The sequence below is a fragment of the Pseudomonas sp. GW821-FHT02H09 genome (genome assembly GCF_059421425.1).
Genome location: NZ_JBWKVA010000008.1, coordinates 1 through 57157, shown reverse-complemented (window position 1 = coordinate 57157; position 57157 = coordinate 1). Strand labels below are relative to the sequence as shown.

Genomic DNA, 57157 nt, shown 5'->3' with positions numbered 1-57157 from the left:
CAACGGACATCGTATCCATTACGACGCCCCTTATGTCACGCAGGTTGAGCACTACCCACAGTTGGTGGTTCACGGGCCGCTGATTGCCACGCTCAATCTTCGCGCGTTTTGCCGGGCTCACCCGCAGGCGCGGGTGCGCAGTTTTTCCTTCCGCGGTGTTCGCCCATTGCTGGCAGGGACGCCGTTTCTGGTGGGTGGACGCCTTCTCGGTCCCGGCGATGCCCAGCTTTGGGCCGGTAACGAATCGGGTGCCGCGCAACTGGCGCACGTGACCTTCGACTGAGCGAGCCTCGCTCGCCTTCCTGCAATGATGAGAGAGACGTGATGACTTCAAGAGACAGTGAAGAACTCAACGCAATTCGCGATGGCGTTCGCGCCCTGTGCGCCGAATTCGATGCCGCTTACTGGCGCAAAGTCGATGAAGAGAAGGGGTTCCCTGAAGCCTTCGTCAAGTCCCTGACTGATGCCGGCTGGTTGGCGGCAATGATCCCGACCGAATATGGCGGCTCCGGCCTCGGGCTCGCCGAGGCCTCGGTGATCCTCGAAGAAGTGAACCGCTGCGGCGGCAACTCCGGCACCGTTCACGGGCAGATGTACAACATGTTCACCCTGCTGCGACACGGCAGCGAGGCCCAGAAAAGTTACTACCTGCCAAAACTGGCCAGCGGCGAATTGCGCCTGCAATCGATGGGCGTCACCGAGCCCACCACCGGCACCGACACCACCAAGATCAAGACCACCGCCGTACGCAAAGGCGACAAGTACGTGATCAGCGGGCAGAAGGTGTGGATCTCGCGAATCCAGCATTCCGACCTGATGATCCTGCTGGCGCGCACCACGCCCCTGGCCGAGGTGAAAAAGAAGTCCGAGGGCATGTCGATCTTCCTCGTCGACTTGCGCGAGGCCATCGGCAACGGCATGACCGTGCAGCCGATCGCCAACATGGTCAATCACGAGACCAACGAACTGTTCTTCGACAACCTGGAAATCCCCGCTGACAGCCTGATCGGTGAAGAGGGCAAAGGCTTTCGGTACATCCTCGACGGCTTGAATGCCGAACGCACCCTGATCGCCGCCGAGTGCATCGGTGACGGTCGCTGGTTTATCGAAAAGGCCAGCGCCTACGCCCGTGACCGGGTGGTGTTCGGCCGGCCGATCGGGCAGAACCAGGGCGTGCAGTTCCCGATTGCCGAAGCGCATATCGAGATCGAAGCGGCCGACCTGATGCGCTGGCGCGCCTGTGAGGAATACGACAACGGCATCAACGCCGGGGCCAGCGCCAACATGGCCAAGTACCTAGCGGCCAAGGCTTCCTGGGAGGCGGCCAACGCCTGCCTGCAAACCCATGGTGGTTTTGGGTTCGCTTGCGAGTACGACGTCGAGCGCAAATTCCGCGAAACCAGGCTGTACCAGGTCGCACCTATCTCTACCAACCTGATCTTGTCCTACGTCGCCGAGCACCTGCTCGAATTGCCGCGCAGCTTCTGAGGAAATGACCGTGATTCACACTCAAGCCCTGGCTGAATTCCTTGCTTCCCTGCAGTACTCGCAGATTCCGGTCGATGTCCTGAATCGGACCGAAGATCTTTTTCTCGACTGGCTTGGCTCGGCTCTGGCCAGCAAAGGGGCCCATCCGATCCCGCTGTTCGAGAACTATGCGAAGACTATGGGCCCGGCTGACGGTCCTGCGAAAATCATCGTCAGCGGGCACGGGACTTCGGCTTACTTCGCGGCATTCGTCAATGGCGCCTCTTCGCACTTGGTGGAGCAGGATGACCTGCACAACAGCTCGGTCTTACACCCGGCCACCGTTGTGTTTCCTGCCGTTCTCGCCGCCGCCCAGGATCTGAACAAGTCCGGCCGCGAATTGCTGCTGGCCTCGGTCGCGGGTTACGAAGCAGGCATTCGTATTGGCGAGTTCCTCGGCCGCTCGCACTATCGAATTTTCCACACCACGGCCACGGTAGGGACCCTCGCCGCGGCTGTTGCCGTCGGCAAGCTGCTTGATTTCAATCAAGAGCAGTTCATCAACCTTCTGGGGAACGCCGGGACGCAGGCTGCCGGTCTCTGGGAGTTTTTGCGTGATGCCGCCGATTCGAAACAGCTACACACGGCCAAGGCTGCGGCTGATGGGTTACTGGCGGCCTACATGACCCGCGACGGATTGACCGGCGCCCGCAATATTCTTGAGGGCGAGCAAGGGATGGCCGCTGGCATGTCCAGCGATGCCAACCCTGCAAAACTGTCCGACCGTCTTGGCTCGCGTTGGGCATTGGCAGAAACCTCATTCAAGTTTCACGCCTCGTGCCGCCACACTCATCCGGCCGCTGATGCCTTGCTGGCTCTAATGCAGCGCGAAGGTCTCGAGCATCAGCAAATCGCCAGTGTGGTCACCCGGGTGCATCAAGGTGCGATCGATGTGTTGGGCATGGTGGTGGTTCCGCAGTCGATCCACCAGGCCAAGTTTTCGATGGGCACGGTACTGGGCTTGATCGCCGTGCACGGCAAGGCCGGTCTTACGGAGTTTCATACGTTAGCGCTGAATGATCCTCGAGTGTCGCAGTTCCGCGAGAAGGTCAGCATGGTGTTGGATCCTGAAGTAGATAGTGCCTACCCGGCGCGCTGGCTCGGTCGAGTGGTGGTGACCACCACCGATGGCCGCACCCTGAACGGGGCGATCGACGAGCCCAAGGGTGATCCGGGCAATACCCTGTCGCGCCCGGAGCTGGAGGACAAATTCCGTCGTCTGCTGGGCTTTTCCGGCGCGAAAACCCCGGAGCAGGCTACGACCCTGATTGATCGCGTGTGGATGCTGCACTACAGCGATGACCTTCGCGACTTGGGGGAGTAAGTGTAATGACCACTCATAGTCAAACTGCGCGTCCACTCGACGGCATCACCGTGGTCAGCCTTGAACATGCCATCGCGGCACCGTTCTGCACTCGGCAACTGGCGGATATGGGAGCCCGGGTAATCAAGGTCGAACGCCCCCAGGGCGGTGATTTCGCCCGTGGTTACGACACCCGTACCGATGGCCTTGCATCGCATTTCGTCTGGGCCAATCGCTCCAAAGAAAGCTTGAGCCTGGACGTCAAAGCCGAGGGTGCCGATGCCGTGCTCGATGCCTTGCTGGCCAAGGCTGATGTGCTGGTGCAAAACCTCGCTCCGGGTGCAGCGGCTCGTATGGGGCTTTCGTACGACGCACTGCATGAGCGCTTTCCCCGCTTGATCGTCTGCGACATCTCCGGTTATGGCGAGGGTGGTCCTTACGAAAAGAAAAAGGCCTATGACCTGCTGATCCAGAGCGAAGCCGGCTTTTTGTCGGTCACCGGTGGCCCGGGCGAGGACGGGATGGCCAAGGCGGGTTGTTCGATCGCCGACATCGCGGCCGGTATGTACGCCTATACCAGCATCCTGTCGGCCTTGTTGCTGCGCGAGAAAAGTGGAGAGGGCAGCCAGATCGACGTCAGCATGCTCGAGAGTCTCGCGGAGTGGATGGGTTATCCGCTGTATTACGCTTACCAGGGCGCTGAACCTCCGCAACGAGCTGGTGCCTCGCATGCCACGATTTATCCGTACGGGCCTTTTCCTGCCGGAGGTGGTGAAAGCGTGATGCTGGGGTTGCAGAACGAGCGCGAATGGGCGGTGTTTTGTGATCGTGTCCTGCGCATGCCCGAACTCAAGGATGACGAGCGATTTTCCGCCAACTACAAGCGCTCGGAGAATCGGCAAGCGCTGCGCAAGATTATTGTCGAAACCTTCGAACCCCTGGGTGCCGTTGAGGTAGTGGCACGCCTTGATGACGCGCAGATCGCCAACGCCAATGTCAATGACATGCAGGCGGTGTGGAACCATCCACAACTCAAGGCCCGTCAACGCTGGGTGGAGGTTGACAGCCCGGCGGGCAAGTTGCCGGCGATGCTGCCGCCTGGTGCCAGTAACGCGTTCACCCCTCGGATGGATGCTGTCCCCGCGCTGGGTGAGCACAGCGTGGCGATCCTCGCTGAGCTGGGTTATTCGTCGCTTGCGGTGGAGCAGATGCAGCGCAAGGGGGTGATATGAGCACTTACCCATCGCAGCACATCAGAAGCGTCCTGTTTGTCCCCGGCAGTCGTCCGGAGCGATTTGCCAAGGCGCTGGATTGTGGCGCGGATTGCGTCATTGTCGACTTTGAGGACGCGGTCGAGGAAGGGCTCAAAGTCCAGGCCCGCGACAACCTGAGCGAGTTCCTCCAGACAAATCCCGACGTGCGATTGGCGGTGCGGATCAACGCTCCTGGCCATCACGAGCATACCGCCGACATCGCCTTTTGTGCGCGCCATCCTGGCGTCTCGACCATCGTTCTGCCCAAAGCACAAAGCGCCGAAGAGATTGAGGCGTTAGCCGTATGCGTACGGCCGATTTGGCCACTGATCGAGAGTGCCAAGGGGCTGCTGGCGCTGGAGGTTATCTCGACGGCCCCGTATGTGGAGCGGTTGAGCTTCGGTGCCTTGGATCTCGCGCTGGATTTGCGCCTGGAGAACGGCAGCCTCGGTGCTGACGCCGTCATGACCCAGGCTCGCTACGCCATCGTGCTGCACAGCGTGAATGCTGGATTGGCAAAACCCATCGAAACGGTGTTTGCCGATATCGCCGATACCGTCGGCCTGATCGGCGCTGCTGAAAATGGCCGTGAAATGGGCTTCGGCGCGATGTTGTGTATCCATCCTCGGCAGGTCGAAACGGTCAACAGCGTATTTGCAGTCAGCGCAACCCAGTTGCTCTGGGCCAGAAAAGTGCTGGCGCTTGCCGAAACCCAAGCGGGCGCTTTTCAGTTCGAGGGGCAAATGATCGACGCGCCAGTGCTGGGTTATGCGCGCCGTCTGGTTCAGGACTCGCAAGGTTGATGACCGTATTGTCAGGCACGAATGAATCCTCTAGTCCATGTCGGAGATAGATCCATGAGCAGTCTTTTTATTGACGGCCAACAGCGCCCCGCGTCAGGCGGACAAAGCATCGTCGTGCATTCGCCCGTCACGGGTGAGGTGATTGGCGAGATCGCCCGAGGTGAGGCCCAAGATATCTATTTGGCGGTCAAGGCAGCACGCAGGGCACTGAATGGAAGTTGGGGCCAGCAAAGCGCGACTGAGCGGGGTCGCGTGTTGGTGCGCATCGGTGAGGCCGTATTGCGGCATATCGATGAGCTCGCTGATATTGAAGCTCGCGATACCGGTAAGCCGCTGACGTTGGCGCGCAAGGATATCGAGGCGCTTGCGCGTTACTTCGAGTTCTATGGCGGAGCCTGCGACAAGGTCCACGGCGAAGTCATCCCTTACTTGCCTGGGTACTCCGTTAGCGTCGTTCGTGAACCGTGCGGTGTGGTCGGGCACATCATTCCCTGGAACTACCCGGCGCAAATGTTGGGTCGCACCCTTGCGCCGGCATTGGCGATGGGCAACACCTCAGTGCTCAAGCCTGCCGAGGAAGCGTGCCTGACGTCACTGCGCTTTGCGCAGATCGCTACCGAAGCCGGTCTGCCAGCCGGAGTGTTGAACATCGTCACCGGTTATGGCCGTGAAGCCGGTGCGGCGCTTGCCGCTCACCCCGGGATCAACCTGATGACGTTCACCGGTTCGCCAGCCGTGGGTGTGGCTATCCAGACGGCAACGGCTGCCAATCACGTGAAGTGCGTGCTGGAGCTGGGCGGCAAGTCACCGCAGGTGGTCTTCGCCGATGCAGACCTGGACAAGGCGGTTCCGGTGATTGTCGGCGCCATCATTCAAAACGCCGGGCAAACCTGCTCCGCGGGAAGCCGCCTGTTGATTCAGCGTGAGGTGTTCGATCAAGTCATCGAACGCGTGGCGGCAAGGTTCCGCGAAATACGCGTCGGGTTGCCTTCGAGTGCTCCTGACTGCGGCCCCATCATCACTCAGGCGCAATTTTTTCGGGTGAATCAGTTCATCCAGGAGTGCAAGGACTCCGGCCTGCCAGTTCTGGCCGAGGGCATCCTCGATGACGACTTGCCTGCCGGTGGCTACTACGTGCGGCCGACCCTGTTCGGCCCGGTACCACGAACTCACAAGCTGGCACAGGAAGAGGTGTTCGGGCCGGTGTTGGCAGCGTTGCCATTCGATGATGAAAACGATGCGGTGGCACTGGCCAATGGTACCGACTACGGACTGGTGTGTGCGGTCTGGACTGAAAACGGTGCTCGTCAGCATCGCCTGGCCAAGCGCCTGGAAGGCGGTCAGGTGTTCATCAATTGCTATGGCGCCGGTGGCGGGGTGGAACTGCCTTTCGGTGGCATTCGCAAGAGCGGCCACGGTCGTGAAAAAGGGTTGCTGGCGCTTGAAGAGTTCAGCATTACCAAGACCATCGTTTTCCATCACGGCTGATGCGGCGATGACGACTCGGCAAAGGATCTGAGTTCTTTTACCAATGAGAAGAGCCCATGAAAAAAACAAAAAAGTGGTGCGTCAAATGTCGGCGGCAACTCCTCGTGTTGGTGCTCGCCCTTTCCAGACTGCCGGCCTATGCCTGAACCGATTTGAACAACGTTGATGGATTTATCAATCAAACAACAGGCTCCCTGGCGGGCGCCGTCCTTGAACACTAAACGTGGAGTTAACTCAACATGACGATTAATTGGCCTGAGCAGATATTTGCTGAGTTCAAGAAGCTGGATGTCCGGCAAGTGGCCTACGTGCCGGATGCCGGGCACAGCAAGCTGATTCAATTATGTGACGCGGATCCGCAGATTCATTCCGTGTCGCTGACCACCGAAGAGGAGGGCGTCGCGCAACTCGGTGGCGCCTGGATCGGCGGTCAGCGCGGCGTGCTGCTGTTGCAGTCGAGCGGTGTTGGTAACTGCATCAACATGCTTTCGTTGCAGCATGAAACCCGTATGCCGCTGTTCATGATTGTCACCATGCGTGGTGAGTGGGGCGAGTTCAACCCTTGGCAAGTGGCGATGGGCAAGTCCACTCAGGAAGTGCTGGAAGCGTCCGGTGTGTATGTCTATCGAGCAGACCATCCGGAAGAAATCGAGGAAACCGTCAGTGCCGGTGCCCGATTCGCTTATCAGACAGGACGCATGGTGGCTGTGCTGATCGCCCAGCGTGTCATTGGCACCAAGAACTTCAACAAGTGAGTGAAATCATGACTGCTACCGAACAATCCAAACCCGTTCTTCGTCGTCGTGAAGTGGTTGCGCGGATCCTGCGCGATCGAAAGGACGCCCTGGCCATCACCAGTCTGGGTAACCCGACCTTTGATGTGGCGTCTGCCGGTGATTGCGCGCAGAACTTTTATCTATGGGGCGCCATGGGTGGTGCCGTCATGGTCGGCATGGGTGTCGCATTGGCGCAACCCGAAAAGCGAGTATTCGTTTTCGTCGGTGACGGGGAGATGATGATGGGCATTGGCTCCCTGGCGACCGTTGCCTGCCACTGCCCGAACAACCTGACCATCGTGGTCATCGACAACGAACACTACGCCGAAACGGGGATGCAACCGGCGCACGCCGGACGTGGCGTCAGCATCACATCTGTGGCCACTGCCGTAGGCTTTACTGCAAGCCATTTGGTGCGTACCTCGGCACAACTGGAAGATGTCATCGACACCTTGTACAAGCATGACGGGCCAGTGCTGGTCGGTGTAAAAGTCACCACCGACCCGGAACCAACCTCGCTGCCGCCGCGTGATGGCCCTTACCTGCGCAGCCGTTTCAGAGAGGCACTGATGGGCGCTGAAAGTCATCGTTGAGGCTTGGTCGCCGGCGTCCTGCTAGGAGGGCGTCGGCGTTGCACTGAAGGCTGGTCACCTTTACGCATCTCCACTCAAAAAACAGCCATTACCCCTCACAGGGTAATGGCTGTTTTGCGTTCGTCAGAGCAGGATCAAGCGTTCCTCAGGTCTATGAAAGGGGGGAGCAGCAGACATGCGCTTGCTGATGGCTGTTTCGATGTGCATCGAGGGGGAGGTAAGTGAAAGGTATCCAGTATGACCGAGGCGGTCATACTGGATTTATCGAGGCGGGTGGCTCAGGCGCGTTTTGCTGATCGCACTTGTAACGTGACGCCGGCACCTTTTTCGCGGGTGTCGAAATAGGTGAAACCATTGCGATCTGGCAGTCGTCCGCGCAGCAGAATATCCAGACCCAGCGCTTGGCCCTGGGCCTGTCCTTCATCGCAGGAAGGAACCGAGAAGCCCAGGTGGAAGACGCCCTCACCATGAGCGTCCAGGAATTTGCGCTGGGGTGTATTGCCCTCGGGTGGTGCGCAAAGCTGCAGTTGAACGTTTTCCAGGTTGGCAAAACGGTAATGCAATTTAAGAAAGGCTGCCTTGTCGGGGACGTCCAGCTCACCGCTGAACACCTCCAGAGATGGGAAATCTTGCCATGGGCCGATTCCGACGGACTCGTAGAACGCCACCGCCTTGGCCATGTCATGCACCACGATGCACACGTGGTGCAGGGTCTGGAAAGGAGTGCTTGCAGTCATTGGCGTTCTGCCTTCGCTTGAGCGGCAGCTTCTTCGCGAGTCTGGTCGGCGAGCGGGTTCCATTGCACGCCCGAGCGGGCTTTCACGCCAGGCTTGAGACGTTGGGTCTGATCGTAATCGTTCCATGGATGGAAGAACAACGCTTCAGTGGTGTCCAGAGTTTCCAGGCGTTCGGCGTAGTCGGCCAGGTAGCATTGACGCTCTTCTTCGCTGACCCGGGCCGGCATCCAGGCGGCGAACGGCGGCAGCACGGTGAAGCCGGTGTAGGCCAGCATGCCGTTATGGATCGGCCACAGCACGGCCTGCAGGTCGCCGTCGATGCCGTTGGGTTCATACAGCGTCGATGCGGTACCGGTGGTCAGGCAGATCATGGCGCGTTTGCCCTTGAAGTGCCCGGATTCGTACTTGCGCCCGGTCGAATAAGCGAAACCGCGACTGAATACGCGATCCACCCAGCCTTTCATGATGGCTGGCATGGAGAACCACCAGACAGGGAAGTGGAACAGCACCAGGTCGGCCGCTGCCAGCTTTTCTTGTTCCTGGCGCACCACCGCTGCATGGGCATTGTGCTCGAAGGCGTGTTCCTGTTCGCGAGATAGATCGAGGTAGCGGGCGTCGGCACGTTCACCGACGAAATCCCCTTCACCGAGGGCCGGGTGCCAGTTCATCGCGTATAGATCGCTGACCATCACATCGTGCCCCTGGCGTGTGAGGGTCGAAACGGCAGTGTTCTTCAGGGCAGCGCTAAAGGATGCCGGTTCGGGGTGTGCAAATACGATCAGGACCTTCATGAATAGTTACCTTTGTAGTTGAAACAAGTGATGGATAAAGCGACGGCAAGACTGGCCTGTCGCGGCATTTCAGTAGACCACCGATTCAACGATCGGCCGATTGTCGCGGATACGCTCAAAACCCAGCGGCGACAGGTCCAGAGTCTGGTACCGGCCGTGAGTGATCAGTTCGGCAATTGCACGACCTGTGGCGGGCGAATGCATGACGCCATGTCCGGAAAAACCGGTGGCGAAGAGAAAGTTGTCAATCTCATGGTGGGCGCCGATCACGCCATTGTGGTCGAGCAGGTTCATTTCGTAATGACCGGCCCAACTGCGTTGCAGCCGCATTTGCTCCAGCGCGGGGATGCGGTGAGCCAATAGCGGCCAGAGCACGTCTTCAAGCAGTTCGTGGGCTGGCTCGAAATCGCCGTCGGCGTTCGGGTCCAGATGGTCCAGCGGAGCGATACCGGCAATGAAACCATCGCCTTCGGGACGTATCCAGGCGCCCGAGTTGTCGAACAGCATCGGGAAGCTTTCGGTCGGCACCGGTGCCTTGATATGGAACACCGTGCGTTTGCGGGGCTCTACCGGCAGTGCGATATCCAGCCAGCGGGCAACTTTGCCGCTGGCCGGCCCCGCGGCGTTGACGCACCAGTCGCAGGGCAGGCTGCTACCGTCATCCAGACGCACGGCAGTGACTTTGCCGTTGGTGCAAGTCAGGCCACTGGCCTGGGCTTGTACGTAGTCCACTCCGAGCTTGCGAGACTCGCGACGCACCAGCTGCAGCAAGGCCCAGGCGTCGAACCAGCCTTCATTGGCCGCGCCATAGGTGGCGATCCCCAGATCGTCCACGTTCAGCCAAGGGAAGCGCTGCAGGGTCTGTTCCGGGCTCAGAATATCGACGCGGGCACCATGCTTGCGCTGCATGAGCGCATTGGCTCGCTGCATTTCGGCACCCTCGGGGGAGCCCAGCATCAGATAGCCCCGCTCCTCGAATCCGATATCGGCATCTTCACCAAACCACTGTCGGATGTTCTTGAACACACTGGCGCTGTACAGGCTCATGCCGATGTTGAAGGAGCAACCGAATTGAGTACGGATCGACGATGCCGACAAGGCTGTCGAGGAAAACTGATAGGTGCTATCGCGTTCGATGACCTTGATCGAGCCCTTGAAGCCTTCGCGGCGAAGGGAGTACGCAACGAAACTGCCAATGATGGCGCCGCCGATAATGACCACCGACGCTGATTGCTGAGTCATGGAGAGTTCTCTTGAGTGTCAACCTGACTTCAGTGTGGTCGAGAACCGCTCCGGTGGCTTGTAAGTAATACGGAGATTAATGCGGATTTATGCACAGTTATTTTGCGTTAGGATCGATGAGTAGGGTGGGCTCAGCGTTACGCTGAAAACAGCTGATGCGTCATAGACCATTGTGCCTGTATCGATCCGAGATGGTGCGCAAGGCTCCATTTTAACCAGGACTGTGCATGATTTTTTGACAAGCTGTTTTTCGGGGGCTTGCACAGCGTCATGCGCTGAGGCACCCTTCGCCTTAACGATTTGGCTGGACAGGGGTTCGGCGGCTTTGGGTCAATACGAGGTGTGTCATGTTCGGTTGTGAAGAGTTGCTGCGTGGTGTTGAGGATAACCTTCCGCTATTGGAGCAGATTTTCGATCGCCTGCCGGATGTGATGTTCTTCGTCAAGGATAACCAGGCGCGCTATGTCATGGTGAACCAGGCCATCGTTGAGCAAAGCGGCATGCGCAGCAAGAGTCGGGTCATCGGAACGACGGCCGACGAGCTGTTTCCGGGTACCGGGCACAATACCCTGGCCCAGGATTTGAGCGTAATTCAAAGCGGTAAAAAGATTATCGATGCGTTGCGGCTGTACTTCTCCGCCGACGGCAAGAAGCAGTGGTGCCTGAGTTCGAAGTTTCGCATGCTGGACCATCGAACCGGCCTTTATGGTTTGGTCGGCGTCTCGCGAATTTTGCCTCGTCCCGATGAGAAGAACTCCAGCTACAAGCGCTTGCTAGAGTTTATTCGCATTCTGGAGTTGGAAAACGATCAGAAGCTGCTGATCTCAGAGGTGGCGGAGAGTGTGAATCTGTCAGTGGATACCCTTGAGCGTTTGACCAAGGAAATCTTCCATCTGACCCCCAAACAAATGCTTATCCGGATACGGATCGACAAGGCTTGCCAGTTGCTTGAAGAGACCGAGACCAGCATTACCGATATCGCCACTGATTGCGGATACGCGGATCACAGCGCATTTTCTCGCCAGTTTAAAGCGGCTACTCACTACACACCTCAGCAATATCGGACCAGCAGTCGCTCTCTCTGAGCAAGGCGTTCACGTCACGCTCCTGCCTCGTTAACTACACCGTCCAGCTCTTGAGCTCGGGCGGTTTTTTTTGCTCTCCGCAAAGTCATATGTGCAAAAAACCGCAAAATATAAGCTCAAGCGATTCAAGCCAGACGTGGCTGCTGTCGTCAGAATGGACCTCGATGCAAGGGCTGGCATCGTGATTAAACTCCAATACTAACTGGCCATTTATGTTGGTTTTTGTCTGAAGAAGGCACTAGTCAACGACTTTACTGCTGACCCCTTGGCAATTCGTCGATGATGTTCTGCTGTGCATATTACGGAATGTATCGATGGATTGTTTTACAGCTGTTCTACCGTGGAGCGAGCGATATGAGTGGTAAGGCGAATACCTTTTTGGTGAGTGCAACCCTGGCGGCGACGTTGGTCAGTGGGGGAGTGCGTGCAGATGTAGTGATCGGTGTGGCGGGCCCTCTGACGGGTACTTATGCCGCCTATGGCGATCAGGTGTGGAGAGGGGCTTCTGCTGCGGCAGAGGCAATTAATTCGGCAGGTGGCATTAACGGGGAAAAGATCCGCTTGGTCAAAGGAGATGACGCCTGTGATCCCAAGCAGGCGGTCGCCGTGGCCAATCGCCTGATCGAGTCCGAAAAGGTTTCTGCGGTTGTCGGGCATTTCTGCTCTTCCTCGGTCATTCCGACCAACGAAATTTATGCCGATGCCGGCGTTATCACCATCAGTCCAGCTGCCACTAATCCTCAGGTCACTGAACGCGGCCTTGCCACTGTATTTCGTAACTGCGGTCGCGATGACCAGCAAGGAATCGTTGCGGGCGACTACATCGCTGATGTGCTCAAAGCCAAGAGGGTTGTGCTCATACACGATAAGGACACCTACGGTCAGGGGCTGACAGACGCCACCAAGCTTGAGTTGAACAAGAAGGGGGTCAAGGAGGTGCTCTATGAGGGGCTGACCCGCGGCGAAAAAGATTTCAACGCGCTGGTGACCAAGATCCGCTCGCTCAATGCCGACGTCGTCTACTTCGGCGGCTTGCATCCAGAGGCTGGCCCGTTGGTACGTCAGCTGCGTGAGCAGGGCGTGACAGCCAAGTTCATTTCCGGAGACGGCATCGTGACGGATGAGCTGGTCAGCGCTGCCGGCGGTGCTCAGTACACCAACGGCGTGTTGATGACCTTCGGTGCAGACCCACGCAACAACTCTGCAGGCAAGGCGGTCATCGATAAATTCCGCGCCAGTGGTTACGAGCCGGAGGGTTACACCCTGTATGCCTACACCTCGGTGCAGGCGCTAGCGGCGGCCTTCAGTGCGACCAAGGGGACTGACGGCGAAAAAGCAGCCCAGTGGCTCAAGAGTCACCCCGTCCCGACGGCGATGGGGATCAAGCAGTGGGACAGTAAAGGCGACCTCAAGGTCTCCGATTACGTGATGTACCAGTGGGGCTCGGACGGCAAGTACAAGCAACTCTGAACAGTCCTTCAAGCTGTCCCGGGCCCTTCGCGGGTCCGGGGCAAGGTACGGCTTCTTGATTCTCAGACGGAATTCCTATCGTGGATGGCATCTTTCTACAGCAGATGGTGAACGGGTTGACGCTCGGCTCGGTGTACGGGCTGATCGCAATCGGTTACACCATGGTCTACGGCATCATTGGCATGATCAACTTCGCCCACGGCGAGGTGTACATGGTTTCTGCCTATCTGGCAGCGATCGGTCTGGCCGTGTTGTCGTTCTTCGGCGTCGAGTCGTTTCCTTTCCTGATACTGGGCACCCTGATCTTCACCATCATCGTGACCGGCGTGTACGGCCTGGTGATCGAACGTATTGCCTATAAGCCACTTCGCAATTCGACGCGCCTGGCTCCTCTGATCAGTGCCATCGGCATGTCGCTGATCCTTCAGAACTACATTCAGATCAGCCAGGGCGCACGCCAGCAGGGTGTACCTACGCTGCTCGAAGGCTCGCTGAAATTTACGGTCGGCAGCGGCTTTGTGCAGTTGACCTACACCAAGGTCTTCATTCTGGCCGCCGCCTTCGTTGGCATGGCCGCGCTCACTTATCTGATCAAGTACACCACCCTGGGGCGCATGTGCCGAGCGGTTCAGCAGGATCGCAAGATGGCCTCGATCCTGGGGATCAATACCGACCGGATCATCTCCAGCGTATTCATCATCGGCGCGGCCATGGCGGCATTGGCGGGCGTTCTGATCACCATGAACTATGGGACGTTCGACTTCTATGCCGGCTTCATCATTGGCATCAAAGCTTTTACCGCAGCGGTCCTTGGAGGCATCGGCTCACTTCCCGGGGCGATGCTGGGCGGATTGATTCTGGGCGTGGCTGAGTCGCAGTTCGCCGGCATGGTCAATAGCGATTTCAAGGATGTCTTCAGCTTCTCGCTGTTGGTGCTGATTTTGATCTTCCGTCCGCAAGGCCTGCTCGGCCGTCCACACGTGACAAAGGTGTAAGCATGTCTTCCGTGACCTTGAACAAAACCCTGGATGCTTCTACGCCTGTCTCCAAGGCGCTGGATATCAAGAAAAGTCTGGTCGAGGCGGTGGTGGCCGGTCTACTGGCGCTGATCGTCTTCGGCCCTGTCGTCGGCGTCGTGCTCGATGGATACAGTTTCAATTGGCATCCCACGCGAGTGGCATGGATGACGGCCATCGTGATGGTGGGTCGCCTGGCGCTCAGTCTATTTACCCAGACCGCCAGTGGAGCCGCGCTCATTGCTCGGTTCAAGGGCGGCGACGGCGGTGTCCATGTACTTGCGCCGGATTACAAATCCCGGCTGGTTTGGATAATTCCTGCCTTAATCGTCATCGCTATTGTGTTCCCGGTGTTCGCCAACAAGTACCTGATGACGGTGGTGATACTTGGCTTGATCTACGTGTTGTTGGGCCTGGGTCTGAACATCGTGGTGGGCTTGGCAGGATTGCTCGATCTCGGTTATGTGGGCTTCTACGCCATTGGTGCCTACGGGCTGGCGCTGGGTTACCAATACTTGGGTCTGGGGTTCTGGTCAGCGCTGCCGCTTGCTGCCATCGCCGCCGGATTAGCCGGGTGTCTGCTCGGGTTCCCGGTGCTACGAATGCACGGTGACTATCTTGCGATCGTGACACTAGGTTTCGGCGAAATTATCCGACTGATCTTGAACAACTGGTTGTCTTTTACGGGCGGGCCGAATGGGCTACCAGTGCCTGCGCCCACTTTCATGGGCCTGGAGTTCGGGCGTAAGGCTAAAGAAGGCGGTATTCCGATTCATGAGTTTCTTGGCACAGACTACAACCCCGACCTGAAATTCATTTTCATCTATGCGGTTCTGTTTCTGGTCGTGCTTGGGGTTCTTTACATCAAGAACCGGCTGACCCGGATGCCAATGGGGCGTGCCTGGGAAGCCTTGCGCGAGGATGAAATTGCCTGTCGGGCCATGGGGTTGAACCATGTGTTGGTCAAGCTTTCGGCGTTCACCATTGGCGCTTCTACTGCGGGTCTGGCGGGCGTGTTCTTCGCCAGCTATCAGGGTTTCGTCAACCCGTCATCGTTCACCTTTTTCGAGTCAGCCTTGATTCTGGCCATTGTGGTACTGGGCGGCATGGGTTCGACCGTTGGTGTAGTGATCGCGGCCTTTGTCTTGACCGTTGCGCCTGAGTTGCTGCGCAGTTTTGCCGAGTATCGGGTGCTGCTGTTCGGTGTCTTGATGGTGCTGATGATGATTTGGCGACCACGGGGACTGATTCGTATCAGCCGCATCGGCGTTCAACCTCGCAAAGGAGTGGCGCCATGAGCCGGGATGTCATTCTGTCGGTGGAAAATCTGATGATGCAGTTCGGCGGCATCAAAGCTTTGCGCGATGTCAGTCTGGCCATACGACGTAATTCTATCTTTGCCCTGATCGGCCCTAACGGTGCCGGAAAGACCACCGTATTCAATTGCCTGACCGGGTTCTACAAGGCCTCCGGCGGGAAGATCGAACTCAACACAGGTGGCGCACGGACCAACGTGATCAAGTTGTTGGGCGAGCCGTTTCTGCCGACCGATTTTGTATCGCCGAAAAGCTTCGCCAGTCGCCTGTATTACAAGATGTTCGGTGGCACTCATCTGGTGAACCGTGCCGGCCTGGCGCGGACCTTCCAGAACATCCGTCTGTTCAAGGAAATGTCGGTGGTCGAGAACCTGCTGGTGGCCCAGCACATGGGGGTCAATCGCAGTCTACTGCAGGGCATCCTCAACACCCGGGGTTATCGCAAGGCTGAAGAAGACGCACTGAACACCGCGTTCTACTGGCTCGAAGTGGTCGACCTCGTGGACTGTGCCAACCGTTTGGCGGGTGAGCTTTCCTATGGCCAGCAACGTCGCCTGGAAATTGCCCGGGCCATGTGCACACGACCCGAGATAATTTGCCTGGACGAACCGGCAGCGGGTCTGAACCCGCAGGAAACCGAAGCCTTGAGCGGCATGATCCGTTTGCTGCGTGACGAGCACGGCATGACGGTGGTGCTGATCGAGCACGACATGGGCATGGTGATGAGTATTTCCGATGACATCGTGGTGCTCGACCACGGCAACGTGATTGCTTGCGGCAAGCCTGAGCAGATCCGTAACGATCCCAAAGTGATTACCGCCTACCTGGGTGCCGAAGAAGAGGAACTGGTATGAGCGCGCCGATTCTTGAAGTGAAAGACGTCGATGTGCACTACGGTCCGATTCAGGCACTGAAGAAGGTCTCGCTGCACATCAACAAGGGCGAGACCGTCAGCTTGATCGGCTCCAACGGCGCCGGCAAGTCAACCTTGCTGATGTCGATCTTCGGTCAGCCACGGGCGAGCGCCGGACAGATTTTCTACCGCGGCACCGACATCACCCAGAAGTCATCCCACTACATCGCCTCCAATGGCATTGCCCAGTCGCCTGAAGGTCGCCGGGTGTTTCCGGACATGACCGTCGAAGAGAACCTGATGATGGGCACCATCCCCATCGGCGACCAGTACGCCGATGGGGACATGCAGCGCATGTTCGAGCTGTTTCCACGGCTCAAGGAGCGACTAAACCAGAGGGCCATGACCATGTCCGGCGGTGAGCAGCAAATGCTCGCGATTGCCCGGGCGTTGATGAGTCGTCCTTCTTTGCTGTTGCTCGATGAACCGTCGTTGGGGTTGGCACCGATCGTGGTGAAGCAGATTTTCTCGATCCTTCGGGATCTGGCGAGCACCGGCATGACGATTTTTCTTGTGGAACAAAACGCCAACCATGCCTTGAGGCTTTCGGATCGCGCTTATGTGTTGGTCAACGGTGAGATCCGCCTCACTGGCGCAGGTCGGGATCTGTTGGCCAACGAAGAAGTACGCAACGCCTATCTTGGGGGGCATTGACCATGAGTCTGAGTATTTTGTCTGAGGCGCAGACAGCGGCCTTGTTACCGTTCGCCAAGTTGAGTGAGTGCATTGCAACCGCCGCGCGTGAATACGCGGCGAGATTGATCAGCAGTCCGGAGCGCCAGGTGCTGCCACTGCGTGACGATGCGTTGCTGCTTTCGATGCCGGCTACTGCCGATGACGTGGGCATTCATAAACTTGTGACCTATGCACCGAACAACGGCAGTAAAGCGTTGCCTCTGATCCATGGATTGGTTGCAGTCTATTCGTCTGTAACGGGAGAGCCGTTGTTATTGCTGGATGGCGCAACAGTCACGGCCAGGCGAACAGCCTGTGTATCGATGCTAGCTATTCGCTCGATGGCACCTGATGTGAAGTACTTGGCGTTGATCGGTATAGGAAAGCAGGCCTCTGGGCATTTAGAGGCCTTGGCCGATTTGTTTCCTGGCATCCGTATTGATGTGCACGGAAGGGAGCCTGCCAAGACTCAAGCTTTTTGTGATCAGCATCGTCACCTGCCGCTGGAGATTTCGCCTCGGGTGGGTCGCGTTCAGAATGACGTTCAGGTCGTCATCACCGTGACGTCCAGCAAGCGTCCTGTGTACGAAGAAAAGGTGCGACCAGGACGCTTATTGATAGGTGTTGGGGCGTTCAACGCACAGATGGCTGAGTACTCGCCCGACTGTGTCAACAATAGTCAGGTATTCGTCGATGACTTGCTGGGTGGGCGCCACGAAGCCGGTGACCTGATCCAGGCCAACGTTGATTGGCAGAGCGTATCGTCGCTTGCCGACGCCATTGACGGACGTTTTGACCCAACCAGACCTTTGCTGTTCAAGAGTGTCGGCTGCGCGGCGTGGGATTTGGCCGCGGGGCGCTGTGCTGTCAGCAGCCTGGAGGCCGAACGTGGTTGAAGGTCGAAGCAACTTCGATGCCGTCGTGATAGGTGCCGGCGTGGTGGGCATCGCCACCGCGCTCCAGTTACGCCTAGCAGGTCTGGAGGTTCTTCTTCTAGACCAGAATCCACCTGCAACTGGCACATCCTCAGGCAATGCAGGTGCCATCGCCATCAGCGAGGTTCTGCCGCTGGCTGATTCGAACGTCATTCGCAAGTTGCCGGGTTGGCTGTGTAATCCATCGGGGCCTCTGGCTGTGCGCTGGCGTTATTTGCCGACGCTGACACCTTGGTTGACTCGTTTTTTGTTGGCCAGCCGCCCGAGCCGGGTCGAGTCGTTGACGCAGCAACTCGGGTATTTACTGGGACGAACCCTTGACGACCTGACGCCACTGATTGAACGCAGCGGATTAACCAGGCTTTGGCGGCGCGATGGCGCCTTGATGGTCTATGCCAGCCAAGCTGAGCTCGAGGCGGATTTACCAGGCTGGGCCTTGCGTGGCAACCAGGGCGTGCGTTGGGAGCGCTGTGCTCCAGGGAAGGCACGTGACCTGGTGCCGGAGCTGCTACCCGCCTGGGAACATGCCATTGCCATCAAAGACTTTTCGCACGTAGACGATCCCTATCTGTTCACCTTGGGATTGTTCAACCAGTTCATTAAAGAAGGTGGTCGATTCGAGCAGTCCGCGGTCGACGACGTACGCCAGCAGGCTGGCCGCGTAACAGGTGTCACCTTGCAGAGCGGGCACTCCATTGCTGCCGGTCTGGTGGTGGTGGCCAGTGGTGTCTGGAGCGACCGCTTCTCTGCCCAGGTGAATCAGACACTACCGTTGGAAAGCGAGCGCGGCTACCACCTGACATTGCCTAACGCCTGCCGTCCTTTGAAGCGCTATCTCATGAACCACTCCGAGAGCTTCGTCATCCTGCCCATGGCCAATGGTGGACTTCGGATCGCCGGCACGGTCGAGCTTGCCAGCCGTGATGCAGCGCCGGACTACGGTCGTGCGCGAATGTTGCTGGAAAAGGCTCAGGCGATGATTGGTCCACTCGAAACACAAGGTATGACCGAATGGATGGGCAACCGCCCCTCGGTCCCCGAAACCGTGCCGGTGATCGGGCCGTCAGCAAAAGTCAGTCAGCTCTATTTCGCTACAGGTCACGGCCATCTCGGATTGACCCTGGCAGCAACGACTGGAGCCCTGTTGCGTGAGCACATTCTCGGCATTCGGGAGGTGCCGGATGAGTTCCGACCAACGCGGTATTGAACCTGAAAACAGATGATCCAGGTCAGCCTGGAAGGGTCTTGCCTCGCTGATACCAAAACCTGTCATGTCACCTTTAGTGACTTGGTTAATTTTCCAGAGTAAACGGGAGTTTTTATGAAGCATGCAAACAAAGTAGCGTTGGTCACCGGTGCCGCTCAAGGCTTGGGACTCGCCTGTGCCGAGCGTTTCCTGGCCGATGGTGCCAAGGTGGTGCTGGTCGACGTGCAGGCCGACAAAGTCAGAGCTCAGGCTGAGCGCCTGGGCGAAAACGCGACCTGGTACGCCGCCGATTTGAGTGAAATTTCCTCGGCCATGGCCAGGGACATCGTGGCCAAGGCGGTCGAGCATTTCGGTTCGCTGGACATCGTGGTGAACAATGCCGGGATCATCCACACCGCCGATTTTGTCGACTTCCCGGAAGACGCTTTCGACCGTGTACAACGCGTTAACCTCAAGTCGCCGTTCCTGATCGGTCAGGCCGCGGCTCGCGTAATGATCGAGATGGGCATACAGGGCTCGATCATTAACATGTCGTCGATCAACGCTGAACTGGCGATCCCCAACTCGGTGGCCTATGCCGTTTCCAAGGGTGGTATCAAGCAGCTGACGGCGGTCATGGCGGTAGGTCTGGTTCGTCACGGTATTCGTGTCAACGCAATTGGCCCCGGCACTATCGCCACCGATCTGGTCCTCAACTCGGTGATGTCCAGCCCGGCTCAGCGACACACCGTGTTGTCCCGTACCCCGATGGGGCGCTGTGGCGAGGCCTCGGAAGTCGCCAGCGTCGCGTCCTTCCTGGCCAGTGACGATGCTTCTTACATCATCGGCCAGACCATCTATCCGGACGGTGGTCGCCTGATCCTCAATTACACCGTTCCGGTCAACGAGTGAATTATTGATCATGGCGAGTCTCGATGTGGTGCCGAGAGTCTGTATCGCTGGTAGCCGCGGGCTGTTTCTCGATGCTGCCGGGCCGCGATTCAGCGAACCCGTGCAGCGCCGGGTACTGGCGCTCGCCCGGGCCGTCGGGCAAATACCCGGTGTGCAGGAACGGGTGCCGGGAATGAACAATGTGTTGGTGGTCTACGATCCTCGGCAAGTGTCTCCGGCGGAGCTCTCCGATCAGCTCATGGCGCTGTGGGAGCAGGCTGCGGCTGACGAGTCTCCAGGCAGGGATATTGACATTCCCGTGATCTACAGCACCAAGGCCAGTGATGATCTGGTGCAGATCGCTGCGCTTGCGCAGCTTGAAGTCGACGAGTTCATTCGGCTTCACAGCGAGGCGGTTTATCAGGTTGCGTGTGTCGGCGCCATGCCGGGCTTTCCTTATTTATCGGGGCTCGATCCGCGTCTGGCGACGCCGCGCCGTGCGGTGCCGCGCATGCGCCTGGAACAAGGCTCAGTGATCATCGGCGGCGCTCAGGCCGGCATCATGCCGTGCTCGGCGCCTTCGGGTTGGCATGTGATCGGCCGCACCGATTTGCAGCTGTTCGACGCACAACAACCGTCGCCGTCGTACTTGCAACCCGGTGATCGCATTCGCTTCAGCATTGCCGGAGTTGAATCATGATCGAAATCCTGTCTACCGGTGTACTCAACTCTGTCCAGGATGCCGGGCGTGCTGGCTATCTGAGTATCGGAGTCGGTCAGTCCGGCGCCATGGATACCCTGGCCCTTGCCATGGGCAATGCATTATTGGGCAACGAGGCGAACGCTGCAGGCCTGGAGATCGTGTTGTTTCCCTTCCGTTTGCGCTTGCTCAGCGATTGCCGCTTTGCCATCACCGGGGCCGATGGCGAGGCGCTGCTGGATGAACAGCCGCTGCCTCCCCAGTGGGCCTGTGACGGCAAGGCTGGGCAAACGCTGCTGATCAAACCACCTCGGCGGGGCGCGCGCTGTTATGTGTCGTTCGCCGGTGGCATCGAAGTGCCGCTGGTGATGGGCTCACGAGCCACCGACCTGAAAACCGGCTTCGGTGGTTTCGAAGGGCGTGGCTTGATGCGTGGCGATCGCTTGGTATTGGGCAGCCAGACATACAAACCGAAAGCCGGTGTGGGCGCCGCCCTGTCATGGGCGTTGCCCGAGCGTGATCGAGCCATCGAGATCCGGGTACTGCCAGCGGCCGAGTTCAATGAGTTCGACGAGCCGACAAAGACGCTGTTTTTCCAGCAGGGTTGGACGCTGAGCCAGGAAGCCAATCGCATGGGCATGCGCTTGATCGGGCCGGAGTTGAAAACCCGACGGCCACTGGAGTTGTTATCCCACGGGATCCTGCCGGGTACGGTGCAGGTTCCGCCGTCCGGTCAGCCGATCATTCAGTTGGCTGATGCCAATACCTGCGGCGGCTATCCGAAGATCGCCAATGTGATCGATGCCGATCTCTGGAAATTGGCTCAGGCGCCCATCGGCTCGACGTTTCGTTTTATCGAAGTCGATCACCCTGATGCCATGGCCGCGCAGGAACACCAAGACTGTGAACTTATGGCGCTGCGTCAGGCCTTGCAGTGCTCATTAACACGAGCCTGAAGCTATTTATTTGAGGCGTATTCATGTCAAAACAAGCCTTTAGCGTCGACCTGAACTCAGACATGGGTGAGGGCTTCGGTGCCTACACGATGGGCGATGATGAGGCGATCCTGAACATCGTCAGTTCGGCCAACATCGCCTGCGGGTTTCATGCCGGAGACCCGGAAGTCATGGCCAAGACTTTCGCCTTGGCCAAGGCTCGCAACGTTGCGGTTGGCGCGCACCCCGGGTTTCCAGACCTGTGGGGGTTTGGGCGCCGCAACATGGCATTTTCGATGGGTGAAATCGAGCGCTTGGTCGCCTATCAAATTGGCGCGGCACAAGCGCTTGCGACGTGGGCCGGACACCCGATCACCCACATCAAGGCCCATGGTGCGCTGGGCAATCTGACTCAGACCGACGCTGAGGTTGCCGCGGCGGTCTGTCGGGCGGTGAAGGCGGTTGACCCTTCGCTGATCTGCCTGGCGATCGCTATGGGGCATCAGGCCCGGATTGCCGCTGAGATGGGTCTGCAGGTGCGTTCAGAGATCTTTGCCGATCGCGCCTACACCGAAGAAGGGCACCTGGTGTCGCGCAAGTTACCGGGGGCGGTCATTCATGATCCGGATGAGGCGTCTGCGCGAGTGGTGCGCATGGTGCGTGCGCAAGGTATCGAAACGGTCTCCGGACGTTTCATTCCCTGCGCTATCGACTCGATCTGTGTTCACAGCGATACACCCGAAGCAGTAGGCATCGCGGCACACGTACGTCGAACGCTGGAAGACGAAGGCATAGCCATCGCCAGCTTCGTTTGAACGTATGGAGCTGAACTTAACCTGGCAAAGCGGATGTTGATATGAAACTTGAATTCATTGAAAGCCTGATCGAGATCGTCGAGCGATCGCAGGTTTTAGAGCTGGAATACAGCGAAGGCGATTGTCGGGTGCGTCTTGGTTTACGTGCACTGTCGAGCGAAAAGTCGGCACCGCGCCAGGCGCCCTTGTCTGTGACAGGCGGGGAGGTCGCTACTGCAACTCTGGCGGTCACACCTGAGGCCGTTCCCCAGTCCAGCGGTCACCCGGTTTCATCAAGTCTTGTCGGTATTTTTTATCGTTCTCCTGCGCCTGACCAACCACCGTTTATCGAGGTCGGCGATGTCGTGGAAGAGGGCCAGACGCTGGCCATCGTAGAAGCCATGAAGATGCTCAACCCGATTGAAGCGGATCGAGCAGGGCGGGTCAGCGCGATCCTGAAGAATGACGGCGAGATGATCGAAGCCGGCAGCACCTTGTTCCTTATCGAAGCGGCGGATTAAGTGATGTCCCAACAACTTTTCGACACTGTCCTGATCGCCAATCGCGGTGAAATAGCGCTGCGGATTCTGCGGGCTGCGCAGGATCTGGGCTTGCGTACGGTCGCCGTGCACTCTCAGGCAGACGCTGACCTGCGGCACGTAGCGCTGGCTGACACGGCCTTGTGTATTGGTCCGGCTGCAGCGAGTGAGAGCTATCTGAATCCACAGCGCCTGCTTCAAGCGGCGAAACTGACCGGCGCTGGGGCTATCCATCCGGGTTACGGTTTTCTGGCGGAGAGCGCTAACTTTGCACAGGCTGTGGAAGAGGCGGGATTGGTTTTTGTCGGTCCGACGTCAGCATCCATTCGCCTGATGGGCGACAAGGTCAGCGCCAAGCAAGCCATGCTGGAGGCCGGGGTGCCCTGTGTTCCGGGTTCGCCCGGCGCGTTGCCTGCCGATGCCGAGACGGTCAGGGAACTGGCCGAGGCCTGTGGTTACCCGTTGATCGTCAAGGCGTCGGGTGGTGGTGGCGGTCGCGGCATGCGTATTGTTCGTGACCCCAAGGAGCTCATTGAAGCGGTCGCGATGACGCGGGAGGAGGCTGGCCGGGCGTTCGGTAATCCCGAAGTCTACCTTGAGAAATTTCTGGAGCATCCTCGCCACATCGAGATCCAGGTGATGGCCGATGGTTTCGGCAATGCCGTCTGGTTGGGCGAGCGGGATTGCTCAATGCAGCGCCGCCATCAAAAAATCATCGAAGAGTCACCCGCTTCTGGGGTGGACCGTAAAGCCATCGCTGCCATTGGCGAGCGCTGTGTCAAAGCCTGTCAACTGATCGGCTATCGCGGCGCGGGCACGTTCGAGTTTTTGTATGAGAACGGCGAGTTCTACTTTATCGAAATGAATACCCGGGTTCAGGTTGAACATCCTGTGACCGAGTTGGTGACCGGGGTGGACATCGTGCGCGAGCAATTGCTGGTGGCGTTGGGCAACCCGCTGTCGATTCACCAGGATCAGATCAGCCTTAACGGCCATGCCATCGAGTGTCGGATTAACGCCGAAGATCCTTTTAGTTTCGCTCCGGCTCCGGGCACGGTGACCCGGTGGGTGGCCCCTGGCGGTCCGGGCATCCGCATCGATACGCACCTGTATGCCGGCTATCAAGTGCCGCCGTATTACGACTCGCTCGTGGCGAAATTTCTGGCCCACGGAGCCAATCGCGAGCAGGCGATCAAGCGGATGCGTGGCGCCCTGGCGGAAGCCGATCTGGGCGGAATTAAAAGCAGTATTCCTTTGCACCAGCGTTTGATGGATGAGCCCGGCTTCGTCGCCGGTGGCTTCGATATCCATCACCTTGAGCGTTACCTAAGCCAGGATCAGGAGGTCTCGAAATGAGTCCGCAGTTCATTGAACAGATTGTCCAGCTGTTGAAACGTCACTCATTGGAAACGTTTGAGTTTGAGCAGGCGGGTGCTTGCCTGCGTCTTACGCTCGGCGGCGTTTCTCCCGCGTCAGCATCAGCCTCGGCATCGACCACGGTGAGTCCGAATCAGGAAACCCATGGAGTCGTTCCGGCGCCAGGGATGGGCATTCTTCGCTTGAGTCATCCCCAACGCGATGAGCCGTTTATCGCGCCTGGTGCCAATGTCGAGAAAGGTCAGGTAATGGCTTTTCTGCAGAACGGCGTCTTGCTCGATGAAGTCACCGCTGATCGCGCTGGGCGAGTGATCTCGGTACTGGCCGAAGACGGTGATTTGATTGGTTATGGCCAGCCCTTGTTTGAGCTGCAATGAGCCGGGTGCAGGGTGAGAGATGAGACAGGAAAATGCTCTGAGTCCGGCGATAGGCGCCGACCAGGTGATTGTTGAAGCAGCGCTTGAGCTAATGGTCGAGAACGGCTTCGCGGCGATGTCTATGCGCAGCCTCGCGAAAAAGGTCGGGCTACATGCGGGCAGTCTCTATCACCATTTTCCGAGCAAACTGGATGTGCTGGAAGAAGTGCTGGATTCGCTTTTGCAGCAGCGCCTGAACGATTGGTGGGTACGCAAACCCAAGCGTGCCGGAGTGCTGAAACTGCTGGATGCGTTTATCGCTTTTCATGTTCAGCATGCCCTTGAGCATTCACGCGAAGAGCATCTGGTACGCCTTGAGCTGCATCACTTGCAGGGCGCTCAACTCAGTCGAATCCTGGAACAGGACGAAGCTTACATCGGTGAGTTAAGTGAAATCATCCGACGCGGCGTTGCGGCAGGTTTGTTCAAGGTCCCCGATGTCAATCTCGTGACACGTAGCCTGTTGGCAATGTTAGGCGCAGCGCCCTCACTCAGTACGACCGAGATGTCTCGGACTTCCATTATTCAGACGTTGACTCGCATGGGCAGGCAACTGCTGTGGGTTCATGGCGTGATAGAGAGGTAGGAAATTGAAACTTGCAGACTATTCAATTGACGCACTGGAGCAGTTACATGGCCAAGTCCAGGCTGAGTACCTGCGTCTAGGGGAGCGCAAGCTGTCGATCAATATGGCTCGAGGCGTTCCCAGCTCCGAACAGCTGGACCTCTCTAATGCTTTGCTCGAACTATCACTGGCGGGTGACTACCTTGCTGAGGATGGCACCGACTGTCGTAACTACATGGGGCAGCAGGGTCTGCCCGAAGCGCGTCGATTGTTTGCCCCGTTACTCGGATTGCCAGCCGAACAGACAGTGGTTTCTGGAAACTCAAGCCTTGCACTGATGTATGACTGCCTGGCCTTTGCCATGCACAACGGCTTTCCTGAGTCGTCCGTGCCTTGGCAACAAGAGCCTCAAGCCGTGGCTTTTCTTTGTCCAGTACCCGGCTACGATCGGCATTTCGCCCTGTGCGAGTCATTTGGTGTTCGGATGATCCCTGTGCCATTGCTGGACGATGGTCCGGACATGGATGTGGTACGCAAATTGGTTTCTGAAGACTCGACCATCCGTGGTATGTGGTGCGTGCCTAAATACAGCAACCCTACAGGCGCCGTTTACAGCGACGAAGTGATTGAAGCCTTGGCATCCATGCAAACCGCAGCTTCGGACTTTCGACTTTTTTGGGATGATGCCTACACCTTGCATCATCTGACTCCGGATGCCGTTGAGATATCCAACGTCTACCAGGCTTGTGTGCGCCACGGGCATCCGGATCGGGCATTGGTTTTTGCGTCCACCTCGAAGATGACATTCGCCGGCGCCGGTCTCGCATTGTTTGGCTCGTCCAAGTCAAACGTCGAATGGTGGCTTCGTCACGCCTCGATCAGAAGTGTCGGACCAGACAAGTTGAATCAGCTACGCCACGTGCGCTACCTGAAGGATCTCGATGGGTTGAAGTCGCTGATGGACGGGCATCGAAAACTGCTTGCTCCGCGATTCTCAGCTGTACTTCATCAATTGGATTCGCACCTTCGTCAATTCGGATTTGCTAGCTGGAGCGAACCCAAGGGTGGTTACTTCATCAGCTTGGATATCCTGCCCGGTACCGCAAGGCGCACCGTAGCGCTTGCACGAGCTATAGGAGTAAATCTGACTTCGGCGGGCTCCTGCTATCCGCACGGCCATGATGCGCTCGATCAGCATTTGCGTATCGCTCCATCATCACCAGGATTGAGTGATCTGGAGGTGGCCGCCCAGGCGATCTGTACCTGTGCATTGCTAGCCGCCTGTGAACGTCTGATCAACAAGTGATATTGAGTGGAAATTGCAAAGCAGTGATGTGGAATGATGAACACGTAAGGGGTGGAGCGATGAGCAGAGCGAGTGACGGGGTCTGCAGTCAAATGGATGATCTCATTTTATCCAAAGCAGTTTGGCTGCCTGCGGACGCCGTCACCTCTAGATCTTTTGATGAGCGAGGTGAGTTCATCTACTCCTTCTCTGGTTTGTTGGAGGTTGATGTTGAGGGTGATCGTTACCTCGTTCCGCACAAATATGGGGTGTGGTTACCCTCAGGTTTAAAGCGCTTGAGCTTCAATCGGCAGCGTGCGAGACATATATCCATTTATTTACCTGACGTATACAGTGATTCTTTACCCTGCGGACACTGTGCGCTGGAAGTGGATACTTTACTTCGCTCCTTGTTGGAGGATATTTCTAGCGGCGTTGGGAACGTTAACCAAACCGATGCAGATAAACGCTTGTTAAGAGTGTTGGTCGACAGGTTAATACGCGCTAAGACTTCGGGTAGTTACTTACCTAGCTCAGCTGATCCACTATTTGGATCATTGCTGACGCAATTAAAAGACAATCCTTATGATAAACGATCTTTTTCGGATCTTGCATTATCGTTGAATATGTCGGAGCGCACTTTGGCTCGTCGATGTCAACGCGATTTGGGTATGACCTTTTTAGAGTGGAAGCAGCGCCTTATGGTGGTTGAGTCTCTGGAATTATTGCAGCAAGGAAAGACCGTAGAGGCTATTTCATCAGTCTTGGGTTACAAAAACACCTCGTCATTTATAAGTATGTTTAGAAAGCTTACAAATATGACGCCTAATGAATATCGGAGGGAAGAGGAGCGGTGTCTCGGCAGTTCTTGCCTGGCGAAAGATAAAAATATGCGTAGGGATTAACGCAGGCTTGGTGTCCGACGCTTAGTCCGGTGGTAATTGACGAAGGAGAGGAGCGGCGTGTCTACGTGGTTACAACCTCACCGCCCACTGAGTGTAAGCGTCTGCTGATCACCCCTTGCTATGTTGGGTTTTTAGCTGGCGCTACTCCCTGGATAAAAATCGTTTAGTAATCATTGCCATTGCCATTGCCATTGCCACTGCCTCCGCCGGAGACGTCAGGGCTGTGTCTATATTAAACGGAGCGTTATCCCAAGCCTCATACTCATGATCCAAGACAGACTGCCAGGTTGGGCGGAGTCAGCCCAGGAATATCAACCTCCTGGACTCTACCCGTAGCTGGTGTTCATGTTTATCAGAGCAAAGCACCTGAATATTTACTAATGGAGCACCAGAGCGTTTGGCGATTTCGCTCCACGCCTTTCGGCTTTCGATTACTGGGTTAACACAGTCAACTATGACCGTGCTGCCAAAGCGAAGATTGTTCAGAGCAAGCTCATTAGCGACCATGTAACCGCTCCACCCCACGTCTTGTGCCAGCGCACCGGAATTTCGGATGGCCTGCTCAATCGTATCGATCCGCAGGTACACGGCACTTGTTCTGGTAGCAAGGTCACTTGCAATAGTCGTTTTTCCGGTGCCAGGGAGGCCGCTGAAGGCAATGAGCATTCTATGTCCTTGGGTCAGTGAGCTAACCCAGTCTAGGTGGTTGCCAGTTATGCGGCAGCAATTCCGCAATATCACTCGCCCATTGAGTCGGGAGGCACGTGAGGACGTCCTTCCAGTAAGCGTACGGATTATGCCCATTGAGCCGCGCCGACTGGATCAAACTCATGATCGCAACCGCACGTTTACCACTACGTAACGAGCCCGCAAACAACCAGTTCGAGCGCCCAAGTGCCCATGGTCGGATTTGGTTGTCGGGTAGTCAGACGCGGTCACCCGCGTCCAACCCCCTAAGAACCGTGCATGCGAGTTTCCCAGCGCAAGGCTCAAGCCTCTACAAAGGCACTGTTAAGCACCCGGCGATACCTCTTTAACATTGGCGTACTGCTGATCTCTGGGGCAACGCAGGTAATAGATTTCAAGATTGACTGCCGCGTCCGTTCCGCCATGAGCCAGCTTTACGATGTGGCGGCTATGCCACGGCGTATCTTTGGTCACGGGCTTATGGCAGTCCGAGCACAGGCCGTCTTGCTGCCGCCAGACGCAATACATCTTCGCGCGGCCCTGTATCGATTTGAGCATTTTCTTGCCCCAGCGGGACTCGAAATACACATCCTAGTTGGGGTCATGCGGATTGGCGGCGGCCTTGATCTTGATGTGCCGCACGATCGGCGTATCCGATTCTTTCAGTAAGATGTATTCCCTTGGCCTCAGCATCTGCTGCATCATTCTTGTTGCTCTTGACATAGGGTTTAGGGTTTGACGAATTGCGGGGCCATGAGTCGCACGGTATGGCCCAGCGCTTCAAGCTTACGGGCCCAGTAGTGAGCACTACTACGAGCTTCCATGCCGATCAGGCAGGGCGGTAAATTGGCAAAAAATACCGCAACCTGATCGCGCTTCAGTTGCTTGCGCAATATGGGCTTGCCTCGCTCGTTCATGCCATGGATCTGGAACACGTTTTTGGCTAAGTCGATACCAACGGTTTTGATTTCCATGGCTGATTACCCCTTTGCACAAGTGGATGGCGACACCGCTCACTCTGGCACAGCGATACGATTATGGGCGGGGGCGTCCATCCCATTGCTTACGAAGCGGATTCACTACACCCAATCTGCTTATTGACGCACTCCTTTATAGTTGCGCCGCCCTTACTTATTCGGCTGGTGTAGCCACCACTTCTATTCGTTACAGACTCGGGAAGGCAAACTGGGATGCTTCGTTGCTTGCATGCTCAGGCCAACGCTGGGTAATGGCTTTGCGGCGGGTGTAGAAACGCACGCCATCCGGACCGTACGCATGCAGGTCCCCAAACAGCGAACGCTTCCATCCACCAAAGCTGTGGTAAGCCACCGGCACCGGCAACGGCACATTGACGCCTACCATGCCAACTTCGATCTCATCACAGAACAACCGCGCCGCTTCGCCGTCACGGGTGAAGATGCAGGTGCCGTTGCCATACTCGTGATCGTTGATCAGCTGCATGGCCTCTTCCAAGCTGCCGACGCGGACGATGCAGAGCACAGGGCCGAAAATCTCTTCCCGGTAGATGCGCATGTCCGGAGTCACACGATCGAACAGGGTGCCACCGACGAAGTAGCCATCTTCATGACCATCGACGCGGTAGCCACGGCCGTCCACCACCAGTTGCGCACCGGCGGCAACGCCGTCGTCGATGTAACCTACTACCTTGTCCCGCGCGGTGGCGGTGACCAGCGGGCCCATGTCCAGGCCGCAGGAAGTGCCTGCACCGATCTTGAGTGCCCTGACCTGCGGAGCGAGCTTTGCTACCAGGGCGTCAGCTATCTGGTCGCCCACACACACGGCCACGGAGATTGCCATGCAGCGCTCGCCGCAGGAGCCGTAGGCCGCGCCCATCAATGCGCTGACGGCGTTGTTCACGTCGGCATCGGGCATTAGTACACCATGGTTTTTGGCGCCGCCCAAGGCCTGGACGCGCTTGCCGCGCTTGGTGCCTTCGGCATAGATGTACTCAGCGATGGGGGTGGAGCCGACGAAGCTGATGGCTTTGATTTCCGGCGCCTCGATCAGCGCGTCTACGGCATCCTTGTCACCATGCACCACGTTAAGAACCCCGTTGGGTAGCCCAGCTTCGTGCAGTAGGCCCGCGATGAACATGACGGAGCTCGGGTCACGCTCGGAGGGCTTGAGGATGAAAGTGTTGCCGCAGGCGATGGCCAAAGGGTACATCCACAGCGGCACCATGGCCGGGAAGTTGAACGGGGTGATGCCGGCGACCACTCCAAGCGGCTGGAAGTCGCTCCAGGCGTCGATGTTCGGCCCGACATTACGAGTGTATTCGCCCTTGAGGATTTCCGGGGCAGCGCAGGCGTACTCGACATTCTCGATGCCGCGCTTGAGTTCACCAGCGGCGTCTTCCAAGGTTTTTCCGTGTTCTTCGCTGATCAACTTGGCGATCACCGCTTCATTCTGCTCCAGCAGGTGCTTAAAGCGGAACAGCACTTGGGCGCGCTTGGCGGGCGGTGTGTTGCGCCAGGCCGGGAAGGCGGCTTTGGCGGCGTCGATGGCCTGCTGTACGGTGGCGCGGCTGGCAAGGCCCAACTTGCGGATGACTTCGCCGGTGGACGGGTTGAACACGTCGGCCGAACGGCCTTGCTCGTCAACTGGCGCACCATTGATCAAATGTTTGATCCTGCTCATCTTAAACTCCCGTTGTTTTATATGTTTTGTTAGTCGATTTGGTTCAGCGCTTCACCAACAGCATCGAACAGACGTTCCAATTCTTCTGGTTTAGCGTTGAAAGTCGGTGCGAACTGCAGGGTGTCCCCACCAAATCGCACGTAGAAGCCAGCTTTCCACAGGGCCATTCCTGCCTCGAACGGACGGACGATGGCATCGCCGTCACGAGGAGCCAGCTGCAGGGCGCCAGCCAAGCCGCAGTTGCGGATATCAATCACGTGCAGAGCGCCCTTTAGGCCGTGGATGATCCTCTCGAAGTGCGGGGCTAGCTCAGCGGACTGCTGCACCAGATTGTCTCTCTCTAAGAGGTCCAGGGCCGCGAGGCCGGCGGCGCAGGCCACCGGGTGCGCAGAGTAGGTGTAGCCGTGAGTGAACTCTACCGCGTATTCCGGGGTGGCCTGGTTCATGAAGGTTTCGTAGATCTCGCGACTGGCGATCACCGCGCCCATTGGGATGGCGCCGTTGGTGACCTGCTTGGCCACGTTCATCAGGTCCGGGATCACACCGAAGTGTTCGGCGCCAGTCAGCTTGCCCATGCGGCCGAAAGCGGTGATGACTTCGTCCAGGATCAACAGAATGTTGTACTGGTCGCAGATTTCGCGCAGGCGTTGCAGATAGCCCCGCGGCGGCACGATAACACCGCCAGAACCAGACATTGGCTCGATGATCACGGCAGCGATGTTAGAAGCGTCGTGCAGTTCGATCAGCTTCAGCAGTTCGTTGGCCAGCTCGACACCACCGGTATCGGCCTGGCCTTTGGTAAATTCAAGGCCGGGTTGCAGAGTGTGCGGCAGGTGGTCAACGTCCATCAGTTGGCCAAACATTTTGCGGTTGCCCCCGATGCCGCCCAGAGCAGTACCGGCGACGTTGACGCCGTGGTAAGCGCGGGCACGGCCAATCAGTTTGGTCTTCTGCGGCTGTCCTTTAAGACGCCAGTAGGCACGAGCCATCTTGATTGAAGTGTCGGCGGACTCTGAGCCGGAGCCGGTGAAAAATACGTGATTCAACTCGCCGGGGGTCATACTGGCTATCTTCTCGGCCAGTTTAAAAGACAGTGGGTGGCCATACTGGAAGGCTGGCGCGTAGTCGAGAGTGCCGAGTTGCTTCGCCACGGCATCCTGGATTTCTTTGCGCGAGTGGCCGGCACCACATGTCCACATACCGGAGAGACTATCGTAGACACGGCGGCCGTGGTCGTCGATCAGCCAGCTACCCTCCGCGCCGACGATGAAGCGCGGATCGCGGTGGAAGTTGCGGTTGGCGGAGAAAGGCATCCAATGCGCCTTGAGGTTCAGCCCTTGGGTCGCCGATGCTGGGGGAATAAATGGTTTATTCATGATGTACCTGCAAGCACGTGGATTGACGTGGGCTCAGCCTTACATTCGCAGAAGCTCGATTAAATCCATTTGTTCTCATCTACAGATGACCATCTGTTTGCGCATTATCGGTACAGGCTTCTGCTCGATGAGGCTTCAAGTAGCACAATCACGTCATTGCAAAGCGCAAGCGGACATCGCCAACTTCACGGTTAGCGCAGGGGAGATGACGATGGCAGGACTGGGGAACGCAGGGGAATGCAGAGCGGTATCGAGCTGCTCTGCATCTGGAGGTAGAGGTGGTTAAAAGTTGGCACGCCCTCGGCCGTTTACTCAGTGCTGCAAAGGGCTTCCAGATAACTGTTCAAGACCAGGTTGCTGTGGTTTCCGGTGCGAGTCACGATCGTATATTCGGTCTTATAGCCGAACTCGTCCGGAAGCAAACGGCGGAGTACGCCGTCGCGGACCCAGCTCTCAGCAAAATGCGTGGGTAAGTACCCAATGAAGCAGCCAGTCATCAGCAGAAATGCAACACCTTCTCTGTCACCGACCGTAGCCGCTATTTTGTGTCGCTGGTACACGCGCTGGATTTCTTCCAGTTGCGCATAAGCAGGAGCTACCGCGTCGTGATCCAGAATCAGTTCTGGTGTTAATTCAATCTCGGGAACCGTGAACAGAGGGTGGCGGTGACTACAGTACAGACCTGACTCTTCCTCATACATCGGAAGGTAATCAAGGCCAGGACACGGTCGCAATCTCGGCGCCATACCAAGGTGAAACTGCCCATTGAGTACGCCTTTCTCGATCTCGTTCGGTGGCATCATCCGAATATTGATAGTCACGTCCGGTGCTTGGCGTTTGAGACTCTGCAAGGCATTCGTAATTCGCATGCCACGCCAGGTAGTCATGTTGTCTGTAATCGCAATGCTCAACTCTCCCTTTAGCGAGGAGTGAACGGCATTAACCTGACTGCGGAAGAGTTCCAGGGCGCCAAGCAGCTGAAGGGTGTTCTGATAGATCTGTTTGCCTGCGTCGGTCAATGCGAACCCCGTGCGCCCGCGATCGCAAAGCTTGAAACCCAAGCGCTTTTCCAGGTCCGCCATGCTTGAGCTGATAGCGGACCTGGTGACATTCAGCTCAACTTCAGCTGCAGTAAAGCCACCCGATTCCACCACAGCTTTGAAGACTCTTAATAGGCGCAGATCGAAATCGCTGATCTGGCCGGTGAAGTGCATTTTTGAGGTCGCCATTTGGGAGTCCTATGGAGCGGGGTGTTGATTGACTTTTCAACCGGTCATTGCGCACTGAACCCCGCGCCGCTATCAGCTTCGTCGTTTGATGATCGAGATAGGGTAATTGCCTGATTGGCACAGCGGCGACGGTTGCAACGCAATGGGTATCGGGAGTGGTTTTCGTTGCCACATCGCTGAATGTGCTGCCTGCGAGGCTAGGGGGGATGGTTGCGCAACTGGATCTCGCCGTAAAGGCCTGAGAGTTTCTTTTCCGAGATAGCGTATGTCGCCATGGCAACCCATCTGAGCAGTAACCCTTGGGCTCTCCTCACGGAAATGACCCTGATCTCGATTGCGTAAGCCATTGGGTGCATGGCGTTGCCGACGGCTGCCTGCATAGGTAAGGAAAGGCTTGTTTGAACATGAGCAACTAGAGATTTATGACGATCTGGCTGAGCCCTAAAGTCGGCGCAAAGAATAAAAGCCCCGAGCCGCCACATAGAACCACCTTATTTCTGCCTCGCTCCAAGCGAATGGAAGTAATCCAGTTGTCTATGTGTCGTAGGAGGAAAGAAATGACGCATTACCCAGTCCTTGAAAATCGCTCGATTTTGCTTTTTGCGATCACCTCGCATCTATATAAGAATGCGCATCTTTTTTTTGCAAAATCCCCCCCGCGATCCACACCTAGAAATCCGTTCAAAGCCCAGCAGCCCATTGGCAGCTAACCGAAAGCTGGTTATCTGACCAAATTGATGCGGGGTTCTGGCGCGCCCCAGCAACAACCGATACCTAAATCTACAAACAGTTTGCTCTCCCTTATACGGTGTATGTGCAGTCGTTGTACGTATTTATCCGTCACATCGATGTCGAACAAGAGATAGGTGTACCCATGCCCGCAGAACCATTCGTTAGTTTCCGTAATGTCCAGAAGAGCTATGACGGCGAGCACCTTGTCGTAAAGAATTTCAACCTGGAAATCGAGCACGGCGAGTTTGTCACCATGCTCGGCCCATCCGGCTCAGGAAAAACCACCTGCCTGATGATGCTGGCCGGGTTCGAAACGGTCACCCACGGGCAGATCTGCATCGACAAAAAGCCGGTCAACGATATCGCACCACAGAAACGCGGCATCGGCATGGTGTTCCAGAACTATGCCCTGTTCCCTCACATGACCATCGAGGAGAACCTTGCCTTTCCGCTGAAGGTGCGCAATCTCTCGCGTGTCGAGATCCAGGAGCGCGTGCGCAGAGCTCTGGACATGGTAGCTCTGGACAAACTGGGCAGCCGGATGCCGGCCCAGCTATCGGGTGGTCAAAAGCAGCGGGTGGCACTCGCCCGTGCGTTGATCTTCGAACCGCGCCTGGTACTGATGGACGAGCCGCTGGGCGCCCTGGACAAGCAACTGCGTGAGCAAATGCAGTACGAGATCAAGCGCCTGTCGAAACAGTTGGGCATTACTGTGGTGTACGTCACGCATGACCAGAGCGAGGCGCTGACCATGTCGGACCGCATCGCCGTGTTCAACGAAGGAATCGTGCAGCAGCTGGCCAATCCGTCTGATCTCTACGAGAAGCCGGAGACGGCTTTCGTCGCCAGCTTCATCGGTGAGAACAACCGCCTGCAAGGCCAGGTCGTCGATTTTGATGGCCGCTACTGCAAGGTCCGCGTCGGCGATCACCTGCTCAAGGCGCTGTCCGTGAACGCGTCCGTCAAAGGCGCCGCGACCACTCTTTCTATTCGCCCTGAGCGCGTAATCATCGACCCGCGCAATGGCGAATGCGAGAACCGGGTTCCCGCCTGCATTCAGGAAGTCATCTACCACGGCGACCATCTGCGCGCGCGCCTGAAGGTGGCAGGGCACGACGAGTTCATCGTCAAGCTGGCGAATGCCGCGGGTTACACGCGGCCCGAGCCGGGTAAATGCATCGACGTCGGCTGGTCGGCCGAGGACTGCCGGGCTCTGGACGCCCGGACCACTTACCCGTGCCATTTCTGATTTCCTGGAGTTTCGTATGAGCAGTTTGTATTCGACCAAGTCCGCGCTCGAAGATCTCAATCTGAAACACGATCGGCAGAGCCTGAAAGCCAAGCTCGACCGGGCCGAACGCGTGAACAAGACACGGTCGCTGTTGCTGGTCCTGCCGTTGGTGGCGTTCATCCTTGTGTTCTTCTTGCTGCCGATCGGCGACATGCTGGTCCGCAGTTTCCATAATCCCGCAGTTTCCAGCTTCATGCCGGCAACCGCCGGTGCGCTGGGCCAGTGGGACGGAAAGGCAGTACCCGATGAGCACGTGTTCGCAGACTTGGGCGGTGAGATTCTCAGTCTGCAGAACTCCCGCCAGCTCGACCGCGTCGGCTCCGACCTGAACCGCGTGCAGAGTGGCATGAAAAGCCTGATGACCAAGACCGCGCTGGGGTTGGTAAAAGCCGCTCCGGCAGAGGGTGGCTATAAGGCGACCATGATCCAGATCGACAAGCGTTGGGGACAGCTGGGCACATGGACGCAACTTAAGGTGATGGCACCAGCCTACTCCAGCGTGCATTACCTCGCCGCACTTGATCTGCAGTACAACGACGAGGGGCAGGTGGTACAGCAGCCGGAAAGCCGCCAAATCTACGTGGGCATGCTGATCAAGACGCTGGCCGTGACCCTGGGGATCACCCTACTGTGCGTGTTTTTGGGATACCCACTGGCGTACATGCTCGCGACATTGCCGGCGAAGACCAGCAATCTGCTGATGATCCTGGTTTTGCTGCCGTTCTGGACCTCGCTGCTGGTGCGCACCAGTGCCTGGATGGTGATCCTGCAATCCAATGGAGTGCTCAATAGTACGTTGCAGAACCTGGGTCTCATCTCGCAGCCGCTGGACCTGATGTACAACATGTTTGGCACCGTCACTGCGATGACCCACATCCTGCTGCCATTCACCGTGCTGCCGATGTATAGCGTGATGAAGAGCATCGACAGTACCTACATCCGTGCCGCGCATTCGATGGGGGCCAGCTCGCTGCGCACCTTCTTTCGCATCTATTTTCCTCTGTCGCTGCCGGGCTTAAGTGCCGGCGGCATCCTCGTGTTCATCCTGGCGATCGGTTACTACATCACGCCGGCGCTGGTGGGCGGCCGCACCGGCCAGGTTATCAGCAATTTCATCGCCTACCACATGCAGATATCCCTCAACTGGGGCCTGGCCGCCGCCATCGGCAGCATCCTGCTACTGATCGTGCTGCTCCTCTACTGGCTCTACGACCGCGTCGTTGGCATCAGCAACATGAAACTGGGGTAACTAAGATGAGCCTTCCAAGCTACACCGGCCCCCTGGGGCGCATGTGGTTCTACAGCGTTCGCGGCTTTGCCTTGCTCGTGTTGCTTTTCCTGATCCTTCCGATACTGGTTGTCACACCGCTTTCGTTCAACGTCGAGCCCTACTTCAGCTTCACCAGCGGGATGCTCAGTCTTGACCCGCAAGCCTTCTCCTTGCGCTGGTACCACGAGTTAGTCGAGGACCCATTGTGGTTGATGTCGTTCAAGAACAGCCTGCTGATCGCCGTGTTTGCAACGGTCATTGCCACCACACTGGGTACGCTGGCGGCGTTAGGCTTGAGTCGCTCGAATCTGCCGTTCAAGAGCCTGCTGATGGGCATGTTGATCTCGCCGATGATCGTCCCGGTGATCATCTCTTCTGCCGGGATGTACTTCTTCTACAGCACCCTGGGCATCGCCCAGAGCCACCTCGGCATCATCCTGGCCCACGCGGTGCTGGGCACGCCCTTCGTGATCATCACGGTCACCTCGACGCTGGTCGGTTTCGATCACTCCCTGACCCGGGCTGCCGCCAGCCTCGGCGCTTCGCCGCTCTACACCTTCTTCAAGGTGACCTTTCCGATCATCCGCCCGGGGATCATTTCAGGCGCGCTGTTCGCCCTGGTCACCTCCTTCGACGAAGCCGTGGTCGTGCTGTTCCTGGGTGGTATCGAGCAACGAACCATCCCACGGCAAATGTGGTCGGGCATGCGCGAGCAGATCAGCCCGACCATCCTCGCTGCAGCCACGTTGCTCATCTTGGGCTCGGTGCTGCTTCTGCTAGCTATCGAGGTGCTGCGGCGTCGCTCGCTGCGCCTGCGTGGCATCAAGGAATGACCTGTTTTCTGCCAACCCCACCGACAACAAAAGGTAAGACAATATGAAAAGCGCAATCCTTTTTGTCCTTTCAGCAGCAGCTTCCTGCGTCACAATGGCTAACGAGCACATCACAGTCGTGTCGTACGGCGGTGCTTTGGCCAAGGCGCAGATCGAAGCGGCCCACAGGCCATTCTCCAAGAAAACCGGCGTGAACGTCATTTCGGAGGACTACTCCGGTGGGATTGCGCAGGTTAAAGCTCAGGTGGACACCAATAAGATTATTTGGGACGTGGTGGATATGGAGTTGCCCAATGCAGTGCGCGCCTGCAACGCGGGCCTGCTGGAGCGAATTCAGCCCGACAAGGACTTGGCCCCGAGCAAGGACGGTGAGTCCGCCAGCCAGGACTTCATTCCGGGGGCTATCTCTGAATGCGGTGTGGCCAGCATCGTCTGGTCAACCGCTGTCGCGTACAACACCAAGGTGTTCAAGAGCGGCCAGCCTTCTGTTCTGAGGGATTTCTTCGATCTCAACCGCTTCCCAGGTAAACGCGCACTACGCAAAGTACCTCAGGTGAACCTTGAGTGGGCCCTGTTGGCCGACGGCGTGCCCCGCGAAGAGGTCTACTCAACGCTTGAAACCGAAGAAGGTCTCGAGCGCGCGTTCGCAAAGCTGGATACCATCAAGGACCAGGTTGTTTGGTGGGAGGCTGGCGCCCAACCTCCACAATTGCTGGCGGACGGGGAAGTGGTCATGACTTCGGCATACAACGGTCGTATCTACGACGCACAAATAAACGAAAAGCAACCCTTCCAGATCATCTGGGACGGCCAGATGTACGACATGGATGTATGGACCGTGCCGAAAGGAACGCCGAAGAAAGAGCAGGCTATGGCGTTCCTGCGCTTTGCGACACAAAGTTCGGTATTGGCTGATCAAACACAATATGTTGCCTACGGTCCGACGCGACAGTCCTCGCAACCCCTGGTCGGTGAGAAGGTGAAGCCCTACCTGCCGACCACGGCCGCCAACTTTGCCACGGCGTTACAAGTTGACTCCGTGTGGTGGGCTGACCATGCTGATGAATTAAGCGAACGCTTTAACGCTTGGTTGGCCAAGTAACGATCCATTCTCCTGCGTCACTCAACTATTGAGCCCTCGACGAAGAGTCGAGGGCTCAATAGTTAGCGGTCTGTGTTGGGCGCAACATCGCGGTTCATAAGTATCCCGGACAGGACGCCTGGATTCGTGGATATCGTCAGCATCAACATGACGGCGGGCAAATCTGCCGTGGAGCTTTCGCTGTTTGTCCTGCTTTCCATCCTGATCGTGATGCTCTGCGCTGAAAGCTGTGGTTCGCTCGACGAGGCGTATGCCAAGACGGCTTTTCAAAGCGCTGAGCCGCTTGGACAAAACGGACGGGTTCCGTTGCAGCCCCCGTTCGACACCGGCAAACGAACCCTGCTCCGAGAGAGCGAGAAACGCGACAAGTTCGCTTGCCTATCGATTGTCAAACTGATGCATGAAGTTGTTAGCTTCATCTTACCAACGAATCGGGAAGCACGTTCGACATCGGCTTGCTGCTTAGGCCGTCAGCACAATCGTACCTTCCGCGCGCCCATGCTCCATATCGGAGTGCGCGGTGGCTACTTCAGCTAACGAATAGCTTTTCCAGATCCAAGGCTTGATGATGCCTTCGGCTCCGGCCTGAAGAACATCCTGCGCACGCGCGTGGTATTCGGCCGGGGTTGCCGTGTGTGCGGCCAAGGAGGGGCGAGTCAAGAATAGCGAGCCCTTTGCATTGAGAGTACTAACCTCGACGGCGGTCGGGGCTCCCGAAGCCGTTCCGAAGAATACGAGCAGGCCACGTGGCTTGAGGCAATCCAGCGAAGCCTCAAAAGAAACCCGACCGATCGGGTCATACACTACATCGGCCTTCAGTCCGTTGGTGACTTCGGCAACCTGCCCGGCCAACGTGGCGGCGTCAAAGATCAGGACTTTGTCGCACCCAGCTGCTTTGGCTATATCGATACTTTGCGTGTTCGATACCACTCCGATTACGAAGGCGCCGAGATGCTTGGCCCATGGAACCATGAGCTGCCCGAGAGCGCCGGCGGCACCGTAGATAACAACCGTGGTACCTCGAACCAACTTCGACAATCCCAAGTTCTTCTGTCGCTGTTGCTGGCAGAAACAGACTGTAGTCGGGGCCAAATCATCACCACGAGTGAAGAGCTTTCGGTCAATAATCAGGTGTTGCGAATAGCGATTGATGCACACAAATTGCAAGCGGGAGGTAATAGTGCTAGACATTTACGTCTCAGTGCAAAATAGTTGGCGATCTCACGCCGGTGCAGCTTCTAAGTGGTGGGCGCGAAGAGCGCAGCCGAGAAAATAATGGAGGTTGATCAATAGTGCAGGTAGCACGAACTGACACTAAACTTTCAGCACTCCATCATTGTTGCTCAAGGAGCAGAGGTCTCAGCTGAGTGACTTCAGTCGACAGCAAGTACGTTCCTGCCGCAGGCGGTTCGACAGTCCCCCCATTCGACGTGAGCACGACGACCTGGTTGGGATTAGGGAATTCCGTGGTCCAGTTCCCTAAATTGCTTTGTCCGGTCTCGTCCATTCGCTGGCGGAATTCGTTAGCCCTTCCTACCGCACAACTATATCGAATTAGATGAACGAGATCGTCAGAGGCCGTCATGTTTTCTGTAACGCGCTGCGGGTTCAGGATTTGAATACGCTGTTTTTGAACTAGAGGGGCAGACTTCGCAAGGAATGAGTCTCGCCAACCCGGCTTGGTTAGTAGCGCCATTCGCAACCGAGCCCGCTCATCCAGTGACGCATATTCCCAAATATGGAAAAAGTGCACTTGCGGGCTGTCAGCGTCCAGCCACATGCCACGGAGTCTACCAAATTCAATGCCACGGATTGGCATGCATTCCTGGTTGAAAAGCTGCCAATAATCCTTCCACTTATCCAGTTCTAGCCAGTATTCGCGAAGCTCATGAATCATATGGTCACCTAGCCTGACTCTCGAAGTTAGACAATACGAGCACGCCCCACTCGGAGTCGCGCATACTTGGCATCGGATAATAGTTAGCGGTATTTAGCCGAGCAATCACGTTGAGTGCAGAACACTCGTGTATTCAGTGCGTTAAACGGGCGACTATTGCATTCAGGCAGTCGCCCCGCGGCCGTCTCTTGAAAGATTCGATAAACCCGTTGCCCGAGGGTCTTCCCTGGCGACTGAAGTCGAGCAAAAAGCCATTCTGCCAAGCCCATTCATCGTCGCCAAAGCGAGGACAAGAGTCTTGACTGGAGCCGGGTCTGGCTGTGAGAGGGAAAGCTAAAATTTTATTGCTGTACATAGTGCATTGGTGAACTGCAAGCGAACCGCCTTGTTCGGTGGTTGTTCTGCTTTCATAATCCGGGACACATTTGAAACACGTTCCTAACCACGGCGGCTCGACATAATTTTTGCGAACCTGGCGTACGCGCAGGCAAGCGTGTGACTGATGCGACTGGAGGCTTATACGAGCCTCACCTTTATCCCGCACAACGGCTGATCAAGATCACAGATAGCTTGTCGTTCGATGATGCCGTTGCAGTAATGGTCAAAGGCATCACTGCGCAATACTTCTCAAAATTACCTATTCCGTGAGGTCGGGTACTGCCATCTTGCTCTAGGGTCTAGTCAGAGGATTGGGCGTGTTGGCTTCGGCGGAGGCGGGGATAATCAGCTCGCGAATAGGGCGGGCGCGATTCGTAGACATCATTGGGGAGGGATCCGATGCGGCAATACGGCTTGCCTGTGATCCCGCAGGATCTGTCCGCTCACGACTGGCTGCCGAAGGAGGGGTCTATCTGGTAAGGCGTTCGGCCAAGTTGCCAGCAGCGACCGTAATTGCCTTTAAGGAACGGATCGAATCCAAGTTCAACAACGAGCTACATTGGGGTGTTCCATCCCGCTGAGCAGTATTTTCATTCAAAAACCACTGGAGGCCCCTTGTACAAAGGTGTTGTTTTATCGATTGCTTCGTCCTGCTTGTTTGCCGTTTTGTACTACTACACCACGCTCCTAACCCCCTTGACCGGAGAGGCGATATTTGGCTGGCGCATGTTGCTCATGTTGCCTTGTATCACCCTGTTCATAGTCATCAGCAGAGAGTGGCAAAAGGTTCGTGTCGTGTGCTCGCGTATCAGGCAAACGCCGCTTCTCCTGCCCAAGCTTTTTTTGAGTAGTGTGCTATTGGCCACCCAGCAATGGCTGTTCATGTGGGCACCCTTGAACGGGAGGGGGCTCGATGTGTCACTCGGATACTTTTTACTGCCTTTGGTCATGATGCTGGTCGGCCGCCTGCTCTATCGTGAGCGGCTGACTTCGCTGCGCAAAATGGCGGCATTTTGCGCTGTGCTGGGGGTGGCAAATGAGCTGTATCGGGTGGGCGGAATCTCATGGCCAACGCTACTGGTTGCCGCAGGGTTCCCTTTGTATTTTGTCTTGCGTCGCAAGCTTGGCACTGATCACCTGGGCGGGCTTTGGTTCGATATTTTGCTCACGTTTCCTATTGCTTCCTATTTCGTCACCGAGCAATGGACCAGCATAAATCACTTTGCCCTGACGCCACGTTTATATCTCCTGCTACCCATACTGGCGGTTATCAGTGCGGCAGCTTTTATATCGTATACTGTGGCTAGCAGGCTCCTGCCATTCAGTCTTTTCGGTTTGCTGGGATATGTAGAGCCTATATTAATGGTGGCGGTCGCATTGATCCTCGGCGAGCAGATCAAGGACGAGGAATGGAAAACGTACGTTCCGATCTGGGCGGCGGTTGCGTTGCTAGTTTTGGACGGTGCTCGCTATCTTAGGCACCTCACAGATCACCGCTTAGCTAGCTGTGTAAACCTGCCTTCTTCGCAAGGCAACGCACGCTAGTATTCGGCCTCGCTAGTCATCAGCACCTAAGGTTGGCGATCCGAGTGCGTTCCTCCTGGTAGTCACTGGGTACAAGCTTGTCGAGTTCGACCAAGTCTGCTGGACTTTCGTCGAGAGTGTTCGCCATGGCTGGCGTTTCTGGGCCCATCCAAACATCTGAACGATATCCGAAAAAAGACTGATGGCCTGACGAGTAGCGCCGCGAGCCATTACGGAGCGCACCCCTGGCCATTTTCAGCATCTCCTCACTTCAGCTTCTGAATTGCGTGTCCTTGGAGAATGATTGCAGATCTCTGCATACGCAATACCCAATGGTTGCAGGTCATAGATGCATAGTGTGCGGCAATTCGTCACTCATACGTCACGTGGACGGAGTGAAAGAAGCGCGGGCTTTTCCAGGTTTACTTCGAAGGAGCCGGGAATGTTGCATGGTGATCTTTTTACAAGGTCCTTACAGCGCGTTCGTCCACGGATTTTCCTGAGCGAGCTTGCCCTCCAGCCAATATTTCAGCGCTAGCGTTGCGGCGGACGCAAACTTTGCCGAGGGTCTAATAAGATAGATCCCTCCTTTCACCCCCAACTCCCAGTCCGGCAAGACTCTTACAACTTCGTTGTGTACTAATGCACGACTGAATAGCCATTCCCCGGCACCGAGGATGCCGGTCCCCGCAATGGTCGCGCTCAACAGCGCTTCGCTGTCGTTGGACATCAGGGAGCCTTGGGGGCGTAGGGTAAATTGTCCATCTGCGCTGATGAGCTTCCATTCAGGGTAAGACGCCAGTCCCGTAAATCCCAGGCAGTTATGATTGGCCAGCTCTGCGGGTGATTCAGGCCGCCCGTATCGTTCGACATAACCAGGAGACGCGCAAAGAATTCGGCGATGATCGCCGAGGCGCTTGGCAATCAGGCGGCTATCGTTCAGTTCACCTATGCGTATCGCCACATCGAAGCCTTCGGCGATCACATCAACGAAACGCTCGCTGTAATCCACGGTGACCGTCAGGTGAGGATGGGCAGCCAGAAACTCCGGCAGTATCGGCGCTAACCAGAGCCGGCCCATAGCTGCCGGCACAGCCAGCCGCAGATTGCCGCGAACCTCAGCGGCCCCTAGCGCTGCCTCCTGCTCTGCCTCAGCCATCAACTCGGTAGCCAGACGCAGGCGCCTGACAAGACGGGCCCCTGCGTCTGTCAGGCGGATGTGTCGGGTGCTGCGCTCAATCAGCCTTACTCCCAGCCGGGCTTCCAGAGCCGCCAAGCGCTTGGAAATGATCGTGGGATGGCGCTGCAAAAGCCGAGCGGCCGCAACGAATGACCCCTCCGATTCGAGCGCCAGCAAAGCGGCCATTTCATCCGTATGGCGGCTATCCAGTGTAATCACGACAATCTTCCTTCACAGAGAGCGGGGGCTACCCACTGCCTTCCAATCGTACTCAAGGACATTTTACGGAATGAGCAGGATGGTACCTGATGCTCGGCCGCTCTCCAGATCAGCGTGGGCTTGCGCGACGTCCTCCAGTTTGTAGGTTTTCCAGACGCCGGGGTCGATGATTCCAGCCTGGAGTGCTGTCAATACATCATTTGCGCGCTCCTGATATTCCTCGACACTACTGGTGTGAGCCGTAATCGAAGGACGAGTGAGAAATAGCGAACCCTTGGCGTTCAGCATCCCCACTTCGATAGCTTGTGGCGCACCTGACGACGCGCCGAAAGATACCATCAACCCGCGCGGACGCAGGCAGTCGAGCGACGCCGCGAACGAGATACGCCCGATCGGGTCGTAAACGACATCGGCTTTCTTGCCGCCGGTGATGCGAGCCACCTCCTGCGCAAGCGTTTGTGCATCAAAAACCAGGACCTCATCGCAGCCCAGTGCGCGTGCCTTCTCGACGCTTTGCGTGCGTGAAACGACACCGATCACGAAAGCGCCGAGATGCTTGGCCCACTTAGCCATGATGGCGCCCAAACCGCCGGCGACACCATACAGAACCATGATAGTTCCCGGCCCCACTGGATAAGTCGTTTTGAGCAGGTACTGTGCTGTGATTCCCTTGAACAGAACGGCTGCAGCGTCGTGGAAGCTGATCGATTCAGGAAGTGGCACCAGTTTCTCGGCCGGAACCAATCGACCACTTGCGTAGGCACCCAGGGGGCCGGTGGCGTAAGCCACACGATCACCCACTTTAACGTTAGTTGCGTTGGATCCAATCGCGGCGACCCGTCCAGCCCCCTCCAGACCCAACCCCGAAGGCAGAGCGACGGGAACCGCGCCGTTGCGCTGGGTGACATCGAGATAGTTGACGCCAATGGCGTGCTGTTCCAACCACACCTCACCGGGGCCGGGCGCAGCATGATCGTCTTGTCGGACCTCTAGAACGTCCGGTCCACCCGTGGAAGAAAAACGAATTACTGTGGCCATTTTCAGCATCTCCTCACTTATTTGAATATGAAACTGCGTATCCCTAGAATGATTGCAGATCCCCCAATGCACAATGCCTCGGCGATGCAGATCATAGATGCATGATGTGCAGCAATCGTCGGATTGGTAAGCCCATGGCAACTTTGTTTATATCTGCACGCATTTTCATTTGAACTGGCCGCAATGAGAGTAAATACCTCAGAACCGTCACTCATGCGCCACGTGGACGGAGTGAAAGTAGCTGATGGGTCATCCGTATCACGGCATTCGCCGGATAACCTTCGGTATCGACATATTGCAGGCTCAGTCCGGGTGTACAGCTACATAGGCCGAGAATGCCGTAGGCAACTGCACTGAAGTCATCAATGCGGAACAGCCGCTCCTTTACCCCACGTTGAAGGATGTTCTTCAGCTCCTGCACATAACAGGCTTCTTGCTCGTCGACCCTCAGACGCTGCGCTGGCGCCAGATGACAGATTTCAAGTTTGAGCAGGCGCTCCTCTCGCAGGCAGTGCAGGTGCCGCCGCACATTGAAACGGATGAAGGCCGCCAGTTGGGCGAGGGTGTCCCGAAGGCCGGCCTTCTCCAGGTACCAGGCTTTCAAGCGTCGTTGTTGCAGGGACTCGATGACCTCTTCAAGCAAGTCCTGCTTGCTGGGGAAGTGGTAGTAAAGGCTGCCCGCATGCAGCCCGACTTTTTTGGCCAGGCTGCGCATGGACATGGCGGTAAATCCCTGTTCGATCATCAGGTCGTAAGCCGCTTCCAGGATTTGATCACCGGGATGGTTGGCGACTGAGGGAGAAGTGGCAGCGCTGCGCATGTTCATGTCCTGGTTGGCACCCTGGAGTGGGATCGAACTCAACCCCGGTTCTATTTATGTGCAAAAAACCGTTTAGTTTTATGGTCTTCTGCATACTTTTAATGAAGACTTTAAGGATCCTATTTTTTACCTTGATTTAGCGTTATACCAAGCAATATATAGGCTTTACAGTGGATCCATAAAAGGATACAAAGTCAACATTCTATCCGTAAGGTGGTGTAAATGAGTCAGAATAATGTGCATAAATACGACGTCGCGATCATCGGCGGCGGGATCATCGGTTCGAGTGTCGCCTACCACGTGCTGCAGGCATCGCCGGGTGCTTCGGTTTGCGTGATCGAACCAGATTCCACCTATGAATTCGCCAGTGCCTTGCGTTCCTCCGGAGGCTGCCGAGTGCAGTTCACCCGCCCGGAAAATATCGAAATGTCGCTCTACAGCCTTGAACGCATCAAGAGTTTCGAGCACGAGATGACCTCCAAAGGACGTCCGGCGCCGGTTGATTGGGTTGAGGGCGGTTACCTGTTCGTGGTCGAGCCCGAACACATCGCCGCGCTGGAGCGCAACGTGCGCATCCAGCAGGCTCATGGTTGTGTCGTCGAAATGCTGGATGCGGCAGGCTTGAAGCAGCGTTTTCCGTCGATCAACAGCGACGATCTGGGGCTCGGTGTCCTGACACCCCATGACGGTTGGTGCGATCCCAACGGCCTGCTGTGGGGCTACCGGCGCAAGGCCGTAGAATTGGGTGCGGTCTACATCAAGGACCGTTTCGTCGACGCCGTGATTGAAGGACCCAAGGCGACGGCCATAGTCCTCGAATCGGGGATGCGCATTGAAGCCGAATCCTTCGTCAACGCAGCGGGGGCCTGGTCGGGCAACGTCGCCGAACGTTTCGGCATGTCGCTGCCGGTGGTGCCGATGCGGCGCTTCGAGCATTACTTCACCCCGGCCACGCCGATGGAGCGCTTGCCCTATGTGAAGGACATGTCGCGCCTGGCGTTTCGTTCGGAAGGCGAGGGGTTCTCCGGTGGCTTGGTGAATGGTGCGGAGCCTCGCGGTTTCAATTTCGAAGTCGACCATAACTACTGGGAAGAGGTGGTCTGGCCTGCTGTGGCGCACCGTTTCCCGGCACTGGAAGCTGCTAAATGCCACCGTACCTGGTCGGGGCTTTATGAAGTTAACGAGTTGGATGGCAACCCGGTGATCGGGCGCTGGAACTCGCGGCTGCCCAACCTTTACACCGTCGCTGGGTTCTCCGGGCACGGCATGATGCATGCGCCCGCGGCGGGCCGTGGTATCGCTGAGCTGCTGGTCAAGGGCGCCTATCAGAGCATTGATCTGTCGCGACTCGGTTATGAGCGCGTTGAGGCGAATAAGCCGTACGCCGAAGAAGGCATTCTCTGATCCATCACCTGGCAAGGATCGACGGCAGGAGAGGGCGACAACCTTGGATCCGTGACTGGATATGCTAGGCTGCGCTCCTTCTTGCCGTAACGATAACCCTATATGACTGTTAGACATTCTCCCGCGCAGGCGACTTCCGGTCTCACCGCGGAGGCGATCACTCGCGAACTGCGTGACCTGATCCTGGCCGGGAGCATTGGCGTTGGCGTGCAACTGAAGCAGGAAGCCTTGGCGAAACGTTTTGGGGTCAGCCGGATCCCGGTCCGGGAAGCCCTCAAGCGCCTGGAAGCCGAAGGGTTGTTGCTCCACGTTGCTCGTCAGGGCGCGGTGGTGGCGGCCAAATCGGTTGACGACCTGGTGGAAACACTGGACATCCGCATCGCTCTGGAATCCCGGGCCCTGACCCTGGCCATTCCGCACCTGAGCGCCGTCGATTTCACCGCGGCTCGTGACGTGCTGCAGCGCTACGAGGCCAGTGATGTCCCTCGGGAGTGGGCGGAGCTGAATCTGGAATTCCACTCGGTGCTGTACCGTGCCTGCAATCGTCCAACGCTGCTGAAGATGATTGCCGACACTGTCAAGGGCATCGACGTCCACCTGCGCGTGCTGTTGTCCCATTCGGTGGGGCGCAAGTCGTCGATGGACGAACATGCAGAGATCCTTCAGGCCTGTGAAGCGCGCGACACCTCGCGGGCGATCCAATTGCTGGAGGCGCATATCGAGCACACACAGACCGCGCTGCGCCAATCGCCGCCGATTCCAGCACTCTTCGGGTTCTAGGGATGGGCAGCACCTCAAACGCAAGCGGTATCAAGGGTTACTGACATGGTCGATTTAGATTTTCTGACGGATCTTTCCTGCTCCGGCACCAACATCTCCCTGGTCGAGCAATTGTTCGACTTGTTGCCGGATGTGCAGTTCTTCATCAAGGACCGCGAGGCGCGCTACCTGGTGGTCAACCAGGCGATTGTCGAGCACGCCGGCCTGTCCGATAAAAAGGACATGATCGGGCGCACCTGCGAGGAGGTTTTTACCAATCCTGGCGGGAAGATTTCCCAGCAGGACTTGCAGGTAATCGAGACGGGCAAGGACGTGGTTAACGCGCTGGAAATGTGCCTGTCCCCAAACAAGCAGCGCAAATGGTGCCTGAGCTCCAAGTTCAGGGTACGCGGCCCTCATATCGGGGGGGCCGCCCTGGTAGGCATTTCCCAAGTGTTGCCGGCCACCGCCGAGCGCCATGAAAACTACCAGACCCTCAGTGCCTTCCTCGCCCACCTGAAGGCCAACTGCGGCGAACCGATCCTGATCACTGACATGGCGAAGAAATTCAATTTCTCCATGGATGTGCTTGAGCGACTGACTCGTGAGCTGTTTGGCCTCACTCCGAAACAGATCCTCACCCAGTTGCGCATGGAGAAGGCCTGCAGCTTGCTGGAGACTTCCACGCAAAGCGTCAATACGATCGTGACTGATTGCGGTTACCTGGATCACAGTGCGTTTTCCCGCCAATTCAAGGCCAGCACCCACTACTCGCCGTTGCAGTATCGCTATGCGGTAGCGGGCACCCGTAAATAAGGGCGCGACTCCAGGCGTTTGCCGCTTGGAGTCGCGCCGATGCGGCCTAGGCTTGAGCGTCGGCGACCATCTTCGTACGCAGATAGGCGTCCAGTCCCTCCAGTCCACTTTCATGCCCGTAGCCGGATTCGTTAAAGCCGCCGAATGGCGTTTCGGCTTCGTGCACGGACATGTGGTTAATCCCTACTACGCCGGCTTCAATGGCCTGACTGGCGCGAGCGGCATTGCTGCCGTCACGAGTAAAGATATAGGCCGCCAGCGCATATGGCAGGGAGTTGGCGCGCTTGATGACTTCCTCGAAATCATCAAAGACGGTTAGGGCCGCAACCGGACCAAACGGTTCCTGAATCATGATTTTCGCCGTGTCAGGCACATCGCGTAGTACTGTCGGGGCGAAGAAGAAACCTTCGCGCTCTAGCCGACTACCGCCGGTCAGTACTTGTGCGCCCTGAGCTCTGGCATCGGCCACCAACTCATCCATGTTGTCCAGCCGGCGAGCAGTGATCAGCGGCCCCATGATTACGCCCTGATCCAGGCCGTTGCCTACCACCAGGCGTTCGGTGCGCTCAACAAACCCGGCGACGAAGGCTTCATAAATCGAGCGCTGGATATAAAAGCGCGTCGGGGAAGTGCAGACCTGGCCAGCATTCTTGAATTTTGCAGCAACCAGCAGATCAAGGGCCCGTTCCAGGTTGGCATCCTCGAACACCAGCACCGGAGCGTGCCCACCCAGTTCCATGGTGCAGCGTTTGAGGGTATTGGCGGCGAGCTTCTGCAACTGCTTGCCCACCGGTGTCGAGCCGGTCAGTGAGACCTTCTTCGGAATGGGCGACGCGATCAGGTGTTCGGAGATCGGGCCGGGTGGTCCGAACACCAAACCGATGACGCCAGCCGGGACTCCTGCGTCCTGGAAGCAGCGCACAATGCCGACTGCGGTGCCGGGGGTTTCATTGCTCGGTTTGACGATGATGGAGCAACCAGCTGCCAAGGCACCGGCGATTTTCAGTGCGACGTTGCCAGCGGGGAAGTTCCAGGCGGCGAAGCCCAGGGCAGGACCGATCGGCTCTTTAAGCACGCTCTGACGAACCTTGGGATTGCGCGCGGGAATGATCCGTCCATAGGCACGTTTTCCTTCCTCGGCGTACCAGCGGATGGCGTCGACACAGAACTGGATTTCGCCACTGGCCTCTTGCAGGGATTTGCCATTCTCTTGGGTAAGGACGCGGCTGAGTACAGGCTTGCGGGTTTCCAGCAAGTCGGCGGCTTTGCTCAGTAGGGTCCAGCGCTGCGCAGCAGACTGCTCTTTCCACTGTTCGAAGGCTCGCTGTGAGGCATTCAGCGCCCGGTCCAGGTCTTCGGTGCTGGCACAAGGAATGCTGGCGATGACTTCGCCAGTGGCCGGGTTTTCCAGAGACAGGGTTTCTCCGGCGCTGCCTTGGCACCAGCAGCCGTCGATCAGGAGTTCGAGGGTTTCGTTGTACATATTTTCGGTATCCAATGGGGTAATAAGCGATGTCATGGCATCAAGTCCGATAGAAAGCGGCGGTCGAAGCGGGAAGTGGGGCTTTGTTCAGAATGCGGTCGGCGATCTTCTCGGCCATCATCATGATCGAGGCGCTGAGATTGGCCGTGACCACCCGAGGCATGATCGAGGCGTCTACTACACGCAAGTTGCGGGTCTGTCGCACCCGGCCCTCGGCGTCCACCACCGCACCGTCATCGGTGCCCATCCGGCAGGTGCCAGCAGGGTGGTAGGAGGTGCCGGTGTTGGCGCGAATAAAGCGCTCCAGTTCCGCGTCAGTCTGGGCCGCTGCACCCGGGGCCAGTTCTTCGCCGCGGATACCGTCCCAGACAGGCTGGGCGATCAAGGTTCGCGCCAGGCGGATCGAATCAATCATGTCGCGCATATCTTGAGCGGTGCTCATATGGTTGAAGACGATCAGCGGTGGCTCGCTTGGATTGGCCGAGCGCAGACTGACCGTACCGCGACTTTCCGGGCGCGACAGATCGACCCAGAACTGGAATCCCGGCACGGCGATCAGCTTGCCGTTGCGTACGTAGCGGGTCAGCGGCAGGAACTCGAACTGCACGTTGGGGAACTTGACGTCAGGACGGCTGCGCAGGAAGGCTCCCGTCTCGAAGAAGTTGGTGGTGCCCAGACCTTTCTTGCGCAACAACCAGTCGGCTCCCAGCCTGGCCTGACCCAGCAGGCCGAGCTCAGACACCAGAGAGTCGCTGTGGCGGGTGGCGTACTGGATGTTGACGCCCGGATGGTTCTCCAGGTTTTTTCCGACATTGGGCAAGTCCACTTTGCTGGCGATGCCGTGGGCGCGCAGTTCCTCTTTGCAGCCGATGCCGGACAGCATCAGCAATTGCGGCGAGTTAAAAGCCCCGGCGCAGAGGATGACCTCTCGTGTACAACGCACCGTGTGCGTGCGGCCTTGGTGGTGGACCTGAATGCCCACGGCCTGGTCGCCATCAAAGTCGATATGCTGTACCAGTGCATGGGTCCACACCTCCAGGTTGTCGCGTTTTTCGTTCGGGTGCAGATAGCCGCGCGAGGATGACCAGCGTACGCCGTCATGCACCAGCGCCTGGGCGATATGCAGGCCCTCTTGCTTGTAGCCATTATGGTCTTCGGTGATTGCGAAACCGGCTTGCTCGCCGCAGCGCAAAAAGGTGTCGTACAGCTTGTGTTCGGCCTTGCAACGGCTGATCTTCATGGGGCCTTCACCGCCGCGCCAGACATCCGCGCCGCCGGAAAAAGTTTCCATGCGTCGGAAGTAGGGCAGGCAGTGGGCATAGCTCCACTCCGGCAGCCCATTGGCCGCCCAGCCCTCGAAGTCCTGGGGGTTGCCTCGGTTGAAAATCATCGCGTTGATCGACGAGCTGCCACCGAGCACCTTGCCACGCTTTTCGTCGATCAGACGATTGTCCAGATGAGGCTCGGGGCCGGACTCGTAGTGCCAGCCCAGACGCTTGCTGGAGTAGGCGAATGGCAGGGCGGCAGGCATGTCGATGATCAGCGATCGGTCCTTGCCGCCGGCCTCGACCAGCAGTACCCGCAGCGAGGGATTCTCGGTCAGTCTGGAGGCAATGATGCAGCCTGCGGAACCAGCCCCCACAACAATGTAATCGTATTCCACATTAGCCTCTGTCTTGAGTTATCCGTAGTGGGCCGAGGAGGCGGTAAACCACCACTTCGGCCGACGGGCGCCTGCCTTACTTGATGGATTTCAGAAACGCTACGGTTTCAGGCTTGTTGGGGTTGCGGATTACCTGGTCGGGGGTTCCCAGCTCATGGATCAGCCCATTACGGAAGAACGCGACCCGGTCGGATACCTCCCTGGCGAAGGCGATCTCGTGGGTCACCAGAACCATGGTCATGCCGTCTTCGGCCAACAGGCGCATGGTGTCCAGGACTTCGCCGACCAGTTGCGGGTCCAGCGCAGAGGTGGCTTCGTCGAACAGCATGTAGTCGGGTGACATGGCCAGCGCCCGGGCAATGGCCATGCGTTGCTGCTGCCCCCCGGAGAGACGCCCTGGAAACACCTTGAGCTTGTCGCCAAGGCCCACATGCTTGAGTTGGCGAACAGCTACCTCTTCAGCTTCCTGGCGCGATTTGCCGAGCACCTTGCGCGGCGCCAGCATGACGTTCTCCAACACCGTCAAATGCGGGAAAGCGTTCCACTGCTGGAAGACGATGCCGATCTTGCGGCGCAGTTGGTTCAGGTTGGTCTTGGCGCTGTGCACGTCGACGCCGTCGACCTTGATGCTGCCGGACTGGATGCTCTCCAGGCCGTTGATGCACATCAGCAAGGTGGATTTTCCCGAGCCGGAGCCGCCGATGATCGACAGCACTTCGCCTTTCTTGACGTCCAGCGAAACGCCTTTGACAACTTCCAAGTCACCAAAGGACTTATGAACCTGATGGATGTTAATCATTGCTGTTCAACCTTTTTTCAACGTGGGCGCCGCACCAGGCAACGGCCCAACTCATGACGTAATAAATCAACCCGACGATGCACAACACCAGCAGCGGTTCCTGAATCCGAGTGATGATCACCTGAGAGGAGCGCAGCAGTTCGGACAGGCCTAGCCACATCACCAGCGCGGTGTCTTTCATGGCGGCAAGAGTCATGTTCAGCCACGAGGGAAAGGCCACGCGGGCAGCGAGCGGAGCGCTGATGCAGCGCATTTCCTGCCAGTAGCTCAGGCCCAGTGAACGAGCAGCCCGGCGCACATGGGGTGATACCGACTGCAACCCGCTGCGAACAATGTCGGTGCAGTAAGCGGTGCAGTACATGCCGAGGGTTACGCAACCGATCATCATCGTCGACCAATGCAGGCCAAGGATGCTATTCAGGGAGTTGGCCAGTACGAACTGGATCAACAGCGGGACGCTTCGAAATACGTCCAGCACCCATCCCAGCGGCAGCGTAAGTCTTGGCAATGTAGTGCGAAGCCAACCTAGGGCGGCACCACCAAAGGTGCCGATGAGCACGGCCCAGAAGGTCAGCTGCAAGGTCAGCCACGCGCCATCGAGCAGGATGAGCAGGTCAGTTCCGGTCAAGCTGGTGTCAAACATACGATCGCTTTCCTTTGTGCATCACTTAGTAGCGGAACAGACGCCAGCCAATCAGGCGCGCCAGTCCAACGACAAGTTTGCAGATGCAGTAATAGATTACTGCGGCGGCAATGAAGAGCTCGAAAGTACGGAACGTCTTCATGTTGAGGTCTTGAGTAACGCCGGTGAGGTCGTTGCTCAGACCGACAATCACACCTAGCGATGTCATGAGCACGGCCCAGACCATCTGGTTGGTGATCGGGTAAAACACCACCCGCAGCAACTGCGGCACGACGATGTGTATGTACGCCTGGAAAGCGTTCATCCCCAGTGATCGCGCGGCCCTGACCTGAGTCTCCGGTACGGCCTTGAGGCCGCCACGGAAACTTTCGGCCAGATACCCAGCGTTGTTGAAGGTGATACCTGCCAACAACGCCACCAGTGAAGGCACATGCAGCCCGAACGAACCCAAGCCGAAGTACAGGATGTAGATCTGAAAAAGCGACGGTGTATTGCGCGCAATCGAGACCCAGGTCGCGGCGAAGCCTTTGAGCAACCGCGAAGGCGACTGCCGCATGGCGGTCAACGCCAGGGCGATGAGGACGCCAAGAATCATCGAGGCGGCCGCAATCTGAATGGTCACCCAAGCGCCATCGAGCAGATGAGGCAAGGCTCTTCGGATGGCGCCCCATTGAATGGTGTAATTGAACATGGCTCGATCTCTATTGCGTACAGGTACAACGACTCAAAGGTCCGGCAATCACTTCAAGGAGCTCCAGCGAGTGGTGTCCAGAGGTGAGCCACCAATCCATTTGTTCCACAGCTCGGCATAGCGGCCGGAGCGGTTCTGCTGGCTGATGAAGAGGTTCAGGTAGTTGATCAGACCTTGCTCATCGCGGCCGACTGCCAGCGATACGTAGTCAATGTCCCAGGGAGCGGCGGCGGCGATTTTCAGGCCCTTGAATTTGCCCGACTTGATGGCCTCTTGGGCGACAGTATTGACCACCACCGTGGCATCGCTGTGGCCTTGGCTCACGGCGAGGATGTTGTCATTCATGTTCTGGTAGGACTTCAGGCTGCCCTTGGAATCGGCCCACTTAGCGATGTCCGCAGTGAGGAAGTCGGTGCCGTAGTTTCCCTGGGGTGTGCTGATGACGTGGCCTTTTAGATCGGCGTAGGTCTTGATGCCGGTGTCCTCACGAGTCAGCACCACGTACTGGTAGGCGAAGTAAGGCATGGTGAAGCCGATCGACTTGGCCCGCTCCATGGTCGGAGAGGTCGAGGCCACGGCGACATCGGCACGGCCTGAAATGATGGAGGGGATGCGATCGGGGAACGGAACATCAACGACGATCGCTTTCACGCCCATGGCTGCCGCCAGGTCCTTGCAGTAATCGACGTCGAAGCCGGCAGGCGTATTGCTCGCATCGCGAAAGCCTGCCTGGCCGTTATCCAGGGTAATGGCGCAGCGCAGCTCTCCCTTGTCAACGATGTCATCGAGCTTGTCGGCGAGTGCAATGGAGGTAGATGCAGCGGAGATCACTGTGGCCAGAGCCAAAATACGGTAGGTATTCATGACGTTACGATGCCTTAATTGAAAGTGAGTTGAAGCCGATCCTGCATGGGCTGAAAGGGTTAGAGCAGGGAGCGTGCCAGCCTCTGTGCAGAGGCGCAGTGCAAGCGAGGTAGTGGCGACACTAATGGGCCCTGAGTGGGCGGCGCGATAAGCTTGTTTGAGGCGCCGAATATCAGGTCTGGCAAGGGCTTGCGGGGTGTGGGAGGGGTTTTCGGATAGGCGCTGGAGAGGAGCTTTGCGAGGTTGAAATTGTGCAAAAAAAATTTCTGCGGGGTGATTGGAAATATTCGTGAAAATAAAATTATGCGGTAATCCGCTTGCATTCAGCGTATTAAATCCGCTGTGGTACGAAAGGTTACGTTACCTTTTGACCTAATGTTTTAAGGTGTTTGAGCCGTTATAGGGCTTTATGCCAAAGGCTGCACTTGATCAGTGCGGCTATGCAAAAGCGTAACCGTTCAGGAAAAAATTGCCAGCCACTGCTATTGGTATAATTATGCGGTAATCCGCTTTTTTATTGAAGATGTGCGCATGCTCTGCAAGGCGGCTTGAAGTGGCGAAGAAGGGGAGGGGGAAGAGCGGCGATTTCAGCTTGCCTTGAAGGCCGGCGAGAGGGCTGAGCGCAGTAGCCGCCCCCCGTGAGAGATCGGCTACTGGTGGTTATCGATCAGTCGGCAGACAGTTCCACCGAACGCTGGTATGCGGCGTGGGTCGAGGCACTGACCAGGCGCCGCAGGCGGCCGTCAGCTTCGAATACGCCGATAGCCGCCGCCGTGGTGCCGTTGGGGGAAGTGACCGCCTCGCGCAGCGCGACGAAATCCGCCTTGGGTTGGCATTGCAGCTTGGCGGCGCCCAGGGCGGTGTGGGCGGCAAGCTGTTCGGCCAAGGCCTTGGGCAGCCCCAGCTCGACTCCGGCCGCGGCCAGGGCTTCGCTGAACAGGTGGTAGTAAGCTGGCCCGCTGCCACTTAGCGCGGTGACGCTGTGCAACAAGCTTTCCTGGTCGACCCAGAACGCCACGCCGACAGCGCCAAACAGCTCGCTCAGGCGCTGGCGCTGTGGGTCAGTCAATTGCGCATTGGTGTACAACCCGGTGCAACCGGCGTTGACCAGCACCGGCGTATTGGGCATGGCACGCACCACGGGCGCCTTGCCACCCGCGGCGCTATTGAGGCTGGCGCAGGTGACCCCAGCCATCACCGACAGCAGCATCGCCCCCTCTAGCGCCTGGGCCGGCAAGGCAGCGAGGGCGCTGGCGGCCATGGCTGGTTTCACCGCCATCACAACCAGATCGAAGGCTTGGGTCGGCAAGGCTGCAACACTGGTGAACACCTTGGCTTTGACCCCATGTGGCTGGCCGGGATCGAGGGCCACCACCTGCTGCACCAGCCCGGACGCCAGCCAGGCTTCGCCCAGGGCACTGCCCATTTTTCCATAACCGAGAAACAGTACGTTCATGTTGTTTTCCTCTTAATAGTCGATGCGCTGAGTCATCTCAGCTGATAGTCATCAGGCTGGCGTTACCGCCGGCTGCTGCGGTATTGACGCTCAGCGCCCGCTCGATCACCAGGCGCTCCAACGCAATGTTGGTTTCGCCTTGGGACAGGCCTTGAACCCCGACGATAGCACCGGCACGTTTGGCCACTTGCTGGCAGACCGCGCGCAGCTGGTCGGAGTCGCCGTGATGCAGCACTGCATCGAAGAGCACTTCGTCCTTGTTCCAGTCGGCCACCCGCTGGATGCGCGCTTGCACTTCTTTAGGCAGGCGAGCGTAGAGCGCTTTGCTCAGCTCGGCATCCGGCCAGACTGCCAAACCACCGACAGCCAGTACTGCCGCCAGTTGGGTGAGCAGGTCGGCCTCGACTTCCGCCAGGCACAATGCGTGCTCGCGCGGCAGGATGGCGTAGCTGTTGCGCTCGCCGGTCGGACCATTCAGTTGGCGGGTAATACCGCTTTGCGATTGGGCGGCGAACTGCACGCAGAGTGCGCTCAGGTCGGCCAGCTTGTGGCTCTCGGCCCAGGTTTGCAGGGCCGTCAGCGGCTTGCTCATGGCGTCGCGCAGACGAACATCCGGCGCGCTGAGTGCATCGCCACGCACGAAGGATTGTTCGATCGCGTCGGTAGGACGCGTCGACAGCAAGCGGTACAAGTACAGCGGACCACCGGCTTTAGGGCCGGTACCCGACAGACCTTCACCGCCGAACGGTTGTACACCGACCACGGCGCCGACGATGTTGCGGTTGACGTAGACGTTACCGGCGTTGACGTTGTCGATCACCTTGGCAAT

51 protein-coding genes and 6 pseudogenes (1 of these 57 cut by a window edge) are annotated in these 57157 nt (G+C 57.5%); 34 read left to right on the top strand and 23 right to left on the bottom strand.

Annotation, left to right across the window (positions count from 1 at the left end; genetic code table 11):
• The 8 genes from AC07VR_RS12550 to AC07VR_RS12515 form a co-directional block, all read left to right on the top strand.
• A protein-coding gene (locus tag AC07VR_RS12550) for an HTD2 family dehydratase (protein WP_495011395.1) crosses the window boundary here: on the top strand, nucleotides 1-283 show its end. 545 nt of this gene lie to the left of the window's left edge; the window shows 283 of its 828 coding nt (coding positions 546-828); the start codon falls outside the window, past its left edge; it ends in the stop codon at nucleotides 281-283.
• A 41-nt stretch (nucleotides 284-324) separates the two neighbouring features.
• The gene (locus AC07VR_RS12545) at nucleotides 325-1488 is read left to right on the top strand and encodes an acyl-CoA dehydrogenase family protein (RefSeq protein ID WP_495011529.1); all 1164 of its coding nucleotides are present in this window, start codon (nucleotides 325-327) and stop codon (nucleotides 1486-1488) included.
• Nucleotides 1489-1498: 10 nt separating this feature from the next.
• Nucleotides 1499-2851: an MmgE/PrpD family protein gene (locus AC07VR_RS12540; protein WP_495011394.1), complete on the top strand. Its 1353-nt coding sequence runs from the start codon at nucleotides 1499-1501 to the stop codon at nucleotides 2849-2851.
• Nucleotides 2852-2856: 5 nt separating this feature from the next.
• Nucleotides 2857-4062: a CaiB/BaiF CoA transferase family protein gene (locus tag AC07VR_RS12535; RefSeq protein WP_495011393.1), complete on the top strand. Its 1206-nt coding sequence runs from the start codon at nucleotides 2857-2859 to the stop codon at nucleotides 4060-4062.
• Entirely contained in the window at nucleotides 4059-4886 is an 828-nt protein-coding gene (locus tag AC07VR_RS12530) for an HpcH/HpaI aldolase/citrate lyase family protein (protein WP_495011392.1), read from the top strand. Before AC07VR_RS12535 ends, AC07VR_RS12530 begins: the two co-directional genes overlap by 4 nt.
• Before the next feature lie 54 nt (nucleotides 4887-4940).
• Nucleotides 4941-6374 (top strand): aldehyde dehydrogenase family protein, encoded by a 1434-nt coding sequence (locus AC07VR_RS12525; protein ID WP_495011391.1) that lies wholly within the window; start codon nucleotides 4941-4943, stop codon nucleotides 6372-6374.
• 239 nt (nucleotides 6375-6613) lie between these two features.
• Nucleotides 6614-7129, top strand: a complete 516-nt coding sequence (locus AC07VR_RS12520) for a phosphonopyruvate decarboxylase (RefSeq protein ID WP_495011390.1) — start codon at nucleotides 6614-6616, stop codon at nucleotides 7127-7129.
• Nucleotides 7130-7137: 8 nt separating this feature from the next.
• Nucleotides 7138-7743 (top strand): thiamine pyrophosphate-dependent enzyme, encoded by a 606-nt coding sequence (locus AC07VR_RS12515; protein ID WP_495011389.1) that lies wholly within the window; start codon nucleotides 7138-7140, stop codon nucleotides 7741-7743.
• A gap of 278 nt (nucleotides 7744-8021) precedes the next feature.
• Here AC07VR_RS12515 and AC07VR_RS12510 read toward each other — a convergent pair whose 3' ends face one another.
• The 3 genes from AC07VR_RS12510 to AC07VR_RS12500 all read right to left on the bottom strand — a co-directional run bounded on the left by AC07VR_RS12510 (nucleotide 8022) and on the right by AC07VR_RS12500 (nucleotide 10513).
• Nucleotides 8022-8480, bottom strand: coding sequence for a VOC family protein (locus AC07VR_RS12510; protein ID WP_495011388.1), 459 nt, complete (start codon nucleotides 8478-8480; stop codon nucleotides 8022-8024).
• Complete coding sequence (locus AC07VR_RS12505) at nucleotides 8477-9271, bottom strand: NAD(P)H-dependent oxidoreductase (protein WP_495011387.1); 795 nt, start codon at nucleotides 9269-9271, stop codon at nucleotides 8477-8479. The genes AC07VR_RS12510 and AC07VR_RS12505 overlap by 4 nt, the downstream gene beginning before the upstream one ends.
• A gap of 69 nt (nucleotides 9272-9340) precedes the next feature.
• Entirely contained in the window at nucleotides 9341-10513 is a 1173-nt protein-coding gene (locus AC07VR_RS12500; protein ID WP_495011386.1) for an NAD(P)/FAD-dependent oxidoreductase, read from the bottom strand.
• Between the two features lie 347 nt (nucleotides 10514-10860).
• Between AC07VR_RS12500 and AC07VR_RS12495 the strand changes: the two genes are divergently transcribed.
• The 18 genes from AC07VR_RS12495 to AC07VR_RS12410 all read left to right on the top strand — a co-directional run bounded on the left by AC07VR_RS12495 (nucleotide 10861) and on the right by AC07VR_RS12410 (nucleotide 27516).
• A complete protein-coding gene (locus AC07VR_RS12495; RefSeq protein ID WP_495011385.1) occupies nucleotides 10861-11598 on the top strand; it encodes a helix-turn-helix domain-containing protein in 738 nt (245 codons plus the stop codon).
• A gap of 354 nt (nucleotides 11599-11952) precedes the next feature.
• Complete coding sequence (locus AC07VR_RS12490; RefSeq protein WP_495011384.1) at nucleotides 11953-13068, top strand: branched-chain amino acid ABC transporter substrate-binding protein; 1116 nt, start codon at nucleotides 11953-11955, stop codon at nucleotides 13066-13068.
• A gap of 80 nt (nucleotides 13069-13148) precedes the next feature.
• The gene (locus AC07VR_RS12485; RefSeq protein ID WP_495011383.1) at nucleotides 13149-14063 is read left to right on the top strand and encodes an ABC transporter permease subunit; all 915 of its coding nucleotides are present in this window, start codon (nucleotides 13149-13151) and stop codon (nucleotides 14061-14063) included.
• Between the two features lie 2 nt (nucleotides 14064-14065).
• Nucleotides 14066-15382: a high-affinity branched-chain amino acid ABC transporter permease LivM gene (gene livM, locus AC07VR_RS12480; protein ID WP_495011382.1), complete on the top strand. Its 1317-nt coding sequence runs from the start codon at nucleotides 14066-14068 to the stop codon at nucleotides 15380-15382.
• Nucleotides 15379-16254, top strand: coding sequence for an ABC transporter ATP-binding protein (locus AC07VR_RS12475; protein ID WP_495011381.1), 876 nt, complete (start codon nucleotides 15379-15381; stop codon nucleotides 16252-16254). Before livM ends, AC07VR_RS12475 begins: the two co-directional genes overlap by 4 nt.
• Nucleotides 16251-16967, top strand: a complete 717-nt coding sequence (locus AC07VR_RS12470; RefSeq protein ID WP_495011380.1) for an ABC transporter ATP-binding protein — start codon at nucleotides 16251-16253, stop codon at nucleotides 16965-16967. Before AC07VR_RS12475 ends, AC07VR_RS12470 begins: the two co-directional genes overlap by 4 nt.
• Before the next feature lie 2 nt (nucleotides 16968-16969).
• On the top strand, nucleotides 16970-17884 hold the full coding sequence (gene lhpI, locus AC07VR_RS12465; RefSeq protein ID WP_495011379.1) for a bifunctional Delta(1)-pyrroline-2-carboxylate/Delta(1)-piperideine-2-carboxylate reductase: 915 nt from the start codon (nucleotides 16970-16972) through the stop codon (nucleotides 17882-17884).
• Nucleotides 17877-19130 carry an NAD(P)/FAD-dependent oxidoreductase gene (locus AC07VR_RS12460; protein ID WP_495011378.1) on the top strand — a complete coding sequence of 418 codons (1254 nt, stop codon included), beginning with the start codon at nucleotides 17877-17879 and terminating at the stop codon, nucleotides 19128-19130. Before lhpI ends, AC07VR_RS12460 begins: the two co-directional genes overlap by 8 nt.
• Nucleotides 19131-19244: 114 nt before the next feature.
• Nucleotides 19245-20021, top strand: a complete 777-nt coding sequence (locus AC07VR_RS12455; RefSeq protein ID WP_495011377.1) for an SDR family NAD(P)-dependent oxidoreductase — start codon at nucleotides 19245-19247, stop codon at nucleotides 20019-20021.
• A gap of 10 nt (nucleotides 20022-20031) precedes the next feature.
• A complete protein-coding gene (gene pxpB / locus AC07VR_RS12450; RefSeq protein WP_495011376.1) occupies nucleotides 20032-20700 on the top strand; it encodes a 5-oxoprolinase subunit PxpB in 669 nt (222 codons plus the stop codon).
• Complete coding sequence (locus tag AC07VR_RS12445) at nucleotides 20697-21656, top strand: 5-oxoprolinase subunit C family protein (protein ID WP_495011375.1); 960 nt, start codon at nucleotides 20697-20699, stop codon at nucleotides 21654-21656. Before pxpB ends, AC07VR_RS12445 begins: the two co-directional genes overlap by 4 nt.
• Before the next feature lie 23 nt (nucleotides 21657-21679).
• Entirely contained in the window at nucleotides 21680-22450 is a 771-nt protein-coding gene (locus tag AC07VR_RS12440) for a LamB/YcsF family protein (protein ID WP_495011374.1), read from the top strand.
• Nucleotides 22451-22491: 41 nt separating this feature from the next.
• On the top strand, nucleotides 22492-22950 hold the full coding sequence (gene accB, locus AC07VR_RS12435; protein ID WP_495011373.1) for an acetyl-CoA carboxylase biotin carboxyl carrier protein: 459 nt from the start codon (nucleotides 22492-22494) through the stop codon (nucleotides 22948-22950).
• A gap of 3 nt (nucleotides 22951-22953) precedes the next feature.
• Nucleotides 22954-24324 (top strand): acetyl-CoA carboxylase biotin carboxylase subunit, encoded by a 1371-nt coding sequence (gene accC / locus AC07VR_RS12430; RefSeq protein ID WP_495011372.1) that lies wholly within the window; start codon nucleotides 22954-22956, stop codon nucleotides 24322-24324.
• The gene (locus AC07VR_RS12425) at nucleotides 24321-24722 is read left to right on the top strand and encodes an acetyl-CoA carboxylase biotin carboxyl carrier protein (RefSeq protein WP_495011371.1); all 402 of its coding nucleotides are present in this window, start codon (nucleotides 24321-24323) and stop codon (nucleotides 24720-24722) included. The genes accC and AC07VR_RS12425 overlap by 4 nt, the downstream gene beginning before the upstream one ends.
• Before the next feature lie 19 nt (nucleotides 24723-24741).
• Entirely contained in the window at nucleotides 24742-25347 is a 606-nt protein-coding gene (locus AC07VR_RS12420; protein WP_495011370.1) for a TetR/AcrR family transcriptional regulator, read from the top strand.
• A gap of 4 nt (nucleotides 25348-25351) precedes the next feature.
• Complete coding sequence (locus tag AC07VR_RS12415; RefSeq protein ID WP_495011369.1) at nucleotides 25352-26632, top strand: aspartate aminotransferase type Ic; 1281 nt, start codon at nucleotides 25352-25354, stop codon at nucleotides 26630-26632.
• A 92-nt stretch (nucleotides 26633-26724) separates the two neighbouring features.
• Nucleotides 26725-27516, top strand: a complete 792-nt coding sequence (locus AC07VR_RS12410) for an AraC family transcriptional regulator (RefSeq protein ID WP_495011368.1) — start codon at nucleotides 26725-26727, stop codon at nucleotides 27514-27516.
• Between the two features lie 141 nt (nucleotides 27517-27657).
• On the opposite strand, the pseudogene AC07VR_RS12405 reads toward AC07VR_RS12410, so the two are convergent.
• From AC07VR_RS12405 to AC07VR_RS12380, 6 genes and pseudogenes are all read right to left on the bottom strand, one after another.
• A pseudogene (locus AC07VR_RS12405) lies at nucleotides 27658-28182 on the bottom strand (P-loop nucleotide/nucleoside kinase family protein).
• A gap of 22 nt (nucleotides 28183-28204) precedes the next feature.
• Nucleotides 28205-28435 (bottom strand): annotated as a pseudogene (locus AC07VR_RS12400) (transposase domain-containing protein); the annotation flags it as partial.
• Between the two features lie 450 nt (nucleotides 28436-28885).
• A pseudogene (locus AC07VR_RS12395) lies at nucleotides 28886-29177 on the bottom strand (IS110 family transposase); the annotation flags it as partial.
• Between the two features lie 190 nt (nucleotides 29178-29367).
• Nucleotides 29368-30861, bottom strand: coding sequence for a CoA-acylating methylmalonate-semialdehyde dehydrogenase (locus tag AC07VR_RS12390; RefSeq protein ID WP_495011367.1), 1494 nt, complete (start codon nucleotides 30859-30861; stop codon nucleotides 29368-29370).
• Between the two features lie 29 nt (nucleotides 30862-30890).
• A complete protein-coding gene (gene aptA / locus AC07VR_RS12385; RefSeq protein WP_495011366.1) occupies nucleotides 30891-32237 on the bottom strand; it encodes an omega-aminotransferase AptA in 1347 nt (448 codons plus the stop codon).
• Nucleotides 32238-32545: 308 nt separating this feature from the next.
• A complete protein-coding gene (locus tag AC07VR_RS12380) occupies nucleotides 32546-33466 on the bottom strand; it encodes a LysR family transcriptional regulator (RefSeq protein WP_495011365.1) in 921 nt (306 codons plus the stop codon).
• Between the two features lie 874 nt (nucleotides 33467-34340).
• Here AC07VR_RS12380 and AC07VR_RS12375 point away from each other — a divergent pair.
• The 4 genes from AC07VR_RS12375 to AC07VR_RS12360 are packed head-to-tail and all read left to right on the top strand — an operon-like array spanning nucleotide 34341 to nucleotide 38694.
• Entirely contained in the window at nucleotides 34341-35447 is a 1107-nt protein-coding gene (locus AC07VR_RS12375; RefSeq protein ID WP_495011364.1) for an ABC transporter ATP-binding protein, read from the top strand.
• 16 nt (nucleotides 35448-35463) lie between these two features.
• Nucleotides 35464-36738, top strand: a complete 1275-nt coding sequence (locus AC07VR_RS12370; RefSeq protein WP_495011363.1) for an ABC transporter permease — start codon at nucleotides 35464-35466, stop codon at nucleotides 36736-36738.
• 5 nt (nucleotides 36739-36743) lie between these two features.
• Nucleotides 36744-37592, top strand: a complete 849-nt coding sequence (locus tag AC07VR_RS12365) for an ABC transporter permease (protein WP_495011362.1) — start codon at nucleotides 36744-36746, stop codon at nucleotides 37590-37592.
• 43 nt (nucleotides 37593-37635) lie between these two features.
• Nucleotides 37636-38694, top strand: coding sequence for an ABC transporter substrate-binding protein (locus AC07VR_RS12360; RefSeq protein WP_495011361.1), 1059 nt, complete (start codon nucleotides 37636-37638; stop codon nucleotides 38692-38694).
• Nucleotides 38695-38922: 228 nt separating this feature from the next.
• On the opposite strand, the pseudogene AC07VR_RS12355 reads toward AC07VR_RS12360, so the two are convergent.
• The 3 genes and pseudogenes from AC07VR_RS12355 to AC07VR_RS12345 all read right to left on the bottom strand — a co-directional run.
• Nucleotides 38923-39096 (bottom strand): annotated as a pseudogene (locus AC07VR_RS12355) (LysR family transcriptional regulator); the annotation flags it as partial.
• 60 nt (nucleotides 39097-39156) lie between these two features.
• Nucleotides 39157-39714, bottom strand: a pseudogene (locus AC07VR_RS12350) (zinc-binding dehydrogenase); the annotation flags it as partial.
• A 313-nt stretch (nucleotides 39715-40027) separates the two neighbouring features.
• Nucleotides 40028-40591, bottom strand: coding sequence for an NIPSNAP family protein (locus AC07VR_RS12345; protein ID WP_495011360.1), 564 nt, complete (start codon nucleotides 40589-40591; stop codon nucleotides 40028-40030).
• 993 nt (nucleotides 40592-41584) lie between these two features.
• On the opposite strand from AC07VR_RS12345, the gene rarD reads away from it, so the two are divergent.
• Complete coding sequence (rarD, locus tag AC07VR_RS12340; RefSeq protein ID WP_495011359.1) at nucleotides 41585-42514, top strand: EamA family transporter RarD; 930 nt, start codon at nucleotides 41585-41587, stop codon at nucleotides 42512-42514.
• Nucleotides 42515-42965: 451 nt separating this feature from the next.
• Here rarD and AC07VR_RS12335 read toward each other — a convergent pair whose 3' ends face one another.
• The 3 genes from AC07VR_RS12335 to AC07VR_RS12325 form a co-directional block, all read right to left on the bottom strand.
• A complete protein-coding gene (locus AC07VR_RS12335) occupies nucleotides 42966-43859 on the bottom strand; it encodes a LysR family transcriptional regulator (protein WP_495011358.1) in 894 nt (297 codons plus the stop codon).
• A 96-nt stretch (nucleotides 43860-43955) separates the two neighbouring features.
• Nucleotides 43956-44930, bottom strand: coding sequence for a quinone oxidoreductase family protein (locus tag AC07VR_RS12330; protein ID WP_495011357.1), 975 nt, complete (start codon nucleotides 44928-44930; stop codon nucleotides 43956-43958).
• A 211-nt stretch (nucleotides 44931-45141) separates the two neighbouring features.
• Nucleotides 45142-45750, bottom strand: coding sequence for a TetR/AcrR family transcriptional regulator (locus AC07VR_RS12325; RefSeq protein WP_495011356.1), 609 nt, complete (start codon nucleotides 45748-45750; stop codon nucleotides 45142-45144).
• 222 nt (nucleotides 45751-45972) lie between these two features.
• Here AC07VR_RS12325 and AC07VR_RS12320 point away from each other — a divergent pair, with 222 nt between their 5' ends.
• The 3 genes from AC07VR_RS12320 to AC07VR_RS12310 all read left to right on the top strand — a co-directional run bounded on the left by AC07VR_RS12320 (nucleotide 45973) and on the right by AC07VR_RS12310 (nucleotide 48729).
• The gene (locus AC07VR_RS12320; RefSeq protein WP_495011355.1) at nucleotides 45973-47154 is read left to right on the top strand and encodes an NAD(P)/FAD-dependent oxidoreductase; all 1182 of its coding nucleotides are present in this window, start codon (nucleotides 45973-45975) and stop codon (nucleotides 47152-47154) included.
• 102 nt (nucleotides 47155-47256) lie between these two features.
• Nucleotides 47257-47934 carry a GntR family transcriptional regulator gene (locus tag AC07VR_RS12315; protein ID WP_495011354.1) on the top strand — a complete coding sequence of 226 codons (678 nt, stop codon included), beginning with the start codon at nucleotides 47257-47259 and terminating at the stop codon, nucleotides 47932-47934.
• 45 nt (nucleotides 47935-47979) lie between these two features.
• On the top strand, nucleotides 47980-48729 hold the full coding sequence (locus AC07VR_RS12310) for an AraC family transcriptional regulator (protein WP_495011353.1): 750 nt from the start codon (nucleotides 47980-47982) through the stop codon (nucleotides 48727-48729).
• 46 nt (nucleotides 48730-48775) lie between these two features.
• On the opposite strand, the gene AC07VR_RS12305 is transcribed toward AC07VR_RS12310, so the two are convergent.
• From AC07VR_RS12305 to AC07VR_RS12270, 8 genes and pseudogenes are all read right to left on the bottom strand, one after another.
• Complete coding sequence (locus tag AC07VR_RS12305; protein ID WP_495011352.1) at nucleotides 48776-50248, bottom strand: NAD-dependent succinate-semialdehyde dehydrogenase; 1473 nt, start codon at nucleotides 50246-50248, stop codon at nucleotides 48776-48778.
• A gap of 4 nt (nucleotides 50249-50252) precedes the next feature.
• Nucleotides 50253-51875 (bottom strand): choline dehydrogenase, encoded by a 1623-nt coding sequence (locus AC07VR_RS12300; RefSeq protein ID WP_495011351.1) that lies wholly within the window; start codon nucleotides 51873-51875, stop codon nucleotides 50253-50255.
• A 76-nt stretch (nucleotides 51876-51951) separates the two neighbouring features.
• Nucleotides 51952-52674: an amino acid ABC transporter ATP-binding protein gene (locus tag AC07VR_RS12295; protein WP_495011350.1), complete on the bottom strand. Its 723-nt coding sequence runs from the start codon at nucleotides 52672-52674 to the stop codon at nucleotides 51952-51954.
• Entirely contained in the window at nucleotides 52667-53317 is a 651-nt protein-coding gene (locus AC07VR_RS12290) for an amino acid ABC transporter permease (protein WP_495011349.1), read from the bottom strand. Before AC07VR_RS12290 ends, AC07VR_RS12295 begins: the two co-directional genes overlap by 8 nt.
• Nucleotides 53318-53342: 25 nt before the next feature.
• A complete protein-coding gene (locus AC07VR_RS12285; protein ID WP_495011348.1) occupies nucleotides 53343-54008 on the bottom strand; it encodes an amino acid ABC transporter permease in 666 nt (221 codons plus the stop codon).
• A gap of 48 nt (nucleotides 54009-54056) precedes the next feature.
• On the bottom strand, nucleotides 54057-54872 hold the full coding sequence (locus AC07VR_RS12280) for a transporter substrate-binding domain-containing protein (protein WP_495011347.1): 816 nt from the start codon (nucleotides 54870-54872) through the stop codon (nucleotides 54057-54059).
• Between the two features lie 667 nt (nucleotides 54873-55539).
• Nucleotides 55540-56328 (bottom strand): pyrroline-5-carboxylate reductase, encoded by a 789-nt coding sequence (proC, locus tag AC07VR_RS12275; RefSeq protein WP_495011346.1) that lies wholly within the window; start codon nucleotides 56326-56328, stop codon nucleotides 55540-55542.
• A 37-nt stretch (nucleotides 56329-56365) separates the two neighbouring features.
• A pseudogene (locus tag AC07VR_RS12270) lies at nucleotides 56366-57157 on the bottom strand (trifunctional transcriptional regulator/proline dehydrogenase/L-glutamate gamma-semialdehyde dehydrogenase); the annotation flags it as partial.

Coding starts and splice junctions, on each gene's coding strand:
- accB (WP_495011373.1), top strand. CDS start 22,492: ATGAAACTTGAATTCATTGAAAGCCTGATCGAGATCGTCGAGCGATCG.
- accC (WP_495011372.1), top strand. CDS start 22,954: ATGTCCCAACAACTTTTCGACACTGTCCTGATCGCCAATCGCGGTGAA.
- AC07VR_RS12360 (WP_495011361.1), top strand. CDS start 37,636: ATGAAAAGCGCAATCCTTTTTGTCCTTTCAGCAGCAGCTTCCTGCGTC.
- AC07VR_RS12530 (WP_495011392.1), top strand. CDS start 4,059: ATGAGCACTTACCCATCGCAGCACATCAGAAGCGTCCTGTTTGTCCCC.
- AC07VR_RS12510 (WP_495011388.1), bottom strand. CDS start 8,480: ATGACTGCAAGCACTCCTTTCCAGACCCTGCACCACGTGTGCATCGTG.
- AC07VR_RS12410 (WP_495011368.1), top strand. CDS start 26,725: ATGGATGATCTCATTTTATCCAAAGCAGTTTGGCTGCCTGCGGACGCC.
- AC07VR_RS12285 (WP_495011348.1), bottom strand. CDS start 54,008: ATGTTCAATTACACCATTCAATGGGGCGCCATCCGAAGAGCCTTGCCT.
- AC07VR_RS12495 (WP_495011385.1), top strand. CDS start 10,861: ATGTTCGGTTGTGAAGAGTTGCTGCGTGGTGTTGAGGATAACCTTCCG.
- AC07VR_RS12325 (WP_495011356.1), bottom strand. CDS start 45,750: ATGCGCAGCGCTGCCACTTCTCCCTCAGTCGCCAACCATCCCGGTGAT.
- AC07VR_RS12335 (WP_495011358.1), bottom strand. CDS start 43,859: ATGGCCGCTTTGCTGGCGCTCGAATCGGAGGGGTCATTCGTTGCGGCC.
- AC07VR_RS12440 (WP_495011374.1), top strand. CDS start 21,680: ATGTCAAAACAAGCCTTTAGCGTCGACCTGAACTCAGACATGGGTGAG.
- AC07VR_RS12455 (WP_495011377.1), top strand. CDS start 19,245: ATGAAGCATGCAAACAAAGTAGCGTTGGTCACCGGTGCCGCTCAAGGC.
- AC07VR_RS12425 (WP_495011371.1), top strand. CDS start 24,321: ATGAGTCCGCAGTTCATTGAACAGATTGTCCAGCTGTTGAAACGTCAC.
- AC07VR_RS12545 (WP_495011529.1), top strand. CDS start 325: ATGACTTCAAGAGACAGTGAAGAACTCAACGCAATTCGCGATGGCGTT.
- AC07VR_RS12320 (WP_495011355.1), top strand. CDS start 45,973: ATGAGTCAGAATAATGTGCATAAATACGACGTCGCGATCATCGGCGGC.
- AC07VR_RS12470 (WP_495011380.1), top strand. CDS start 16,251: ATGAGCGCGCCGATTCTTGAAGTGAAAGACGTCGATGTGCACTACGGT.
- aptA (WP_495011366.1), bottom strand. CDS start 32,237: ATGAATAAACCATTTATTCCCCCAGCATCGGCGACCCAAGGGCTGAAC.
- AC07VR_RS12290 (WP_495011349.1), bottom strand. CDS start 53,317: ATGTTTGACACCAGCTTGACCGGAACTGACCTGCTCATCCTGCTCGAT.
- AC07VR_RS12525 (WP_495011391.1), top strand. CDS start 4,941: ATGAGCAGTCTTTTTATTGACGGCCAACAGCGCCCCGCGTCAGGCGGA.
- AC07VR_RS12520 (WP_495011390.1), top strand. CDS start 6,614: ATGACGATTAATTGGCCTGAGCAGATATTTGCTGAGTTCAAGAAGCTG.
- pxpB (WP_495011376.1), top strand. CDS start 20,032: ATGGCGAGTCTCGATGTGGTGCCGAGAGTCTGTATCGCTGGTAGCCGC.
- AC07VR_RS12375 (WP_495011364.1), top strand. CDS start 34,341: ATGCCCGCAGAACCATTCGTTAGTTTCCGTAATGTCCAGAAGAGCTAT.
- AC07VR_RS12420 (WP_495011370.1), top strand. CDS start 24,742: ATGAGACAGGAAAATGCTCTGAGTCCGGCGATAGGCGCCGACCAGGTG.
- AC07VR_RS12345 (WP_495011360.1), bottom strand. CDS start 40,591: ATGATTCATGAGCTTCGCGAATACTGGCTAGAACTGGATAAGTGGAAG.
- AC07VR_RS12305 (WP_495011352.1), bottom strand. CDS start 50,248: ATGACATCGCTTATTACCCCATTGGATACCGAAAATATGTACAACGAA.
- livM (WP_495011382.1), top strand. CDS start 14,066: ATGTCTTCCGTGACCTTGAACAAAACCCTGGATGCTTCTACGCCTGTC.
- AC07VR_RS12310 (WP_495011353.1), top strand. CDS start 47,980: ATGGTCGATTTAGATTTTCTGACGGATCTTTCCTGCTCCGGCACCAAC.
- proC (WP_495011346.1), bottom strand. CDS start 56,328: ATGAACGTACTGTTTCTCGGTTATGGAAAAATGGGCAGTGCCCTGGGC.
- AC07VR_RS12535 (WP_495011393.1), top strand. CDS start 2,857: ATGACCACTCATAGTCAAACTGCGCGTCCACTCGACGGCATCACCGTG.
- AC07VR_RS12380 (WP_495011365.1), bottom strand. CDS start 33,466: ATGGCGACCTCAAAAATGCACTTCACCGGCCAGATCAGCGATTTCGAT.
- AC07VR_RS12315 (WP_495011354.1), top strand. CDS start 47,257: ATGACTGTTAGACATTCTCCCGCGCAGGCGACTTCCGGTCTCACCGCG.
- AC07VR_RS12295 (WP_495011350.1), bottom strand. CDS start 52,674: ATGATTAACATCCATCAGGTTCATAAGTCCTTTGGTGACTTGGAAGTT.
- AC07VR_RS12280 (WP_495011347.1), bottom strand. CDS start 54,872: ATGAATACCTACCGTATTTTGGCTCTGGCCACAGTGATCTCCGCTGCA.
- lhpI (WP_495011379.1), top strand. CDS start 16,970: ATGAGTCTGAGTATTTTGTCTGAGGCGCAGACAGCGGCCTTGTTACCG.
- AC07VR_RS12505 (WP_495011387.1), bottom strand. CDS start 9,271: ATGAAGGTCCTGATCGTATTTGCACACCCCGAACCGGCATCCTTTAGC.
- AC07VR_RS12475 (WP_495011381.1), top strand. CDS start 15,379: ATGAGCCGGGATGTCATTCTGTCGGTGGAAAATCTGATGATGCAGTTC.
- AC07VR_RS12490 (WP_495011384.1), top strand. CDS start 11,953: ATGAGTGGTAAGGCGAATACCTTTTTGGTGAGTGCAACCCTGGCGGCG.
- AC07VR_RS12330 (WP_495011357.1), bottom strand. CDS start 44,930: ATGGCCACAGTAATTCGTTTTTCTTCCACGGGTGGACCGGACGTTCTA.
- AC07VR_RS12390 (WP_495011367.1), bottom strand. CDS start 30,861: ATGAGCAGGATCAAACATTTGATCAATGGTGCGCCAGTTGACGAGCAA.
- AC07VR_RS12365 (WP_495011362.1), top strand. CDS start 36,744: ATGAGCCTTCCAAGCTACACCGGCCCCCTGGGGCGCATGTGGTTCTAC.
- AC07VR_RS12445 (WP_495011375.1), top strand. CDS start 20,697: ATGATCGAAATCCTGTCTACCGGTGTACTCAACTCTGTCCAGGATGCC.
- AC07VR_RS12370 (WP_495011363.1), top strand. CDS start 35,464: ATGAGCAGTTTGTATTCGACCAAGTCCGCGCTCGAAGATCTCAATCTG.
- AC07VR_RS12515 (WP_495011389.1), top strand. CDS start 7,138: ATGACTGCTACCGAACAATCCAAACCCGTTCTTCGTCGTCGTGAAGTG.
- AC07VR_RS12500 (WP_495011386.1), bottom strand. CDS start 10,513: ATGACTCAGCAATCAGCGTCGGTGGTCATTATCGGCGGCGCCATCATT.